This window comes from Streptomyces olindensis, from assembly GCF_040645895.1.
Taxonomy (GTDB): domain Bacteria; phylum Actinomycetota; class Actinomycetes; order Streptomycetales; family Streptomycetaceae; genus Streptomyces; species Streptomyces olindensis.
The window spans coordinates 111,664-169,334 of record NZ_JBEYZD010000002.1 but is presented as its reverse complement, the minus strand read 5'-3'; the positions used below and the strand labels follow the sequence as shown (position 1 = coordinate 169,334).

45 protein-coding genes and 1 riboswitch (2 of these 46 only partly in view) are annotated in these 57,671 nt (G+C 73.0%); of the genes, 25 read left to right on the top strand and 20 right to left on the bottom strand.

What is annotated here, in order from left to right; translation table 11 throughout:
* Window positions 1-1,055 carry the 3' portion of an ATP-binding protein gene (locus ABZ948_RS01880; protein ID WP_359756322.1) on the top strand. 238 nt of this gene lie to the left of the window's left edge, so the window shows 1,055 of its 1,293 coding nt (coding positions 239-1,293); the start codon falls outside the window, past its left edge; its stop codon occupies window positions 1,053-1,055.
* Window positions 1,052-1,792: a LuxR C-terminal-related transcriptional regulator gene (locus tag ABZ948_RS01875; protein ID WP_031119946.1), complete on the top strand. Its 741-nt coding sequence runs from the start codon at window positions 1,052-1,054 to the stop codon at window positions 1,790-1,792. The genes ABZ948_RS01880 and ABZ948_RS01875 overlap by 4 nt, the downstream gene beginning before the upstream one ends.
* A gap of 66 nt (window positions 1,793-1,858) precedes the next feature.
* On the opposite strand, the gene ABZ948_RS01870 is transcribed toward ABZ948_RS01875, so the two are convergent.
* Window positions 1,859-2,926 (bottom strand): C40 family peptidase, encoded by a 1,068-nt coding sequence (locus ABZ948_RS01870; RefSeq protein WP_359756320.1) that lies wholly within the window; start codon window positions 2,924-2,926, stop codon window positions 1,859-1,861.
* Window positions 2,927-3,349: 423 nt separating this feature from the next.
* Between ABZ948_RS01870 and ABZ948_RS01865 the strand changes: the two genes are divergently transcribed.
* Window positions 3,350-3,703: a hypothetical protein gene (locus tag ABZ948_RS01865; protein WP_031119944.1), complete on the top strand. Its 354-nt coding sequence runs from the start codon at window positions 3,350-3,352 to the stop codon at window positions 3,701-3,703.
* Here the strand turns inward: ABZ948_RS01865 and ABZ948_RS01860 are convergent.
* Both ABZ948_RS01860 and ABZ948_RS01855 read right to left on the bottom strand, forming a co-directional pair.
* Complete coding sequence (locus tag ABZ948_RS01860; RefSeq protein WP_359756318.1) at window positions 3,681-4,700, bottom strand: SLAC1 family transporter; 1,020 nt, start codon at window positions 4,698-4,700, stop codon at window positions 3,681-3,683. The genes ABZ948_RS01865 and ABZ948_RS01860 overlap by 23 nt on opposite strands.
* 77 nt (window positions 4,701-4,777) lie before the next feature.
* Window positions 4,778-5,947, bottom strand: a complete 1,170-nt coding sequence (locus ABZ948_RS01855; protein ID WP_359756317.1) for a C40 family peptidase — start codon at window positions 5,945-5,947, stop codon at window positions 4,778-4,780.
* An 8-nt stretch (window positions 5,948-5,955) separates the two neighbouring features.
* Window positions 5,956-6,109: riboswitch (cyclic di-AMP (ydaO/yuaA leader) on the bottom strand.
* 306 nt (window positions 6,110-6,415) lie between these two features.
* Here ABZ948_RS01855 and pcrA point away from each other — a divergent pair.
* Complete coding sequence (gene pcrA / locus ABZ948_RS01850; RefSeq protein ID WP_359756315.1) at window positions 6,416-8,917, top strand: DNA helicase PcrA; 2,502 nt, start codon at window positions 6,416-6,418, stop codon at window positions 8,915-8,917.
* 54 nt (window positions 8,918-8,971) lie between these two features.
* On the opposite strand, the gene ABZ948_RS01845 is transcribed toward pcrA, so the two are convergent.
* The gene (locus tag ABZ948_RS01845) at window positions 8,972-10,510 is read right to left on the bottom strand and encodes a M23 family metallopeptidase (RefSeq protein WP_359756314.1); all 1,539 of its coding nucleotides are present in this window, start codon (window positions 10,508-10,510) and stop codon (window positions 8,972-8,974) included.
* A 296-nt stretch (window positions 10,511-10,806) separates the two neighbouring features.
* Window positions 10,807-11,673, bottom strand: coding sequence for a lipase family alpha/beta hydrolase (locus ABZ948_RS01840; protein ID WP_359756312.1), 867 nt, complete (start codon window positions 11,671-11,673; stop codon window positions 10,807-10,809).
* A gap of 542 nt (window positions 11,674-12,215) precedes the next feature.
* On the opposite strand from ABZ948_RS01840, the gene icmB reads away from it, so the two are divergent.
* Window positions 12,216-12,635: a coenzyme B12-dependent isobutyryl CoA mutase small subunit gene (gene icmB, locus ABZ948_RS01835; RefSeq protein ID WP_031119938.1), complete on the top strand. Its 420-nt coding sequence runs from the start codon at window positions 12,216-12,218 to the stop codon at window positions 12,633-12,635.
* A gap of 248 nt (window positions 12,636-12,883) precedes the next feature.
* Here the strand turns inward: icmB and ABZ948_RS01830 are convergent, their stop codons facing one another.
* Together ABZ948_RS01830 and ABZ948_RS01825 are read right to left on the bottom strand one after the other, a co-directional pair.
* Window positions 12,884-14,563 carry a DUF5691 domain-containing protein gene (locus ABZ948_RS01830; RefSeq protein ID WP_359756310.1) on the bottom strand — a complete coding sequence of 560 codons (1,680 nt, stop codon included), beginning with the start codon at window positions 14,561-14,563 and terminating at the stop codon, window positions 12,884-12,886.
* A 130-nt stretch (window positions 14,564-14,693) separates the two neighbouring features.
* Window positions 14,694-16,049 (bottom strand): SWIM zinc finger family protein, encoded by a 1,356-nt coding sequence (locus ABZ948_RS01825; RefSeq protein ID WP_359756309.1) that lies wholly within the window; start codon window positions 16,047-16,049, stop codon window positions 14,694-14,696.
* Window positions 16,050-16,194: 145 nt separating this feature from the next.
* Between ABZ948_RS01825 and ABZ948_RS01820 the strand changes: the two genes are divergently transcribed.
* The 6 genes from ABZ948_RS01820 to sucD all read left to right on the top strand — a co-directional run bounded on the left by ABZ948_RS01820 (window position 16,195) and on the right by sucD (window position 25,331).
* Window positions 16,195-17,325: an ATP-binding protein gene (locus tag ABZ948_RS01820; RefSeq protein WP_359756308.1), complete on the top strand. Its 1,131-nt coding sequence runs from the start codon at window positions 16,195-16,197 to the stop codon at window positions 17,323-17,325.
* Between the two features lie 34 nt (window positions 17,326-17,359).
* Entirely contained in the window at window positions 17,360-19,780 is a 2,421-nt protein-coding gene (locus ABZ948_RS01815; protein ID WP_359756307.1) for a DUF5682 family protein, read from the top strand.
* A 139-nt stretch (window positions 19,781-19,919) separates the two neighbouring features.
* Complete coding sequence (locus ABZ948_RS01810) at window positions 19,920-21,101, top strand: VWA domain-containing protein (RefSeq protein ID WP_359756306.1); 1,182 nt, start codon at window positions 19,920-19,922, stop codon at window positions 21,099-21,101.
* Between the two features lie 276 nt (window positions 21,102-21,377).
* Window positions 21,378-22,655, top strand: a complete 1,278-nt coding sequence (locus ABZ948_RS01805; protein ID WP_359756304.1) for a hypothetical protein — start codon at window positions 21,378-21,380, stop codon at window positions 22,653-22,655.
* A gap of 588 nt (window positions 22,656-23,243) precedes the next feature.
* A complete protein-coding gene (gene sucC, locus ABZ948_RS01800) occupies window positions 23,244-24,425 on the top strand; it encodes an ADP-forming succinate--CoA ligase subunit beta (RefSeq protein WP_359756302.1) in 1,182 nt (393 codons plus the stop codon).
* Between the two features lie 21 nt (window positions 24,426-24,446).
* Window positions 24,447-25,331, top strand: a complete 885-nt coding sequence (sucD, locus tag ABZ948_RS01795; protein ID WP_094054536.1) for a succinate--CoA ligase subunit alpha — start codon at window positions 24,447-24,449, stop codon at window positions 25,329-25,331.
* Between the two features lie 172 nt (window positions 25,332-25,503).
* On the opposite strand, the gene ABZ948_RS01790 is transcribed toward sucD, so the two are convergent.
* Complete coding sequence (locus ABZ948_RS01790) at window positions 25,504-26,787, bottom strand: sigma factor-like helix-turn-helix DNA-binding protein (RefSeq protein ID WP_359756300.1); 1,284 nt, start codon at window positions 26,785-26,787, stop codon at window positions 25,504-25,506.
* Between the two features lie 96 nt (window positions 26,788-26,883).
* Between ABZ948_RS01790 and ABZ948_RS01785 the strand changes: the two genes are divergently transcribed.
* On the top strand, window positions 26,884-28,665 hold the full coding sequence (locus tag ABZ948_RS01785; protein WP_359756299.1) for a cell division protein PerM: 1,782 nt from the start codon (window positions 26,884-26,886) through the stop codon (window positions 28,663-28,665).
* A 98-nt stretch (window positions 28,666-28,763) separates the two neighbouring features.
* Here ABZ948_RS01785 and ABZ948_RS01780 read toward each other — a convergent pair whose 3' ends face one another.
* Window positions 28,764-29,543, bottom strand: a complete 780-nt coding sequence (locus ABZ948_RS01780; RefSeq protein ID WP_359756297.1) for a hypothetical protein — start codon at window positions 29,541-29,543, stop codon at window positions 28,764-28,766.
* Between the two features lie 338 nt (window positions 29,544-29,881).
* Here ABZ948_RS01780 and purN point away from each other — a divergent pair, with 338 nt between their 5' ends.
* The gene (gene purN, locus ABZ948_RS01775; RefSeq protein WP_359756296.1) at window positions 29,882-30,520 is read left to right on the top strand and encodes a phosphoribosylglycinamide formyltransferase; all 639 of its coding nucleotides are present in this window, start codon (window positions 29,882-29,884) and stop codon (window positions 30,518-30,520) included.
* Window positions 30,517-32,082 (top strand): bifunctional phosphoribosylaminoimidazolecarboxamide formyltransferase/IMP cyclohydrolase, encoded by a 1,566-nt coding sequence (gene purH / locus ABZ948_RS01770; protein WP_359756294.1) that lies wholly within the window; start codon window positions 30,517-30,519, stop codon window positions 32,080-32,082. The genes purN and purH overlap by 4 nt, the downstream gene beginning before the upstream one ends.
* A 52-nt stretch (window positions 32,083-32,134) precedes the next feature.
* On the opposite strand, the gene ABZ948_RS01765 is transcribed toward purH, so the two are convergent.
* The 5 genes from ABZ948_RS01765 to ABZ948_RS01745 form a co-directional block, all read right to left on the bottom strand.
* Entirely contained in the window at window positions 32,135-32,731 is a 597-nt protein-coding gene (locus ABZ948_RS01765; RefSeq protein ID WP_359756292.1) for an ALF repeat-containing protein, read from the bottom strand.
* 95 nt (window positions 32,732-32,826) lie between these two features.
* Window positions 32,827-34,584, bottom strand: coding sequence for a protein kinase domain-containing protein (locus ABZ948_RS01760; RefSeq protein WP_359756290.1), 1,758 nt, complete (start codon window positions 34,582-34,584; stop codon window positions 32,827-32,829).
* 159 nt (window positions 34,585-34,743) lie between these two features.
* Window positions 34,744-36,408, bottom strand: coding sequence for a protein kinase domain-containing protein (locus ABZ948_RS01755; protein WP_359756288.1), 1,665 nt, complete (start codon window positions 36,406-36,408; stop codon window positions 34,744-34,746).
* Window positions 36,405-37,151, bottom strand: coding sequence for an FHA domain-containing protein (locus ABZ948_RS01750; RefSeq protein WP_359756286.1), 747 nt, complete (start codon window positions 37,149-37,151; stop codon window positions 36,405-36,407). The genes ABZ948_RS01755 and ABZ948_RS01750 overlap by 4 nt, the downstream gene beginning before the upstream one ends.
* Before the next feature lie 132 nt (window positions 37,152-37,283).
* Window positions 37,284-37,862, bottom strand: coding sequence for a hypothetical protein (locus ABZ948_RS01745; RefSeq protein WP_359756285.1), 579 nt, complete (start codon window positions 37,860-37,862; stop codon window positions 37,284-37,286).
* A 274-nt stretch (window positions 37,863-38,136) separates the two neighbouring features.
* Here ABZ948_RS01745 and ABZ948_RS01740 point away from each other — a divergent pair, with 274 nt between their 5' ends.
* The 4 genes from ABZ948_RS01740 (at window position 38,137) to ABZ948_RS01725 (ending at window position 43,517) form a co-directional block, all read left to right on the top strand.
* The gene (locus ABZ948_RS01740) at window positions 38,137-38,991 is read left to right on the top strand and encodes a bifunctional methylenetetrahydrofolate dehydrogenase/methenyltetrahydrofolate cyclohydrolase (protein ID WP_359756283.1); all 855 of its coding nucleotides are present in this window, start codon (window positions 38,137-38,139) and stop codon (window positions 38,989-38,991) included.
* A complete protein-coding gene (locus ABZ948_RS01735; RefSeq protein WP_359756281.1) occupies window positions 38,981-39,472 on the top strand; it encodes a DUF3017 domain-containing protein in 492 nt (163 codons plus the stop codon). The genes ABZ948_RS01740 and ABZ948_RS01735 overlap by 11 nt, the downstream gene beginning before the upstream one ends.
* A gap of 385 nt (window positions 39,473-39,857) precedes the next feature.
* The gene (locus ABZ948_RS01730; protein ID WP_435857445.1) at window positions 39,858-41,102 is read left to right on the top strand and encodes a helix-turn-helix domain-containing protein; all 1,245 of its coding nucleotides are present in this window, start codon (window positions 39,858-39,860) and stop codon (window positions 41,100-41,102) included.
* Between the two features lie 1,425 nt (window positions 41,103-42,527).
* On the top strand, window positions 42,528-43,517 hold the full coding sequence (locus ABZ948_RS01725) for a malate dehydrogenase (RefSeq protein ID WP_359756278.1): 990 nt from the start codon (window positions 42,528-42,530) through the stop codon (window positions 43,515-43,517).
* Window positions 43,518-43,606: 89 nt separating this feature from the next.
* Here ABZ948_RS01725 and ABZ948_RS01720 read toward each other — a convergent pair whose 3' ends face one another.
* Window positions 43,607-44,503: a bifunctional helix-turn-helix transcriptional regulator/GNAT family N-acetyltransferase gene (locus ABZ948_RS01720; protein ID WP_359756277.1), complete on the bottom strand. Its 897-nt coding sequence runs from the start codon at window positions 44,501-44,503 to the stop codon at window positions 43,607-43,609.
* A gap of 228 nt (window positions 44,504-44,731) precedes the next feature.
* Here ABZ948_RS01720 and ABZ948_RS01715 point away from each other — a divergent pair, with 228 nt between their 5' ends.
* The 5 genes from ABZ948_RS01715 (at window position 44,732) to ABZ948_RS01695 (ending at window position 51,931) form a co-directional block, all read left to right on the top strand.
* Entirely contained in the window at window positions 44,732-46,252 is a 1,521-nt protein-coding gene (locus ABZ948_RS01715; RefSeq protein ID WP_359756275.1) for an aldehyde dehydrogenase family protein, read from the top strand.
* Between the two features lie 115 nt (window positions 46,253-46,367).
* Window positions 46,368-47,900, top strand: coding sequence for a GMC family oxidoreductase (locus tag ABZ948_RS01710; protein ID WP_359756273.1), 1,533 nt, complete (start codon window positions 46,368-46,370; stop codon window positions 47,898-47,900).
* A gap of 32 nt (window positions 47,901-47,932) precedes the next feature.
* Window positions 47,933-49,024 (top strand): quaternary amine ABC transporter ATP-binding protein, encoded by a 1,092-nt coding sequence (locus ABZ948_RS01705; RefSeq protein WP_359756272.1) that lies wholly within the window; start codon window positions 47,933-47,935, stop codon window positions 49,022-49,024.
* Window positions 49,024-50,973: an ABC transporter permease gene (locus ABZ948_RS01700; protein ID WP_359756271.1), complete on the top strand. Its 1,950-nt coding sequence runs from the start codon at window positions 49,024-49,026 to the stop codon at window positions 50,971-50,973. Before ABZ948_RS01705 ends, ABZ948_RS01700 begins: the two co-directional genes overlap by 1 nt.
* 1 nt (window position 50,974) lies before the next feature.
* On the top strand, window positions 50,975-51,931 hold the full coding sequence (locus ABZ948_RS01695; RefSeq protein ID WP_359756270.1) for an ABC transporter substrate-binding protein: 957 nt from the start codon (window positions 50,975-50,977) through the stop codon (window positions 51,929-51,931).
* A gap of 6 nt (window positions 51,932-51,937) precedes the next feature.
* Here the strand turns inward: ABZ948_RS01695 and ABZ948_RS01690 are convergent, their stop codons facing one another.
* Both ABZ948_RS01690 and ABZ948_RS01685 read right to left on the bottom strand, forming a co-directional pair.
* Window positions 51,938-52,657: an isocitrate lyase/PEP mutase family protein gene (locus ABZ948_RS01690; protein WP_359756268.1), complete on the bottom strand. Its 720-nt coding sequence runs from the start codon at window positions 52,655-52,657 to the stop codon at window positions 51,938-51,940.
* Complete coding sequence (locus tag ABZ948_RS01685; RefSeq protein ID WP_359756267.1) at window positions 52,654-53,172, bottom strand: carboxymuconolactone decarboxylase family protein; 519 nt, start codon at window positions 53,170-53,172, stop codon at window positions 52,654-52,656. The genes ABZ948_RS01690 and ABZ948_RS01685 overlap by 4 nt, the downstream gene beginning before the upstream one ends.
* 47 nt (window positions 53,173-53,219) lie before the next feature.
* Here ABZ948_RS01685 and pdxR point away from each other — a divergent pair, with 47 nt between their 5' ends.
* Both pdxR and ABZ948_RS01675 read left to right on the top strand, forming a co-directional pair.
* Window positions 53,220-54,608, top strand: a complete 1,389-nt coding sequence (gene pdxR, locus ABZ948_RS01680) for a MocR-like pyridoxine biosynthesis transcription factor PdxR (protein ID WP_359756265.1) — start codon at window positions 53,220-53,222, stop codon at window positions 54,606-54,608.
* 48 nt (window positions 54,609-54,656) lie between these two features.
* Window positions 54,657-55,124: a carboxymuconolactone decarboxylase family protein gene (locus ABZ948_RS01675; protein WP_359756264.1), complete on the top strand. Its 468-nt coding sequence runs from the start codon at window positions 54,657-54,659 to the stop codon at window positions 55,122-55,124.
* A 126-nt stretch (window positions 55,125-55,250) separates the two neighbouring features.
* On the opposite strand, the gene ABZ948_RS01670 is transcribed toward ABZ948_RS01675, so the two are convergent.
* The 3 genes in view from ABZ948_RS01670 to ABZ948_RS01660 are tightly spaced (at most 11 nt apart) and all read right to left on the bottom strand, a layout consistent with a single transcriptional unit that may run on beyond the window.
* Window positions 55,251-56,054 (bottom strand): aminotransferase class IV, encoded by an 804-nt coding sequence (locus tag ABZ948_RS01670; RefSeq protein WP_359756262.1) that lies wholly within the window; start codon window positions 56,052-56,054, stop codon window positions 55,251-55,253.
* A gap of 11 nt (window positions 56,055-56,065) precedes the next feature.
* Window positions 56,066-57,244, bottom strand: a complete 1,179-nt coding sequence (locus ABZ948_RS01665) for an FAD-dependent monooxygenase (protein WP_359756261.1) — start codon at window positions 57,242-57,244, stop codon at window positions 56,066-56,068.
* On the bottom strand, window positions 57,241-57,671 hold the end of the coding sequence (locus tag ABZ948_RS01660; protein ID WP_359756259.1) for a class I adenylate-forming enzyme family protein. Its footprint extends 1,141 nt past the window's final position; the window shows 431 of its 1,572 coding nt (coding positions 1,142-1,572); its start codon lies beyond the right edge, outside the window; it ends in the stop codon at window positions 57,241-57,243. The genes ABZ948_RS01665 and ABZ948_RS01660 overlap by 4 nt, the downstream gene beginning before the upstream one ends.

Sequence of the window (57,671 nt, the reverse complement as noted above, 5' to 3'; positions counted from 1 at the left end):
AGAAGCCGCCCTCGCTCGTCACGACGGAGACGTCGCCCGACGGCCGCCGCAGACGCGTCACGCGCAGGCCCGACAGGGGCCAGATAGTGGCCCTGCTCCTCATGGTCGTGGTGGCCATGGTCTTCGTGGGCAACGTGAACCTCAGCGGCGGCGCCAGGGCGTACCTCTGGCCGGCCGTGCTCGTCGGCGCGGGCGTCGCCCTGGTCTGGAGACAGGCGGACAACGCCCGCCGGGCCCGCTGGGTCGAGGTCGGCAGCCGCAGGCGCACGGTCACGCTGCTGCGCTCGGTCGGCGGTGTCCTGCTGGTCACGGCCGGCGTCTCCGGCATCTTCGTCCTGCAGGGCTCCGCCGCCCACCTCGGTTCGGTCCTGCAGGCGGCGCTCGCGGTCCTCGTCGGGATAACGCTGCTCGCCGGGCCGTACCTGGTGCGCATGACGCAGGACCTCTCCGAGGAGCGCCTGATGCGCATCCGGGCCCAGGAGCGCGCGGAGGTCGCCGCCCATGTGCACGACTCGGTGCTGCACACCCTCACCCTGATCCAGCGCAACGCGGAGAACGCGAACGAGGTGCGCCGCCTCGCCCGCGCCCAGGAGCGCGACCTGCGCACCTGGCTCTACAAGCCGGAGGGCACCGGCAAGGACGAGGCCGACGAACCCACGACCCTCGCCGACGCCGTGCGGCGCAACGCGGCCGAGGTGGAGGACAAGCACGGCGTGCCCATCGAGGTCGTGGTCGTCGGCGACTGCCCGCTCGACGAGAGAATCGGCGCGCAGATGCAGGCCGCGCGCGAAGCAATGGTGAACGCCGCCAAGTACGGTGGCGAGGGCGGCGCCGTACAGGTCTACGCCGAGGTCGAGGGGAAGACGGTCTTCGTGTCCGTCCGGGACCGCGGCCCCGGCTTCGACCTCGACTCGATACCCGCCGACCGGATGGGTGTCAGAGAATCGATCATCGGCCGCATGGAGCGCAACGGCGGCACGGCGCGACTGCGCGCGGTGCCCGACGGCGGCACGGAGGTCGAGCTGGAGATGGAGAGGGCGGAGAAGACGTCATGAGCGACCCCACCGAGGCGAACGGTACGGCGGGATCGGCGGAGGCGGCCGGCCCCGCGGAGTCGGGCGGCGGCACCGGGCGTCGCGTGCGCGTGGTCCTCGTCGACGACCACCGCATGTTCCGTACGGGTGTCCAGGCCGAGATCGGGCAGACCGAGCAGACCGGCGTCGAGGTCGTCGGCGAGGCCGCGGACGTCGACCAGGCCGTCACGGTCATCACCGCGACCCGGCCCGAGGTGGTCCTGCTCGACGTGCACCTGCCGGGCGGCGGCGGGGTGGAAGTGCTGCGCCGCTGTGCCCCGTTGATGGCCGACTCCGAGCAGCCCGTCCGCTTCCTCGCGCTGTCCGTGTCGGACGCGGCGGAGGACGTGATCGGCGTGATCCGCGGCGGGGCCCGTGGCTACGTCACCAAGACGATCACCGGCACGGACCTCGTGGACTCCATCTTCCGCGTCCAGGAGGGCGACGCGGTGTTCTCGCCGCGGCTGGCCGGGTTTGTCCTCGACGCCTTCGCCTCCACGGACGCGCCGCCGGTCGACGAGGACCTGGACCGCCTGACCCAGCGTGAGCGGGAGGTGCTGCGGCTCATCGCCCGGGGATACGCGTACAAGGAGATCGCCAAGCAACTGTTCATCTCCGTGAAGACGGTCGAGTCGCATGTCTCGGCGGTCCTGCGCAAGCTCCAGCTCTCCAACCGGCACGAGCTGACGCGCTGGGCGACGGCTCGCCGGCTGGTGTGACGAGGGCCGGGGCTGCCCGCCCGTGACGGGAGCGGCCGGGCCGGTGCGGCGGTGCTCGCCGCCCGGTCAGACCACCCGTGTGGCACCCGCGTACGGCATCTCGTCGAGCGGGGCGACCCGTACCGGCGCGGAGGGGTTCGGGGCGTGGATCATCCGGCCGTTGCCCACATAGATGCCGACGTGGCTGATGCCGGCGTAGAAGAACACCAGGTCACCGGGGAGGAGTTCGGAGCGGGAGACGCGGCGGCCGGCGTCGATCTGGGAGTACGTCGTGCGGGGCAGGGAGACGCCCGCGGCGCGGTACGCGGCCTGGACGAGGCCCGAGCAGTCGAAGGCGTTCGGTCCGGTCGCGCCCCAGACGTAGGGGCTGCCGAGCTTCTGGTAGGCGTAGGAGACGGCGGCGGCCGCGCGGGCGTTGGGCGCCTGGGCGGAGGCGGAACCGGGGGCGGCCAGGTGGTCGCGCGAGCCCGTCGAGGAGCGTGAGGCGCGGTCGGTGCCCGGCGCTTCTCCGAGCCTGGAACGTTCCTGCGCGTTGAGCCGGGACATCAACTGCCGCGCGGAGCCCAGCTTGCCGGTGATCGTCTTCTTGTGCCGCTTCAGCTCCGCCTGCCGCGACTTCAGGGACGTCAGCTCGATGTGGGCGGCCCCGCGCAGCTGCTCGATCTCCCGGAGCTGCTTGCGTACGCGCCCGACGGCCGCCTTCTGCCGGTTGCCGGCCCGCTCGACGAACTCGGCGTTCTCCAGGTAGCGGTCCGGGTCGTCGGACAGGGCGAGCTGCAGGGCGGGGTCGAGGCCGCCGGCGCGGTACTGCGCGGCGGCGACCGAACCGAGGTCCTCGCGGGCCGAGTTGAGCCGTTCGTTCGTGCGGGCGGCCTGGTCCTGGAGGTCCTTCAGGCGCTGTCCGGCCGCCTCGGCCTTCTCCTTCGCGCCGTTGTACTTCTCGGTGGCGACCTCCGCCTCCTGGTACAGCTTGTCCACCTTGGCCTTGACCTGGCCGGGGGTGAGCTGTGGTTCGGCGTGTCCGGTCCCGTCGAAGCCCGTCGCGGTCGCCGCGCCGGCGAGTGCGATCGTGGCGGCCGTACGGGCCGTGTTGCCGCTCGCCGAGCGCTGTCGGGGCTTGCGGTGCGCTGCCACCTGGAGGCCACGTCCTTTCCTCGACCGCCGCGGGGTGCGTACGGCCGCCGTGGGGAGCGGACGGGCGGCCTGCGCGTCCGGCGGCGGCCCGCACAGGGGGGAGCGGACCGCCGCCGGACCTTCTCGGCGGTGGTGCCCGACTGCCGCCCCTGGCCCGGGCGGCTGTGGGGAGCCGGTCACCTGGGGGAGGACGCTAAACCTCGCCGTCCCGGGCCGGAGGCGGGTGTGCGGAACTGTCCCGAGAGGACCGGCGGTGACCGTATGCGACCGTGATCCGGGCTCGGGGCCGTCGACTTAACTCAGCGTGATGACCGATGTGTTGATTCGTGGGCGAGTGACGGTGATGGGGTGGTATGGGGCCGCATATATGCATCGATGGGCCGGTGTCGGGAGGCGTCGGGGCCCTCATTAGGCTCCGGCCTCATGGACGTACTCATCCACCTCTTCGTCGGCCTCCACATCATCGGCATCGCCGCGCTCCTGGGCGGCTTCCTCACCCAGATGAAGGCGATGGGCGCGGGCACCGCCCGCTACACCCCCGCGATGCTGCACGGCGCGCTGACGATGCTGGTCACCGGTGTGATCCTGGTCGGCCTCAACCAGGCCGACGACCAGTCCGTGAACAACATCAAGATCGGCGTGAAGCTGGCCCTGCTGATCGTGATCCTCGGCCTGGTCTACGTCAAACGCGACGACGAGAAGGTGGACAAGGGCCTGTTCGGCCTGGTCGGGCTGCTGACCGCGGCGAACGTCTTCATCGCCGTGCTCTGGACCTGAACCGCCGTGCTCCGGACCTCACCCGGCCCGTCCGCCCGCCGGCCCGGGCCGAGGTGATCGTCCAGGCCGTGCATCCCAGCCAGCCGGCCACCGTGATCCACAGCAGCGCCTCCCCGAGGGCGTCGAGCCAAGGGGCGTCGAGGGCGGCGGCGACCGCCAGGGCCGCGGCCGCCGTCCCGACCGCGCTGAACACGGTCGCCCAGCGCCGCACGTCGTAACGGCGCCGGGGCCAGAAGAGCTCGGCCGTGAACAGGGCGACGCAAGCGACCGCGGTGAGCACGAGCAGCGTGACGGTGACCCTGCCGAGGACGGCGTGGTCGTCGTCGTTCCACAGGTACAGGCGGTCGCTGTCGGCGCTGAGGAGCCTCGCCCCGGCCAGCGCCGAGACGGCGAGCGCGCCGCCCGGGAGCCAGTGGTCCCCGGCCCCTTCGGCCACCTGCCGCGGCTGGAAACGGAACAGGGCGAGGCAGTAGAGCACGAGCCCCAGCCAGAACAGCGTCAGGGCCGCGTGTGCGAGCCAGGCCGCCGATTCGGCGGCGGCGAGCGTGGCGCCGAGGACGGCGAGGCCCTGGGTGGCCACGCAGCGCAGGAACACGGTCCCGCGCCGCTCCCTGCCCGCCGCGACGAGCAGCACGGCCCAGAGCGGCGTGGCGAGTGCCAGCAGCGCCGCGGCCGGGCGCTGCAGGCCGGCCGCGGAGAAGCCGGTGCCGACGAGGGCGGTCGCGGCCACCCAGGCGAGCGCGGCCGCCGTCTCCCTCCGCCAGGCCGAGACTGAAGCCGGAGCCGAAGCCGGAGCCGGAGCCGAAGCCGAGACTGGGACCGGCCGTGGCGGCAGCAGCAGGGCCTGCGCGACCGCCCCCAGCCAGCCCGCGCAGGCCAGGACGAGGATGATCCCGGACAGGACCTCGTACCCCGCCGAGTCGAGACCGACCGACAAGGTGCCGGTCGTCAGGGCGTACATCGCCCACAACATGACAGACGGGGATGGGTCGGGCATAGCGTCGATGCTAGAGAGCGCCGCACACAGGACGAGAGGGGCACGCGCGCGTGCCCCTCAAAAACGTCCGGGACTTCTCAGGCGGGCCGCACCACGCTGTGGATCGACGACTCGCCGTCGTAGTAGATCGACTCCTCGCGCACGTAGGTGCCGGGCTTCGGAGCGTGGATCATCATGCCGTTGCCGATGTAGATGCCCACGTGGGTGACGTCGTCGTAGAAGAAGACCAGGTCGCCGGGGAGCGCCTGGGAGAGGGGGACCGTGGTGCCGGCGTCGACCTGGTCGTAGGTCGTGCGCGGCAGGGTCACGCCCGCGGCCTTCCACGCGGCCTGGGTGAGGCCGGAGCAGTCGTAGGAGCCGGGACCGACGGCGCCCCAGACGTACGGCTTGCCGATCTGGGCGCGGGCGAAGGCGAGGGCCTTCTCGGCCTTGGTGGCGTACGAGGAGTCGGCCGGGGCCGTCGAGGTGGAGGTGCCGGAGCCCGACGTCGAGGAGCCGCTCTCCTGCCGCTGGGCGGCCTCCTCCTGGGCCTGCTGCTGCTCGGCCTGCTCCCGGGCCAGCTCGGCGGCCTTGCGGGCGGCCTCCTCCTGCTTCTCCTTCTCGATCGCCGCGAGCCGCGCCTTCTCCTCGGAGGTCAGCTTCGACAGCAGCTCGCGCGCGTCGGCGAGCTTGCGCTGGACGGTGGCCTTGGCGGTCTTCAGGTCGCCCTGGGACTCGGTGAGCGTCGCGAGGCTCGCCGTGGCCTCCTGGCGCTTCTCCATCGTCTCGGACTGCTGGGTGACGTAGTCGTCGACGGCGACCTTCTGACGGCCGGTCATCCGGTCCATCAGCTGCGTCTGGTCGAAGTAGTCCTGCGGGGTGTCCGCGAGCAGGAACGTCGCGGTGTCCGGGGCGGAGGCGCCGGTGCGGTACTGGGCGGCGGCGAAGGAACCCAGCTCCTCCCGCGCCTCGTTGAGCTTCTGGGTGCGCTGGGCGACGTCGTCGAGGAGGGTGTCGACGCGCTTGCGCTGCTTCGCGGTCTTCTCCTTGGCCGCGTTGTACTTGTCGGTCGCCGACTCGGCCTGGCGGTACAGGTCGTCGACCTTCTTCTCGACTTCCTCCAGGCTGGGCTTGTCGTCGGCCCCGGGGGCTGCGTTGGCCGACTGGGACAGCAGGGCCACGGAGGTGAGGGCCGCCGTTGCGAGGGCGGGGGTCCGTATGCCTGCCACGCGCGTACCCGTAGGACGCGACTTGCGGTGCGACGCCAAGGGAGGCGACTCCTTCCATGTTCCGCCTACCGGGTTAGCTGTCGGGTTCGGGCGGGTATGTCGGAAGGGTTGCCCTACGGCCTGCTCCGGAAAGGGAGTCGGGCCGATTCACCCCAAGGTCTCGGTGGGTCCCCGGCTCCGGCTGCTCGGCGGCGCACCGGACTCGGCGGAGGCCGCGCGGCCCGGCGACGTTCGCCGGTGGGGGTCGTACGGCCTGCCCGCACGGTAGCCAACTCGTGTGGCCCCTGTGAAGGTTGATGGGTGATATGCCCGATACATTTTCGTGACCTCCCTCCAGAGCATCGCCGAGCGTGACGAAGTGGCGGAGGTTGGTCACGAGTCGTCCATGTTTGCCGCTCCATCGCGGGCCGTGATCGCCCGATCCTGGAGGGTGACGGGGCGCTCGTTTCGGCGATGTTCTCAGGGCGGCGGCGGGCTGTCAGTGGGGCGCCCTAGACTCGGAGAGCGATGAGCAGCCTCTTTGACGACAGCTTCCTGGCGGACCTCCAGGCCCAGCGGGGCCCTGCGGACGAGCCCCCGCCGCCGCCCGAGGACGATCACGCTCCGGAGTCGATCCCGGACGATCTGTTCGGCGGGAAGTTCGACGCGCCGCCGGACCGGGACGCCTACTACCGAGACGGCGCCCCGCGCCCGCTCGTGGACACCGCCGCCCTCCTGGAGGGGCTGAACGACAACCAGCGCGCCGCTGTCGTCCACTCCGGCTCCCCGCTGCTCATCGTGGCCGGCGCCGGCTCCGGCAAGACCCGCGTGCTCACGCACCGCATCGCCCACCTGCTCGCCGAGCGGGACGTGCACCCGGGCCAGATCCTCGCGATCACCTTCACCAACAAGGCCGCCGGCGAGATGAAGGAACGCGTCGAGCAGCTCGTCGGCCCGCGCGCCAACGCCATGTGGGTGATGACCTTCCACAGCGCGTGCGTGCGGATCCTGCGGCGCGAGTCGAAGAAGCTCGGTTTCACGTCCTCGTTCTCGATCTACGACGCCGCCGACTCCAAGCGCCTGATGGCCCTGGTCTGCCGCGACCTGGACCTCGACCCCAAGCGCTTCCCGCCCAAGTCCTTCAGCGCCAAGATCAGCAACCTGAAGAACGAGCTGATCGACGAGGAGGACTTCGCCGCCCAGGCCACCGACGGCTTCGAGAAGACCCTCGCCCAGGCCTACGCGATGTACCAGTCGCGGCTGCGCGAGGCGAACGCCCTCGACTTCGACGACCTGATCATGACGACGGTCAATCTGCTGCGCGCCTTCCCGGACGTCGCCGAGCACTACCGCCGCCGCTTCCGGCACGTGCTCGTCGACGAGTACCAGGACACCAACCACGCGCAGTACGCCCTGGTCCGCGAGCTGGTCGGCACCTCGGAGCACCCCGTCGACGTGCCGCCCGAGGCCGAGATCCCGCCCGCCGAGCTGTGCGTGGTGGGTGACGCCGACCAGTCGATCTACGCCTTCCGCGGCGCGACGATCCGCAACATCCTCCAGTTCGAGGAGGACTACCCGGACGCGACGACGATCCTGCTGGAGCAGAACTACCGCTCCACACAGACGATCCTCAGCGCCGCCAACGCGGTCATCGAGCGCAACGAGTCCCGCCGCCCCAAGAACCTGTGGACCAACGCGGGCACGGGCGCGCGGATCACCGGCTACGTCGCCGACACCGAGCACGACGAGGCGCAGTTCGTCGCCGACGAGATAGACCGCCTCACGGACGCGGGCGAGGCGAAGGCCGGCGACGTCGCCGTCTTCTACCGCACGAACGCCCAGTCCCGTGTCTTCGAAGAGGTCTTCATCCGCGTCGGACTGCCCTACAAGGTCGTCGGCGGCGTCCGCTTCTACGAGCGCAAGGAGGTCCGGGACGTCCTGGCCTACCTGCGCGTCCTGGCCAACCCGGAGGACTCGGTGCCGCTGCGCCGGATCCTCAACGTCCCCAAGCGGGGCATCGGCGACCGCGCCGAGGCGATGATCGACGCCCTCGCCCAGCGGGAGAAGATCAGCTTCCCGCAGGCGCTCAAGCGCGTCGACGAGGCGTACGGCATGGCCGCGCGCTCCACCAACGCCGTCAAGCGGTTCAACACGCTGATGGAGGACCTCCGGACCATCGTCGAGTCCGGCGCCGGACCGGCCACCGTGCTGGAGGCCGTCCTGGAGCGCACCGGATACCTCGCCGAGCTGCAGGCCTCCACCGACCCGCAGGACGAGACCCGGATCGAGAATCTCCAGGAACTCGCCGCCGTCGCCATGGAGTTCGAGCAGGAGCGCGGCGAGGGCGCACAGACGCCGGGGGCCGCCGCCCCGGGGGGCACGCTGGCCGACTTCCTCGAGCAGGTCGCGCTGGTCGCCGACTCCGACCAGATCCCCGACGAGGAGGACGGCGACGGCGTCATCACGCTGATGACCCTGCACACGGCCAAGGGCCTGGAGTTCCCGGTCGTCTTCCTCACCGGCATGGAGGACGGCGTCTTCCCGCACATGCGCGCCCTCGGCCAGACCAAGGAGCTGGAGGAGGAGCGGCGCCTGGCCTACGTCGGCATCACGCGCGCCCGGGAGCGGCTGTATCTGACGCGGTCCACGCTGCGCAGCGCCTGGGGCCAGCCGTCGTACAACCCGCCCTCCCGGTTCCTGGAGGAGATCCCCGCGGCCCACGTGGAGTGGAAGCGGACGGGAGCGACCGCGCCCGCGTCCTCCGGACCGGTCTCGGCGGTGGCGTCCTCGCTGTCCTCGTCCCGCTCGCGGTCGTCGGCGTCGGGCGCGTCCGGTTTCGCCACGCGTCGCGCCGCCGAGAAGCCGGTGGTGTCGCTCGCCGTGGGGGACCGGGTCACCCACGACCAGTTCGGGCTCGGGACCGTCGTCGCGGTCAAGGGCACGGGCGCGAACGCCGAGGCCACGATCGACTTCGGCGACACGAAGCCGAAGCGGCTGCTGCTGCGGTACGCGCCGGTGGAGAAGCTGTAGCGCCGTGAGGTGACCTGATGGGCCCCCGTCCGCTCGGCGGGGGCTGCCGGGACGTTACGTCGGGTTGATGCCGTGGCTGCGCAGCCACGGGAGCGGGTCGATCGGCGAGCCGCCGGCCGGGCGCACCTCGAAGTGCAGGTGCGGGCCGGTCGAGTTGCCGGAGTTGCCGGAGCGCGCGATCGGATCGCCGGCCTTGACGGTCGTGCCGGAGGGCACGGTGTACGTGGAGAGGTGGCAGTACCACGTCTCCGTGCCGTCCTTCGCGGTCACGATCATCATGTTGCCGTAGGCGCTGTTCCACTGGGTGCGCACGGTGCCGTCGGTCGCGGCCATCACGGTCGTGCCGTACGAGACGGGGAAGTCGATGCCCGTGTGGAGGGACATCCAGTTGATGCCGGACTGGCCGTAAAGGGCGCTGAGTCCGTGCTGCGCGACCGGCAGGGCGAACTTGGGCCGCAGCCGCTCCTTGCGGGCCGCCTCCTCCGCCGCCCGCTTGCGCTCGGCGGCCTGCTGGGCCTTGAGGTCGATGCGCTCCTGCGTACGGCTGGCCCGGTCGGCGAAGTCGTCGGCGCCGGCGGCGAGGCTCTGCAGCTGCGTGTCCAGCTTGTTGTTGGCAGCGGCCGGCTTCACCGGCTGCGCGTCCGCCGCGGTCGTGTGCGCCTCGGCGGCGCTGTCGTCGGTGAGGCTGCCGACGGAGGCGGCGGCGATCCCGGCGACGCCCATCACACACGCCGAGGGCACCGCGATCGTCATCAGCGCCGAGCGCTTGGGGGGCGTACGGCGGCGGGAGCGGGACCCGGCGCGCGCGGCGGCGCGAGAGCCGGGGGCCGGGCTGACCTCTTCCTGGCCGTCCATGAGGGGGGCCACGGTGGGGAGTTCACCGGTGGCGGCCGGCTCACCGCCGTCCGTGGCGGGATCGTGGTAGGCGGCCCCGCCGGCCTCGTCGTAGGCGACCTGCTCGAACGTCGCGGTCTCGTGCTGGTCGAAGGCTTCGCCGTGGTGCTCGTACCCGTCGGGGGCCGGGGCGGTGGCCGCGCCGTCGGAGTTCCACTGCGTGGCGTCGTAGGCGCCGGTGTCGAAGGACTGCGTGCCCCATTCCCACTGCTGGGTCTGGTCGGCCGGGTTGCCGGACTGGTCGGGCTGGAGCCAGGCGCCGGCGTCCCACTGCCCGGTGCTGTCCGGGGACGTGGCCTGCGGCGGGATGACCGACAGCGGCTGCTGCTCGGCCGTCCAGGAGGTCGTGTCGTAGACGCCCGTGTCGTAGGCGGCGTGGTGCTGGGCCGCGTAGCCGTCGTAGTGCGGGTTCTCGTGCGCGCCCGTGGGCCAGTGGCCGGTGTCGTACGAGCCCGTGTCGTGGCCGCTGCCCGGCATGTCGCCGAAGAGGGGGTCCGTGGCGAAGGTCGCGGTGGCGTGCCCGGTGGCGTTGAAACCGGAGCCGTCCGTACCGGGGTCAAAACCAGTGGCGGCGTAGTCGCCGTACGTGGTGAAGTCGCCGTACTGGGCTTCCTGGGTGCCGTACGACGCGTAGTGCGCCGAGGCGGCGTCGGAAGCCGGAGCCGGGGTCATGGTCCCCGACGGGTGACGGTCGTTCACCAACTTCTCTTTCGCCTCGACAACAGGGGCTGCCAGAGCAGTGCGGCGACTGTACCCGGCGGTACGCGGGCACGACAATCTTCGGCAGGTTTCACGCGCGCAGGAAACGGGCATTCGGCCGTGTTTTGGCGGACTGCGGACGCGGGTTTGGCTCTGTGTTCGAGGTTTGTTCGATGTTGGTGCGTGCTTCGACGCGGTGCGTCGTCTGTATGACGAGTCTGCGAGCCGTGTGTGACGGTCCGACGCCGACTGTCGCCCGACCGGGTGGCGGACGAGGCCGGCGGACCGGGCCGGTGTCAGGCCACCGTGAGGCCGTCGGTGCGCCCGGCGGACGGTTCACCCGGGCGGGCCGTGTCGAGGACCTGCCGTATTCCGTTGGCGACGGCGGGGTGCACGGGCAGGGCGAGGTGGCCGATGCCGGTCACCCGCACGTTCTGCGCCGACAGGTCGGGATGGTCGATGCAGGCCGTCTCCAGCGGGTCCATCACATGGTCCAGGTCGCTCCAGTAGCTGACGAAGTGCGTACGGCAGCCAGGGGCGGGCCGAGTGAGCTCCTCGAGCACCGGTGAGCCGGGGCGCATCTGGCGCACGATGGGGTGCGCGTCGGCCAGGGGCGCGACTCGGGTGCCGGAGTGCGGCGTGCCGAGTGTCACGAGCGTCCGGACGCGCGTGTCGCCGCCGAGCCGCTGCACGTAGTAACGCGCTATCAGACCGCCGAGGCTGTGCCCGACGACGTCGATCTGCCGGGCTCCGGTGCGCTCGCAGATCTCCTCCACGCGTCGGCCCAGCAGCTCGGCCGCGGCGCGTATGTCGCAGGTCAGGGGCGAGTAGTTGAGGGACTCGATCTGCTGCCTGCCGTGCTGGGCGAGGCTGCGGCGCAGCAGGACGAAGACGGAGCGGTTGTCGATGAAGCCGTGCAGCAGGAGGACGGGGGGCTTGGCCTGCGTGGGCAGTTGGGCGGCGCCGTCACCGGTGGGCAGGGGTGAGGCGGGGGCTCGTCGCTCCTGGGTGATGCCGGAGGGATAGAGGAGGAGATGTCCGGCCAGGATCGCGATCTCCAGGGCGGTGGCCTTCAGGAGGGCCATGGAGAGTCCCGCCAGCCGGCTCGGCAGCAGGCGCTGGCAGAACGGAAGAAAGGGCAGAGCAGCCCCCGTGACCTTCATGGCCGACCTCCTGTCGGCACGCGGGAGGACGGCTCCGTCCCCCGAGTGCTCTCGTGGAAAGCTGCTGCGAAGACGGCCGGCGTTGACCGCGCGGGCGGCGTGAGCCGCGTGAGCTGCGGGGGTTGTGCGCGGCGTGTGGCGTCTGTGACGCCGGTGATGCGACGGGTTCCCTTCTCGGTGAGGTGACGGGACTCCCCGCCGTCGCGCCGTGCCTGCCCTGCGTGCTGTGCGTGCGGTGCTGGTTCTGCTTGCCCTGCGTGCCCTTTGTGCCTTCGCTGAAGTGCCGCACCGCCGCGGTGCGTGGTGGGTGGCGCGGCGGTGCGGCGACCTCCTTGCGGCTCCCCTTGCGCTTGTCCCATCGTGTGATTTCCCCCTCGGTCCGCACCGCGAAACTGCCGGTTACGGGATCCTGGAGATAACGTTCGTTCACTTGCCCGGGCGGTTCGTGGCGGCCCTGTGCGGTGTGTACGGCATGTACGGCGTGTCCGATGTGTGCGGTACTTGTCGGAACGGATGGATGTAGACGCTTCATGGAGGCAGTGATGGGTGTGGCAGCCGGTCCGATCCGCGTAGTGGTGGCCAAGCCGGGGCTCGACGGCCACGATCGCGGGGCCAAGGTGATCGCGCGGGCCCTGCGCGACGCCGGTATGGAGGTCATCTACACCGGGCTCCACCAGACTCCCGAGCAGATCGTCGACACCGCGATCCAGGAGGACGCCGACGCGATCGGGCTGTCCATCCTCTCCGGCGCGCACAACACGCTGTTCGCGGCGGTGATCGAGCTGCTCAAGGAGCGGGACGCGGAGGACATCCTGGTCTTCGGCGGCGGGATCATCCCCGAGGCGGACATCCCCCTGCTGAAGGAGAAGGGCGTCGCGGAGATCTTCACGCCCGGCGCGACGACGGCGTCGATCGTGGACTGGGTCCGGGCGAACGTACGCCGCCAGCCGGCCGAGGCGTAGGCCTCCGGCGGTTCGCCCGGGGCGCTTCGGGGAGTTGACCGTGTTCTTCGGGGTGTTGCCTGCTGTGGGCGGGTGCGGGTGCGGGTGCGGGTGCGGGTACAGGTGCGGGTGCCGAGCTGTGGCGTTGGGTGGCGGGATGTGGGTCTCGACGTCGGCGGAGTTCCTGCTCGCGCGGCCGTGAGGACGGGCGTGCGGAGTCGGCCCGGGGGCTGCGGCCGGTGCCGCGCCGCCGGTGAGGCCGACGGCCGTCATGGCGCGCTCAGTTCCTCCGCCATCGCCGCGCGCAGGCGCAGGGTCGTGACCAGGCGCTGGAAGGCCTCCGCCCAGTAGCCACCGGCCCCCGGGGACGCGTTCTCCGGTTCGTCCGGTACGGCCAGCAGGGCGTCGAGGCGGCCGGATTCGGACGGGTCGAGGCAGCGCTCGGCCAGGCCCATGACTCCGCTGAAACTCCATGGATAGCTCCCCGCGTCCCGGGCGATGTTGAGCGCGTCCACCACGGCCCGGCCGAGTGGCGGGGCCCACGGCACCGCGCACACGCCGAGCAGTTGGAAGGCCTCGGACAGGCCGTGCGTCGCGATGAAGCCGGCCACCCACTCGGCCCGTTCGTCGGCTCCCAGCGTGCCGAGCAGCTTGGCGCGTTCGGCGAGGGAGACCGCTCCCGGACCGCCCGCCTCCGGTGCCGAGGGCTCGCCGAGCAGCGCGCGTGACCACTCGGCGTCCCGTTGGCGCACGGCGGCCCGGCACCAGGCCGCGTGCAGTTCGCCCTGCCAGTCGTCGGCGACCGGCAGCGCCACGATCTCGCGCGGGGTTCGCCCGCCCAGCCGCCGCGACCAGGTCCCGAGCGGTGCCGCCTCGACCAACTGGCCGAACCACCAGGACCGTTCGCCCCGTCCCGCGGGAGCCTTCGCCACGACGCCGTCGCGCTCCATGCCCGGATCACACTCGTGCGGCGCTTCGACGACGATCGCGGGTGCGGGTGCGGGTGCGGGGACGGGCGCGGCATCCGCGGTGCGCGTCTCCTGCGAGGTCCCGGTGGAGTGCGCGTGGTCGATGGCCACGCAGGCCGCCGCCCGGACCGCCATCCGCGCGGCGAGTGCCGAACCGGGCAGTGCCGACAGCAGTTCCGCCGCCGTCGCCCGGACGTTGCGGCTGCGGTCGGCGAGGGCCTGCTCCAGGAACGGCTCGTCGTCCGGGGTCAGGCCCGTGCGCAGGGAGTCGAGGAACATCAGCCGGTCCTCGGCCCGCTCCGTCGCCCAGGTCGTCGCGAGCAGGGCGCGTGCGGCGGCCGGTTCCCGGGAGCGCAGTGCGGACAGCAGGGCGACCCGTTCGGCGAACAGACCCTCCTCCCACAACTGCTGAACCCTGTCGTCGTCCTCCAGGTGCGGCAGGGCCGCTCCGCCGCCCGGTGTCGAGCGCAGGGCGAACCGCCAGTCCGGATTCAGTCGCGCCAGCCACAGGGCCCGCGGTCCGGCGAACTCCAGCGCCGCCGGGCGCAGATCCGTACGGCCCCGGGCCGCGTCCAGCAGCGCGGGGAGCGCCTGCGGAGGCGGTGCGAAACCACGGGCGTTAGCCGCCGCGAGCCACTGGGGCAGCAGTTCCACCAGATCGGGCGCGGTGCCGCGACGGCCGCCGGACGTGCCGGGGCGGTCGGCCAGCAGCATGCCGAGTCTGTGGGCGGCCGCCGGCGGCAAGGGCGGACGCGGGTCCTCGGGGGCCGGCTGCGGACGCTCCGCCGCCCGGGCCGGACGCAGACCGGCCCGTCGCCGCACGGTCTCCACGGCCGCCGCGTCCAGCAGGGCCACCGGAGCGTCCGGGCCCGGGGCGCTGCCCGGCGGGGTGCGCCGGTCCGTGCCCAGCAGCGCCGTGGTGACGAGCCCCTCCCAGGCGCCCGTGACGGGCGCGTCCACAGGAGCGGAGGTCCTGGTCATGAGCTTCCTTTCCGCGGAGCGCCCGGGGGTGGTTGAAGGCTCACCCTTACCGGTTGTCCCGTGATGCCTGAAAGATGCGTGGATTCGTGAGAAGGGCGGGTCTGGCGAAGACGGCCGCGCGCCGGAGGAGTCAGCACAGCGTCACCGCGTCGCCCGGGCCTTCGGGCCAGGCGGTCAGCGGTGTGAAGCCCTGGTGGCCGCATTCGCCGAAGACCTTGACCGGTGCGCCGCCCGACAGGGCCACGAGCCGCCACAGCCCCGGACGGGATCGCGCGGCGGGGGTGAGGGGCAGCGCGGCGTCCTCGTCGGCGTCCGCCAGTTGCCAGGAGTCGCCGTCCGGGGTCGGGACGACCCGGTCCAGCGTCACCGGGACGGACTCCAGCCACGGGTCGTCGCGCAGGGCGTCGCCGTAACGGGCCGCCGCCTGCGACGTCGTCAGCCCCGGCGGACGTATCGCCGCCGGTGCGGGCGGAGCGAACTGCTCGCCCAGGGCCACCCGCGGCTGTCCCGCACCCGGGTACGCCGACACCTCGGCCTCCAGGGCCAGCCCCACCGGCAGCGCCAGTTCCGGGGCGCGGCCGGCGGCGCCGTAGGAGAGGAGCAGCACCGTACGGTGCGAGTCGGCGCCGTGGAGCCAGATCCGGCGGGTCGTCAGACGCGGGTCCGTCGTGTCGTACTGCGCGAGGACCAGCCAGCGGTCCCGGACCGGCGGGCCGTCCGCGGAGGCCGGCAGGCCGATGCGGGCGCGGACCGTCGCGGCGAGGCCGTCCGGCAGCCGCTCGCGGCGCAGCCAGCCCCGGCCGAGGAGGTGCAGCAGCGCGCACTCCTCCAGCAGCCGCACCGGCCAGCCCGGGCCGGTGGACGGGACGGCCCCCAACTCCCGCACGCGGGCGGCCAGGCCTTGGGCCTGGGCGTCGACCATGCGGGCCGCCGTCTCCTCCCAGAGGCCGTAGCCGGACTGCTCCGCCGACGCCAGGCCGCCGCGCAACAAGTCCGTCAGGCGCTGCTCCAGCTCCACCGCGCCCGCCGTGACCCGCTCGGCCCGGCGCTCCGCCCGGCGCCGCGCCGCCTCCGGATCAGCGGACGCCGGAGTCGAACCAGGGCCCTCCCCGGCCTTCTTCTCCTCCGCCCGCTTGCGCCGCCCCGCCGTCCACTGCCCGGCCCACTCCGGCACCTCCGCCGTCGGCACCGCCCCGTCGCCGCTCGCCCAGAGGAGCAGCAGCCCCAGCGCGTGCTTGCACGGGAACTTGCGGCTGGGGCAACTGCACTTGTACGCGGGCCCGGAGGCATCCGCGATGTCCACGACCGTCTGATACGGCTTGCTTCCGCTGCCCTTGCACAGCCCCCACACCGTCCCCTCGTCGGAACTCCCCGCCTCGGACCACGGCCCCGCCGCTCCGAGTTTGCTTCCCGCTTTGCGTGATGCGGCGTCAGGCGCCAGTGCCAGCACCTGGTCCGCCGTCCAGCGCACCCCCTGCTGAGTCATGTCGTCGAAGGTAGATCCCCCCACTGACAATCGACTCCGCGAACGGCGTCGGCGAGGTGTTTTCGCAGGTCAGAACGGATTGTCAGTGGTGTGGTGCAACGTTGGTGGCAGATCCGAACCGGCCGAGCTGGAGGGGGACTTTGCCATGACTGTGTCCGTTGAGCCGACGCCCGTCGAAGAGGGGGAGACGGGATCGGCCCAGGCATTGCGACCGCATGCCGAGGACGCCTTCGCCGGTGAACTCGCCGCGCTGGCCGCCCAGGACGACCGCCCGCGCCCGGCTCGCTGGAAGCTGTCGCCGTGGGCGGTCGCGACGTACCTGCTCGGCGGCACACTGCCGGACGGCACCGTGATCACACCGAAGTACGTGGGCCCGCGCCGCATCGTCGAGGTCGCCGTCACGACGCTCGCCACCGACCGCGCCCTGCTCCTGCTCGGCGTGCCGGGCACGGCGAAGACGTGGGTGTCCGAGCACCTGGCCGCGGCGGTCAGCGGCGACTCCACGCTGCTGGTGCAGGGCACCGCCGGCACCCCGGAGGAGGCCATCCGCTACGGCTGGAACTACGCGCAGCTGCTCGCCCACGGCCCGAGCCGCGACGCCCTCGTGCCCAGCCCGGTGATGCGGGCCATGGCGGAGGGCATGACCGCCCGCGTCGAGGAGCTGACCCGCATCCCGGCCGACGTGCAGGACACGCTCATCACGATCCTGTCGGAGAAGACGCTGCCGATACCGGAGCTCGGCCAGGAGGTGCAGGCGGTCCGCGGCTTCAACCTGATCGCCACCGCCAACGACCGGGACCGCGGGGTCAACGACCTGTCCAGCGCCCTGCGCCGCCGTTTCAACACGGTCGTGCTGCCGTTGCCGGAGAGCCCCGAGGCCGAGGTCGACATCGTCTCCCGCCGCGTCGACCAGATCGGCCGCTCCCTCGACCTGCCGGCCGCGCCCGAGGGCCTGGACGAGATCCGCCGGGTCGTCACGGTCTTCCGGGAGCTGCGCGACGGGGTCACGTCCGACGGCCGGACGAAGCTGAAGTCGCCCAGCGGCACGCTGTCCACGGCCGAGGCGATCTCCGTCGTCACCAACGGGCTCGCGCTGGCAGCCCACTTCGGCGACGGCGCGCTGCGGCCGGGCGATGTCGCCGCGGGCATCCTCGGCGCGGTGGTCCGCGACCCGGCGGCCGACCGCGTGATCTGGCAGGAGTACCTGGAGACCGTCGTCCGCGAGCGCGACGGCTGGAAGGACTTCTACCGGGCCTGCCGCGAGGTGAGCGTGTGAGCGACGCGGGATGGTCGCGGGCGCGGGACAGGGGATGGGAGGGAAGCAAGTGACAGCTGTGGAGAGTCCGGCGGGCCGGGGGGCAGGGCCGGTGCTGCTCGGGGTGCGCCACCACGGGCCGGGTTCGGCACGGGCGGTGCGGGCGGCGCTGGAGGAGGCCCGGCCGGGCGTCGTGCTCATCGAAGGGCCGCCCGAGGCCGACGCGCTGATCCCGCTCGCCGCCGACGAGGAGATGCGGCCGCCGGTCGCCCTGCTCGCCCATGCCGTGGACGAGCCCGGCCGCTCGGCGTTCTGGCCGCTGGCCGAGTTCTCCCCGGAGTGGGTCGCCATCCGCTGGGCCCTGGACCAGGGTGTCCCCGCCCGCTTCATCGACCTGCCGGCCACACACACCCTGGCCTGGGGGAGGCAGGAGGACGAGGCCGGAGCGGAGGGCGCGTCCCCTCCGGACGCGGATACGGCGGATGACGAGGCCGGTGACGGCCCCGGAACCGGCCCTGGCACCGCCCCCGCCGACGCCCGGATCGATCCGCTCGGTGTCCTCGCCGAGGCCGCCGGTTACGACGACCCGGAGCGCTGGTGGGAGGACGTGGTCGAGCACCGGGGCGTGGGGGAGGGGGACGCGCTCGCGCCGTTCACCGCCCTGGAGGAGGCCATGGGCGCCCTGCGGGAGGCCTACGGCAGCGGGGGACACGACCGGGACCTGGTGCGGGAGGCGTACATGCGGCTCCAGGTGCGGACCGCGCAACGGGAGTTCGAGGACGGCGTGGCCGTCGTCTGCGGTGCCTGGCACGTGCCCGCCCTGCGGCGGAGGACGACCGTCGCCGCCGACAAGGCGCTCCTGAAGGGGCTGCCCAAGGTCAAGACCGACATGACGTGGGTGCCGTGGACCCACCGCAGGCTCTCCCGGACCAGCGGCTACGGAGCCGGCATCGACTCGCCGGGCTGGTACGGGCACTTGTTCAGCGCCCCGGACCGCCCCGTGGAGCGGTGGATGACGAAGGTGGCGGGGCTGCTCCGCGACGAGGACCGGATCGTCTCCTCCGCGCACGTCATCGAGGCGGTGCGGCTCGCCGAGACACTCGCGGCGATGCGCGGGCGCCCCCTGCCGGGACTGAGCGAGACGACGGACGCGGTGCGTGCGGTGATGTGCGAGGGCTCGGACGTGCCGCTGGCCCTGGTCCGGGACCGGCTGGTCGTGGGGGACGTGCTGGGGGAGGTGCCGCCGACGGCGCCGGCGGTTCCGTTGCAGCGGGACCTCACCCGGCTCCAGCGCAGACTGCGGCTGAAACCGGAAGCGCTGGAGCGGGAGCTGGAGCTCGACCTCCGCAAGGAGACCGACGCGGCCCGCAGCAGACTGCTGCACCGGCTGCGGCTGCTCGGCATCGCCTGGGGCGAACCGGCCGCCTCGCGGGGCGGTACGGGCACGTTCCGGGAGACGTGGCGGCTGCGCTGGGAGCCCGAGCTGTCCGTACGCGTGGCCGAGGCGGGCGTGTGGGGGACGACCGTGCTGTCCGCCGCGACCGCCAGGGCCGAGGCGGACGCCGTCGCCACCGAGGGCCTGGCCGACGTCACCGCACTCGCCGAGCGCTGCCTGCTGGCCGAACTGCCCGACGCGCTGCCGACCGTGATGCGGATCCTCGCCGACCGGGCCGCCCTCGACACCGACGTCGGTCACCTCGCCCAGGCGCTTCCGGCCCTGGTCCGCTCCCTGCGCTACGGCGATGTGCGCGGCACGGACACCGCGGCCCTGGGCGAGGTCGCCGCCGGCCTGGCCGAGCGGGTCTTCGTCGGCCTGCCCCCGGCCTGCGCCGCGCTCGACGCGGACGCCGCCGAGGAGATGCGGCGTCACGTGGACGCGGTGCACGGAGCCGTCGCGCTCCTGGGCGACACCCCGGCAGCGGGACACGGCCGCCTGAGAGCCCGCTGGCAGTCGGTGCTGCGGGTGCTGACCGGGCGGGACACCGTGCCCGGAGTGATCCGGGGGCGGGCCGTGCGGCTGCTCCTCGACGACGGGGAGCTGGCCCAGGACGAGGCGGCGCGGCTCATGGGACTCGTCCTGTCACCGGGCACCCCGCCCGCGGACGCGGCCGCCTGGATCGAGGGCTTCGTCGGAGGAGGCTCCGGCGGCGGGCTGCTCCTGGTGCACGACGAACGACTGCTCGGGCTGGTCGACGCGTGGCTGACCGGCGTGCCGGCGGAGGGCTTCACGGACGTGCTGCCCCTGCTCCGGCGGACGTTCTCGGCCTACGAGCCCGGGGTCCGCCGGACCCTCGGTGAACTGGTCCGGCGCGGACCCCGAGCCGGGGGAGGCACGGCAGCCGCCGGCACCGGCATACCGGGCTTCGCGGCGGAACCGGACCAGGTGCGCGCGGACGCCGTGCTGCCGGTGGTGCGGCTGCTGCTCGGATGGGACGAAGAGGACATCGACAAGGACCTGATGGGGGTGGCGGGATGACGACCGACGGACTGGGAGAACCGACGACGAGGGCCGACGAGGGGGACGCCGTCAGGAACGGCTCCCGGGCGGAGGCCCGGCCGGCGACGACCGTGCCGGTGATCCCCCTGTGGGAGCGGCTTCACGGGGGAGGCGACGGATGACGGCCGAGGCGACGGACCCGGCGCAGGAGCGGCTGCGGCGCTGGCGACTGGTGCTCGGCGGCGACGCGGCGGACGGCACCGGATGCGCGCTGTCCGGACCGGACGCGGCGATGGACGGGGCCCTCACCGCGCTCTACGGACAGAAGGACCGCAAGTCACAGGACGGCAAGTCACAGGGCGGCAGGGACCGTTCGGCGGGGCTCGGGGCGTCGGCGCCGTCCGTCGCACGCTGGCTCGGCGACATCCGGACGTACTTCCCGTCCTCGGTCGTGCAGGTCATGCAGCGCGACGCCATCGACCGGCTCGGACTCGCCACGCTCCTGCTGGAGCCGGAGATGCTGGAGGCGGTGGAGGCCGACGTGCACCTGGTCGGCACGCTGCTGTCGCTCAACAAGGCGATGCCCGAGACGACGAAGGAGACGGCACGGGCCGTCGTGCGCAAGGTCGTCGACGACCTGGAGAAGCGGCTCGCCACCCGCACCCGGGCCACTCTCACCGGCGCGCTCGACCGCAGCGCCCGCATCAGCCGGCCCCGCCACCACGACATCGACTGGAACCGCACGATCGCGGCCAACCTCAAGCACTACCTGCCCGACCACCGCACGATCGTGCCCGAGCGGCTCATCGGGTACGGGCGGGCGACCCAGTCCACGAAGAAGGAGGTCCTCCTCTGTATCGATCAGTCGGGATCCATGGCGGCGTCGGTTGTGTACGCATCGGTGTTCGGAGCGGTGCTCGCCTCGATGCGGACGATCTCCACGCGACTCGTCGTCTTCGACACGGCGGTCGTCGACCTCACGGACCGACTCGACGACCCGGTCGACGTCCTGTTCGGGACGCAGCTCGGCGGCGGTACGGACATCAACCGTGCGCTCGCGTACTGCCAGTCGCAGATCACCCGGCCCGCGGAGACGGTGGTCGTGCTGATCAGCGACCTCTATGAGGGAGGCATCCGCAACGAGATGCTCAAGCGGGTCTCGGCGATGAAGGCGTCGGGGGTGCAGTTCGTGACGCTGTTGGCGCTCTCCGACGAAGGGGCACCGGCGTACGACCGGGAACACGGGGCGGCACTCGCCGCGTTGGGGGCACCGGCGTTCGCCTGCACGCCCGATCTGTTCCCGGAGGTGATGGCGGCGGCGATCGAGAAGCGGCCGTTGCCGATACCGGACGCGGCGTGACGGAGCGGGGAGCGTTTTCCGTGCGAGCAGCGTTATGACGGGCAGTCAGGTGACGACTTGTCGACGCGTCACCGTCCGATGCCGCGCAGCAAAAGGGACATGACGGCCCATCGGCAGGTAGGGGCTTGCGCAACCTCCGCACTCCCGTGCGAGGATCGGCGCCTGCTCGGCTGTGCGTCGCGCCGCGCCGGGCAGTACCGCGTCGTGCCGACTCGTTGCCCGTGACGCGTGATGCGTTCCGCACTGGTTCCGTCGCACGGGAGGAAGCTCCCCCTCTTGACCTGGTCAGCAGCCCTGCCCGGTGCCGCGCTGCGCATGCTGCGCACGGCGGCCGGGTGGCGTGCGCTCCAGGCGGGGCTGCTGGTGGGCGGGGTGTTCCTCATCGCGCTGCTGTGCGGGGAGCGGGCGCATGCGGCGGACGGCGTGCACACCCCGGCGAACAGCGCGGCCGGGCGGACCGGACCGGCGGTTCTCCGGATCGTCTCAGGAGCGGGCACGGTTCATCACGCCCGGGCTGTGGTCGAGCGGGGCGTGGTCGAGCGGGGCGGGGCCGAGCGGGTTGTGGCCGAGCGGGGCGTGGGAAGGCGGGGTGAGCCGGGGGCCGGTGCGTCGTCGGAGGCGGTGGCGTCCCACGTGGCGCCCCTGCCTGCACAGCCGGTTCAGCCGGAGCCGTCCGGGCCGGCCAAGCTGTCCGGCTCTCCGGTGGCTGCGGCGCGGCCTGGTTCCCCCGTGGCGGCGACACTGCCCAAGCTCCCCGCCCTGCCCGCACCGCCGACTCGGCCGGTGCCGCCCGAGTCCCCCGAGTCACCCGAGTCCCCCACGTCACCGGCACTGCCCGGGCTCCCGGCGCTCCCGGCCGTCCCGGACATACCGCTGCCGCCCACACTGCCTGTGGTGTCGCTGCCGCCCACGCTCCCGGATGCGCCGCCGCTCCCCCCACTCCCCGACCTGCCGACGCTGCCGGACCTGCTGAACCCGCCGGAGCTGCCGGACCTGCCGCACCCGCTGGATCCCCTGGACCCGCTGAACCCCTTGGAACCGCCGGAACTCCCAGATCCCCCCGCGCCGCCCGATGACGGCGTCGCCGTTCCGGATGAGCCCGGCTCTCCCTGGCTCCCCAGTCGCCCGGCGCTGCCGACCCACCTCCTTCCTGCGCCGGTCGAGGTCCACCCGGAAGCCGGGGAGTCTGACGCGTCGCTGTCCGGCGTACCCACCGCCGCCGAGGGGTCCCAGGCGGCAGAGTCCCTGGGCTCGGGTACCGCGGCACACGGCGTCGAGCACTGTGCTCGACGCACCGGGCAGGCGCACCACGACCACGTGGGGCGGATCGGCCGCGCCGGGCACGCCCCGGTCGAGCACGGGCCCGGTGGTCGTCCCGACGGCGCGCTCGGCAACCGGGCCTTGGCGGACAACAGCACCCCGCGTCACGGGGACGTGCACGCCGTCACCCCGGACGACCGCGCCCCGCTGAGGCTCGTCCCCGGGGCCGCGGCCCGTTCCTACGCCGCCGGGCCCCGGGACAGACACCGGGACGTAAGCGCCTTCCCCGGCTAGCACACGGGCTGGCGCACGCGTCCGGACCGCCGCACGGAGAGTCCTGCCCCGTCCGCGGAGCCCCGCCGGCCTTCGCTGCCCTGGATCGAGCCCACGACGGCGCGGGTGAAGAACAAGGCACCGCAAAAGCTGCCCCCCCCCCGGCATCCCAAGAACTCCACGAGGCACCAGGCCCGGACGGCCGAAAGCCGTCGGTCGGGCGAGGCCGAGACCTCGTGGAAGGGGTGGCTGTCCCCATTGGGGTGGGGACAGCCACCCCGCACCCCGCAGGAGCCGGGCCTGAACAGGACCTTTGTGCTCCTTCGGGGGTGTTCGGCGGGCCTCACCGGGTCAACCCCAGCCCGGTGAGGCCCCTCACCCCCGGCACGCCGTGCCAGAGAGCGCGGCATCATGTGACAGGTATCACCGCTCAGGTGTGACCCTCGATTTAGAGGCCTCCTGGAAGCAGCGATAACCTGCGAGACGGACATGCCGCGCGCTCGGACACCGTGTGCGCCTCCCTTGTGACAGACGGCGGACGTCACGTTGCCCTCGCGGCACGCCCACGCAGACAACGAACCGCGAGATCACTGATAGGGACGGAAGCGCGTGGACCTGTTCGAGTACCAGGCGAGGGACCTCTTCGCCAAGCACGATGTACCGGTGCTGGCCGGTGAAGTCATCGACACGCCTGAGGCGGCCCGCGCAGCCACCGAGCGCCTCGGTGGCAAGTCCGTCGTCAAGGCCCAGGTGAAGGTCGGCGGCCGTGGCAAGGCCGGTGGCGTCAAGCTCGCCGCCACCCCCGACGAGGCGGTCGAGCACGCGACCAACATCCTCGGCATGGACATCAAGGGCCACACGGTCCACAAGGTGATGATCGCCGAGACGGCCCCGGAGATCGTGGAGGAGTACTACGTCTCCTTCCTCCTGGACCGTGCCAACCGCACCTTCCTCTCCATCGCGTCCGTCGAGGGCGGCATGGAGATCGAGGAGGTGGCGGCCACCCGCCCCGAGGCCGTCGCCAAGACGCCGATCGACGCCAACGAGGGTGTCACCGAGGCCAAGGCCCGCGAGATCGTCGAGGCCGCCAAGTTCCCGGCCGAGGTCGCCGACAAGGTCGTCAACGTCCTGGTCAAGCTGTGGGACACCTTCATCAAGGAGGACGCCCTCCTGGTCGAGGTCAACCCGCTGGCCAAGGTCGCCTCCGGTGACGTCATCGCCCTGGACGGCAAGGTCTCCCTGGACGAGAACGCCGAGTTCCGTCAGCCGGAGCACGAGGCCCTCCAGGACAAGGACGCGGCCAACCCGCTCGAGGCCGCGGCCAAGGAGAAGAACCTCAACTACGTCAAGCTCGACGGCGAGGTCGGCATCATCGGCAACGGCGCGGGTCTCGTCATGAGCACCCTGGACGTCGTCGCCTACGCCGGTGAGGCGCACGGCGGCGTCAAGCCCGCCAACTTCCTCGACATCGGTGGTGGCGCCTCCGCCGCCGTCATGGCGAACGGCCTGGAGATCATCCTCGGCGACCCGGACGTCAAGTCCGTGTTCGTCAACGTCTTCGGTGGCATCACCGCCTGCGACGAGGTCGCCAACGGCATCGTCCAGGCGCTGCAGCTGCTCAAGGACAAGGGCGAGGACGTCACCAAGCCGCTCGTCGTCCGTCTGGACGGCAACAACGCCGAGCTGGGTCGCAAGATCCTCTCCGACGCCAACCACCCGCTGGTCCAGCGCGTGGACACCATGGACGGCGCGGCCGACAAGGCCGCCGAGCTCGCGGCTGCTGCGAAGTAAGGGACGAGGGACTACACAGCCATGGCTATCTTCCTCAACAAGGACAGCAAGGTCATCGTCCAGGGCATGACCGGTGCCACGGGCATGAAGCACACCAAGCTCATGCTGGCCGACGGCACGAACATCGTGGGTGGCGTGAACCCGCGCAAGGCGGGCACGACCGTCGACGTCGACGGCACCGAGATCCCGGTCTTCGGCACGGTCGCCGAGGCGATCGAGAAGACGGGCGCGAACGTATCCGTCCTCTTCGTCCCGCCGGCCTTCGCCAAGGCCGCCGTCGTCGAGGCCATCGACGCCGAGATCCCGCTCGCGGTCGTCATCACCGAGGGCATCGCCGTCCACGACTCGGCCGCGTTCTACGCCTACGCCGTGTCCAAGGGCAACAAGACCCGGATCATCGGCCCGAACTGCCCCGGTCTCATCACCCCGGGTCAGTCCAACGCCGGCATCATCCCGGGCGACATCACCAAGCCGGGCCGCATCGGCCTGGTCTCGAAGTCCGGCACGCTGACGTACCAGATGATGTACGAGCTGCGTGACATCGGCTTCTCCTCCGCCGTCGGCATCGGTGGCGACCCGGTCATCGGCACCACGCACATCGACGCGCTCGCCGCGTTCGAGGCCGACCCCGACACCGACCTGATCGTCATGATCGGTGAGATCGGCGGCGACGCCGAGGAGCGGGCCGCGGCCTTCATCAAGGAGAACGTGAAGAAGCCGGTCGTCGGCTATGTCGCGGGCTTCACCGCGCCCGAGGGCAAGACCATGGGCCACGCCGGCGCCATCGTCTCCGGCTCCTCCGGCACGGCCGCCGCCAAGAAGGAGGCCCTCGAGGCCGCCGGCGTCAAGGTCGGCAAGACGCCGACCGAGACGGCCAAGCTGGCCCGCGAGATCCTCGCCGGCTGACGCCACTCAGGCTGACCGTGGGCCCGCTCCCTGCCGGGGGCGGGCCCACCGCCGTTCCAGACTCGCACCGCGTCCACCGCGTCCACCGCGTCCACCGCGTCCACCGCGTCCACCGCGTCCACCGCGTCCACCGCGTCCACCGGGTCCACCGCGTCCACCGCGGGCACTGCCGTCACCGCGGCTGCGGCATCAGCCGCTCCGGCCCCTTCTGCTCCGCCTCGCGCAGCTTCGCCCGCAGTTCCCGCTCCGACTCCGACAGCGGCCCGGGCGCGACCGGTGGCGGCACGCCCTGGACCGTCTCGCCCCGCGGCACGGGCGGCTCGTAGCGCGTCGGCGCGGTGCGGACGGTGAGGGCCGTGGTGCCGATCAGGGCGACCGTGAAGGCGATGGCGGCCCGCGTCCAGAAGCGGGCCCGGCGTTCCCCGCCCCGCCGCACCACCAGTGGCTTGGACGCCCGCAGCCGCTCGATGGAGGCCAGCTCGACCAGCCGCCAGTGGAGCACCTCCGGGTCCGCCAGTTCCGGCAGCCGCTCGGCGAGGGCCTCGCGCGCGTGCGCCAGCCGGTTCGCCGCTGCCCGGGTGCTCGCCTCGGTCTCCGCCGCGGTCTCCGGCAGGCCGAGCCCGACTCCGTCGTACAGCAGCAGCGTGCGGCGGTACGAGGGCGGGAGCTTCAGCAGGGTGTCCAGCAGCGCCCGGTCGAACGGGTCGGAAGGGGGCGGCTCGGAGAACCGGTAGCGGGGCCGGAACCGGTGCCACGGGGAGAGCGCGCACTCGTACGCCACCGCGCGCACCCAGCCCGCCGGGTCCCGGTCACGGGCCACCTCGGGCCAGCGCTGCCAGGCGATCTGGAACGCCCGCTCCACCGCCTCCCGGGCCAGCTCCCTGCGCCCGGTCAGCAGGTAGGTCTGCCGGACGAGCGCGGGGGCGCAGAACGCGTACAGCGCGTCGAAGGCCTGGTCGGGCGTGAGGGCGCCGGTCGCGTCATCCGGCCGCAGCGGCCCCGCGGCCCGGGCGGGGACGCGTCGCCGGTCGAGCGTCGGAAAGCGGTCCCGGTCTCGGGACCGGTCTCGGGACCGGTCGCGATCGCGGTCGAGGACGGGGACCGGGCCGCTACGGCCGGACACGTGATCGGCGACACCGAAATCGACGACACCAGGACCGACGTCACCAGGATCGACGGCACCGGGATCGGCGACACCGGGATCGGCGACACCGGGATCGGCGGCACCCCCATGAGGCGGCGTCACCTCCCCTTCCGTCTCCAGCGAGTTCAGCAACTTCGCGTACTTCTCCCCTTTCCGGCCGCGCGGCGTGACGCGGCCGGTCTCCCACCCGCGCACCGTCTCGCTGGTGACGCCCACCCGGGAGGCCAGCTGAGCCCGCGTCAGCGAGGCTGCCTCACGCAGGCGTCGGCGTTCCTTCGGCGGGGGGAGCGGCATGGCAGGGCTCTGCGTCACAGGGCGCCCCTCCGAACAGAAAAGTACATAAACGTATATTGAGCGACACAGCGGTGGTTCGCCTGTTACGACGGGAAAGCGCGTGTCGTTGGCAGCATGGCGGGCGTGATCGAGATGACCGCTCGCCGACGTCCGTCGTCACCCCTGCTCAGCCGGGTGCGGGACCGAACGCCCGGACTGGTCGGGGGCCTGCTGGGTGGTGCGGTCGCGGCGGGCCTGGGGCTCGCGTCGTTCGCCGTGCTCGTGATGATGCTGTGGATCAGCTCCCCGTATCCCGACAGCGGCCCCGGCGGCGCGCTGCACGTGGCGGCGGCGCTGTGGCTGCTGGCCCACGGAGCCGAACTGGTCCGCACCGACACGCTCTCCGGCGTCCCCGCCCCCGTCGGCGTCACCCCGCTGCTGCTCCTCGCGCTGCCGGTGTGGTTGCTGCACCGGGCGGCGCGGGACGCGACGGACGGCGGCCCCGGCGGCGAGGACGACGACTTCGCCGGGAACGCCGTCTACGAGAACGACGGCTTCGGTGACGCCGCCGAGCCGGACGACGGGCCGCCGCTGGTGCCCGCCCGCACCGCCTGGACGGGTGTCGTCCTCGGGTACCTCACCGTCGCCGCGCCCGCGGCCCTGTACGCCGCGGGCGGTGCGCTGCGGCCGTCGTGGGTGTGGACGGGCGTGTGCGTGCCGCTGGTCGCGGTCGTGGCCGCGGGGGCGGGGGTGTGGTCGGCGTACGGCCGTCCGGACGGGCCGCTGCGGCGGCTGCTGGGCGTGCTCCCGGCGGGCGTGCGGACGCTGCTCCTCGGCCCGCACGGCCGCCCCGGTGTCGTGGCCCGGGCGCCGGCGGCCGGGCTGGCGGTGCTCGTCGCGGGCGGCGCGCTGCTCGTGGCGGTGTCGCTGGTGGGGCACGGTACGGCGGCCCAGGCGTCGTTGCTCCGGCTGACCGAGGCGTGGTCGGGGCGGTTCGCGGTGCTGCTGCTGTGCGCGGCCCTGCTGCCGAACGCGGCGGTGTGGGGTGCCGCCTACGCCCTCGGCCCCGGTTTCGCCCTCGGCGTCGGCCATGTCGTCAGCCCGCTGTCCTCCGCACCGGCTCCGTTCCTGCCGCCGTTCCCGCTGCTCGCGGCGGTGCCGGAGGCGGGGGAGGGCGCGCCGGTGCACTGGGCGGCCGGGGCCGTGCCGATGGTCGCCGGAGTCGTCATCGGCTGGATGGTGGCGCAGGGCGCGGCCGAGGGGGAGGACGGGGGGACGAGGCCGGGCGGCGGGCGGGCCGCGGTCTGGCCGGCGGGGCGCACCGCCCGTGCCGCCGGGGTCGCGGCCCTGTTCTGCGCGGCCGTGCTCGCGGGGCTCGCGGCGCTGGCGGGCGGGCCGCTCGGGGTCGCCGTCCTGGCCGGGTTCGGGCCGGTGTGGTGGCAGGTGGGCGCCGCGACACTGGCATGGCTCGCGCTGGTGGCGGTCCCGACGGCGGTGGGGGTGCGGGCCTGGCGCTGCCGTTCGCCCCGGTCGGAGGAGCCGGCGATCGGCAGGCAGCGCGAGGAGAAGGCCGAGGGCACGCGGCGCGGAGGGCGACTCCGGACCGGGCCGCGTCGGGGCCGGGGTTGGTTCAGGCGCCCCGGAGTCGCCGGGATCGCCGGAGTCGCCGGGGGCGTCGGCGTTCCTGGGCGGACCGGAGCCTCTGGGTATCCCCGGGGTGAGGCCTCATCGGCGGACGAGAAGACGCCGCCCCGCCCTCCGGAGCCCAAGCCGGACACAGCGGGCTCGCCTGACACACCGGCTTCGCCTGACAGGCCCTACGTCCCCTACGCGCCCTTCGACCACGACGCCCTGTACGGCCTCGGGGACGAGGACGACACCGGCTTCGAGCCCTACGACTTCCAGGGCCGTCCATAGCTGAACGCGAGACGTCACCAGGCCGATACGAGACGTCAGCGCATCGGCGTGAGACGTCAGCAGGCCGATACGAGCCGTGGGCAGGCCGATGCGCGGCGTCAGCCGTTCGTGCCCAGCACCCCGCGCAGCTCCTCCGGCAGCAGCTTCGAGCAGGACTGCTTCGCCTCGTTCGTGAGGGCGTCGTTCGTGCACGTGTAGTAGTCGCGGTAGACCAGCTGCGCCGTGAAGGTCGCGGCGACCAGGGCGATGGCCAGCGAGGCCGTGACCAGGCCGCTGACCGCCGCCGTCGTCTGGGGGCGGCCCTGCTGCTCGAGTGCCGGGGCGTCCGGGTCGGGCCTGCGGGGCTTGGCGCGCAGGGAGCTGATGGCCCAGTAGAGGGCCAGCGCGCCGAGCAGCAGCGCCACGTACGGCCAGCTGAAGAGGGCGAAGAAGAAGGCCCACATGCCCGACAGCAGGGCGTAGCGGGCACGGCGCTGGGCCGGGTCCGTGGGGTCCCAGCGCATGTTCGGGCCGCCGCTCTGGGGGCCGCCCGGGCCCTCGGGGCCGCCGCGGGGGCGTTCGCCGAAGCCGCCCTGGGAGCGGCCGGGCTGGCGGTCGCTCCACTGGCTGCCCCACGGCGAGTGGTCACGCTCCCCGCCGTCCTGCGCGTCGTCGCCGGACGGCCGCCGCGGCTGCCAGGGCCGGTCCGGCGTGCCCTCGGGCGGCGGGGCGAAGGGGTTGTCCTCCTGGGAGCCGCGCCCCCGCCCGTCCCGGTCGCCGCCGTCCGACGGCGCGTCGGGCGGTGAGCTGGGGCGCTCCCGCAGCAGCACGGCGCCGCGCTCCCCTCCCTGTGGCGACAGCTGGGGGAACGTGAGGAGTCGCAGGCTGCGGTCCGGCATCAAGTGAGCGTCTTCCCGTAGTGAGGAGGAATGAGTGGACGAGTGGACAGAACTGAACGAGGTCGGGCCCGGGGCCGACACCTTCTGAACGCACCGCGTCCGGACGGCGTTCCCGAACCGGCTCCGCCCAGACGCTACCCGCCGGCCCGGCCCCCGTCCCGTGGGGGCCGTCCGGTGTGCCGGTATCGTTGCTGACGGTCGGCCGGTTCGTAGGCTTCCCCGTATCCGGGGGCGCGAAGCATTCGTATGAATGTACAAACGCCAAGCGTGATACGCCACGGCGCATACGCCAGGGCCGGCCGCCTGGACAGACGCTCCCCCGAGAAAGGCCCACCACCGTGGCCGCCAAGCCCGTGGCCCCGCGCGCCAAGCGCCTCGTCGTGCTGGTCTCCGGATCCGGCACCAACCTGCAGGCGCTGCTCGACGAGATCGCCGCCACCGGCGCGCAGGAGTACGGGGCCGAGGTCGTGGCCGTCGGCGCCGACCGCGAGGGCATCGAGGGGCTGGCCCGCGCCGAGCGCGCCGGACTGCCGACCTTCGTCTGCAAGGTCAAGGACCACGGCAGCCGTGAGGAGTGGGACGCCGCGCTGGCCGAGGCCGTCGCCGCCTTCGAGCCCGACCTCGTCGTCTCCGCCGGGTTCATGAAGATCGTCGGCAAGGAGTTCCTGGCCCGGTTCGGCGGGCGGTTCGTCAACACGCACCCCGCCCTGCTGCCCAGTTTCCCGGGAGCCCACGGCGTGCGCGACGCGCTCGCGTACGGCGCCAAGGTCACCGGCTGCACCGTCCACTTCGTCGACGACGGCGTCGACACCGGGCCGATCATCGCGCAGGGCGTGGTGGAGGTCCGGGACGAGGACGACGAAGGCGCTCTCCACGAGCGCATCAAGGAAGTCGAGCGAAGGCTGCTCGTCGAGGTCGTGGGGCGGCTCGCCCGCAACGGCTATCGCATTGAGGGACGAAAGGTAGTTATCCAGTGACCGCCGAGAGCAACAAGCGGCCCCTTCGCCGGGCGCTCGTCAGCGTCTACGACAAGACCGGTCTGGAGGACCTCGCGCGCGGGCTCCACGAGGCCGGCGTCGAGCTCGTCTCCACCGGTTCCACCGCCGCGAAGATCGCCGCTGCCGGCGTCCCCGTCACCAAGGTCGAGGAGCTCACCGGCTTCCCCGAGTGCCTGGACGGCCGGGTGAAGACGCTGCACCCGCGCGTGCACGCGGGCATCCTCGCCGACCTGCGCCTGGAGGACCACCAGCGGCAGCTCGCCGAGCTGGGCGTCGAGCCGTTCGACCTCGTCGTCGTCAACCTCTACCCGTTCCGCGAGACCGTCGCCTCCGGCGCCTCGCCCGACGAGTGCGTGGAGCAGATCGACATCGGCGGTCCCTCGATGGTCCGCGCCGCCGCCAAGAACCACCCCTCGGTCGCGGTCGTCACCAGCCCGGCCCGGTACGCCGACGTGCTGAAGGCCGTCCAGGACGGCGGCTTCGACCTCGCCACCCGCAAGCGGCTCGCCGCCGAGGCCTTCCAGCACACGGCCGCCTACGACGTCGCCGTCGCCTCCTGGTTCGCCTCCTCCTACGCGCCGGTCGACGAGTCGCGGTTCCCCGACTTCCTGGGCGCCACCTGGGAGCGCGAGCACACCCTGCGCTACGGCGAGAACCCGCACCAGCCCGCCGCGCTCTACGTCTCCCCGGAGGGCGGCGGCCTCGCCCAGGCCGAGCAGCTGCACGGCAAGGAGATGTCGTACAACAACTACACGGACACGGACGCCGCCCGCCGTGCCGCGTACGACCACGCCGAGCCGTGCGTCGCGATCATCAAGCACGCCAACCCCTGCGGCATCGCGATCGGCGCGGACGTCGCCGAGGCGCACCGCAAGGCGCACGCCTGCGACCCGCTGTCGGCGTTCGGCGGCGTGATCGCGGTCAACCGCCCGGTCAGCAAGGAGATGGCCGAGCAGGTCGCGGAGATCTTCACCGAGGTCATCGTCGCGCCGGACTACGAGGACGGCGCGCTGGAGGCCCTCACCAAGAAGAAGAACATCCGCGTCCTGCGCTGCCCCGACGGCCCCTCCGCCCCGGTCGAGGTCAAGCCGATCGACGGCGGTGCGCTGCTCCAGGTCACCGACCGGCTCCAGGCCGACGGCGACGACCCGGCGAACTGGACGCTCGCGACCGGCGACGCGCTGGACGCCGACGAGCTGCGGCAGCTCGCCTTCGCCTGGAAGGCGTGCCGGGCCGTGAAGTCCAACGCGATCCTCCTCGCCAAGGACGGCGCCTCGGTCGGCGTCGGCATGGGCCAGGTCAACCGCGTCGACTCCTGCAAGCTGGCGGTGGAGCGGGCCGGGGAGGAGCGGGCCCGGGGCTCCTACGTCGCCTCGGACGCCTTCTTCCCGTTCCCCGACAACATCGACGTCCTGGGCGCCGCCGGCGTCAAGGCCATCGTCCAGCCCGGCGGTTCCGTCCGCGACGAGCTGGTCGTCGAGGCCGCGCGGAACGCCGGCATCACGATGTACTTCACGGGGACGCGGCACTTCTTCCACTGACACCGGCGTTCGGAGCGGGACGGCGATGCACCGCCGTCCCGCTCCGGCCGTTTCAGCCGTCGACCTCGTACCGCCCGACCTCCAGGAAGTACCGCAGCTCCTCCGGAGTGCCGTCGATGACCTGCTCGGCGGCCGCGCGCAGGGCCGGGCTGATGGTCGGGTCGGCCAGGATGCGGGCGACGGCGACCCGGTCGTCCTCGGCCTGGGCGAGGCGGTAGCCGGTCTCCAGGAAGGCGCGCAGGGCCTCCGGGGTGTTCACGTCGAGGGCCTTGGTGGCCTCCCTCTTGACGCCGCGCCCGGAGTCCGGATCGCTCAGGATGCGGACGATGGCGACCCGGTCGTCCTCGGCCTGGGCCAGGCGGTAGCCCGTCTTCAGGAACTCCCGCATGTCCTCCACTGTGCCGTCGAGTGCCTCGTTGGCCTCGCGTACGACGCCGCGGCCGCTGTCCTCGTCCGCCAGGATGCGCAGGATCGCGATACGGAGGTCGTCCTCCGACATCTCGTCCACCGGCGTGCCGTCCGTCTGCGCGGCCGCGGCCACCGGGGTGGGCGCGGGAGCCGGGTCGGCGGCGAAGGCCGGGGCGGTGAGCAGCAGGGCCGGGGCCAGGGCGCCGGCGGCGACGAGCAGGGCACCGCGGGTGAGTCTCATGCGTCAACTTTCCTCTCGGTCAAGGGAATCGAGAGCATGTTCGCATAGCATGGTCCGGGCGGCGGCTCATTTACGTCAGTGGTGGGAGCGGCCCCTCACCGTGAACCCCGCAGTGCCGCCCAGGTCTTGGGACCGACCTGGCCGTCGACCTCCAGCCCCTTGTCACGCTGGAAGGCCCGTACCGCCGCCGCGGTGTCCTTGCCGAACGAGCCGTCCACGCCCGAGCCGCCCACGTCGTAGCCGCGCTCGGTCAGCATGCACTGCACCTGCACGACGCGTTGGCCGTGGTCGCCCCGCTGGGTGAGTTCGGTGCCGGAGTAGTAGGTGCAGTCGGTGAGCCATGGGGGCTCTGCCGGGGTGGTCGGTGTCTGCGCGGGTGGTGTGGAGGGGGAGGGGCGGGGTTCCGTCGTCCGCGGCGCGGGAGGCGGCGTGGGGCGGGCCTCGCCGCGGGGTTTCTCGTCCGGGCCGGGTGTGGTGTCCGGACGGTCGGGCGTCTTCGGCTTCACGGAGGGGGAGGAAGAGTCCGGGACGGTGAATCCCGGCAGGCTGGTGTGGTCGTCAGCCGGGCCGGACGCACTGGCCGTCGCGGCGGCCGAGCCGGTGTCGTCGGCCGGGGGCGCCGGGCGGGTGACCACGTAGGCGGTGACGGCGACGGCGCACACCGTGAGCACGGCGGCGAGGGCCGCGTACGGTCTCCCGCGCCGCCGGCCCGGAGCGCCGCCCGCCGGCGCACCCGACGGCGGCCCGAAGCCCGGCCCGCCGACCGGCTGTCCTGGCGTCGGCTCGAAGCCCGGCCCGCCGACGGGTTGCCCCGGCGTCGGCTCGAAGCCCGGCCCGGCCACCGGCTGACCCGCCACCGGCTGACCCGTCACCGGCCGACCCACCGTCGGCCGTTCCTCCCGCTGCGGCAGCGGGCTCTCCCACAGCGCCTCGCAAGCCCGCCGCCGGGTGAGGAGGCGGCTGTCCAGCGGCTCCTGCCAGGCGGTGGCGCGGGGGCGGGACAGGGACGCCTCGACCAGGTCCTCGGGCCTCGGGCGGAGGGACGGGTCCTTGGAGAGGCAGGCCGTCAGGAGGTCGGCCAGGGCCGGGTCGGCCGCCCGGAGATCCGCCATGACCTCCGCGTTCGGCTCCTCCGACGCGATGCGGTGCAGGACGTCGACGCCGGTGCCGTCGCCGAAGGGGGCGTGTCCGGTGACCGCGTGGATGACGGTACCGGCGCAGCAGAACACGTCCGAGGCCGTGTCGCAGCGGCCGTCCCTGAGGTACTCGGGGGACATGAACGCGGGCGTGCCGACGCGGTTTCCGGTCGTGGTGATCGCGCTGGCGTCGACGGCCTGCGCGATGCCGAAGTCGACGACGTGCGCGCCCTGCCCGGTCAGCAGGACGTTCGACGGTTTGAGGTCCCGGTGGACGATGCCGGTCGCGGCCAGCGCGCCGAGGGCCCGCCCGAGATCACCGACCAGCCGCCACGCCCCGTCCGGCCGCAGGACACCGCACTCGCGCACCGCCTCCGCGAGGTTGAGGCCGGGTAAGTAGACCGTCGCCATCCACAGCAGCTCCGTGGCCGGCTCGAAACCCGTGCCCAGCAGCTCCGGGGTGTAGGGCGCGCCCACGCGCGCGTGCACGGTGGCCTCCCGCTCGAACCGCCGCCGGAAGTCCGCGTTCTCGGCGTACTCGGGGCGGATGACCTTCACGGCGGCGAGCCCGGGTGTCCCGTCGGCGTGCCGCGCCAGGTAGACCCGGCCCATGCCGCCGCTGCCGAGCAGGCCCAGCGGCACGTACGGCCCGACCCGCGCGGGATCGGCGGGCCGCAGCGGCACGGTACCGGTCTGCGCCAAGGCGGTGTCTGACATGGATCCCCCGGCATGCTCCTGGCAGCGATGCCGGAAACGGTACCAACGACAACGGCGTCCGGCCGGTGAGAGGTGCCTCCGGCTCTCCCCCGAGTGAACCGGAGGCGACTTCGAGTCTGGTCCGCCCGGGGAGCGAGGTGAACCTCGGACGTCTCAGGGTCACTTCTTCCCGGGCGGGGCGTACTCCTTGAGGTAGTGGGCGACGCGGCCGGCGTAGGCGCGTACGTCCGGGGGGACTCCGCCCGCCGCGTTCACCGTCCGGTACGACCTGCGGTAGGCCGCGGCGATCAGGACCCGGCGGTCGCCCGGCAGTTCCTCGTGCAGGCGCGGGGCGATCCAGCACAGGTAGCGGCCCATCGCAGGGATCGACTCGGCGGGCGGGAAGGGGGGTTGGGGGACGGTCTCCCCGGGGGTGCCGTCCTCGTTCATCCACCAGCGCAGCACGCGCGGGGTCCAGCGGGCGATGCCGTACTCGTCGTTGGCGGGGTCGGCGAGGTCCGGGTCGAAGTCGCTCTCCACCTTCAGCATGGCGGCGATCAGCACCGGGGTGACGTCCTTCTGGTCGCAGTCGTGCGCCGTCTCGACGATCAGCAGCCGGTAGGCGGGCGGGACGCCCCGGTCGGTGCGGAGTTCGGCGGCGCCGTACGCGGCGGCGGAGACGTTCGCCGTCGCGCCGGAGCCGCCGCTTCCGCCGCCCTGGGTGCCGCCGCCGCGGACGCCGATGCCGTAGGCCAGGGCGGCGACGGCGGTGGCGGCAGCGGCCGCGGCGAGGGTCAGCCGGCGGAGGCGGTGGCGGGGCGGGCGCAACCGGGGCAGGCGGAAGGGGAGATGGCCCGTGCCGGTGGCCGCCTCGACGCGGCGCAGCAGGGCATCGGTGGTGACGCGGTCCCGGTGGGTGCGGGTCAGGCACTCGCGGACGATCTCCCGCCAGGTGTCGGGCAGGTCGGGCGACAGGCGCAGTTCGTCGGTGCCGCGGGCGTAGGCCACCGCCGCGTCCCGGCGGGCCGTCGGGGTGGCGCCGGGCAGCGGGAAGGAGTCGGTGAGCACCAGGTGGGCGAGGACGCCGAAGGCCCACACGTCGGCGGACGGGCGGATGCGGCGGCCGCGTTCGCCGATCTCGGTCCACAGCAGTTCCGGCGGGGTGTAGTCGGGCGTGGAGAAGGCCGGGGTGTAGGCGTGGGTGCCCTCCAGTTCGGCGGCCATGTTGAAGTCGGCGAGGCGGACCGAACCGTCCTCCATCAGCAGCACGTTGGCCGGTTTGAGGTCGCCGTGCACCCAGCCGGCGCCGTGCAGCTGGGCCAGCCCCTCGCAGATCTGCGCGAGCAGCGCGGGCCCGGCGGCGGGGCGGGGCGTGGCGGTGAGCAGCGCGGACAGGGAGCCCTGGGCCCGCTCCAGGACGAGGACGGTGGCGCCGTCCAGCTCCGGGCGGTCCGGGTCGTCGACCGTCAGCGTCTCGTACATCCGCACCAGCCGCGGATGCCTCAGCCGCCGGTACAGCTCGACCTCGCGCTCGATCAGCTCGCGCAGGTGGCTCAGCCGGCGGGGCGTCGCCGTGCCGGTGGGCAGGAACTTCAGGGCCGCCGTCCGGGGCAGCTCCGGCTCGCCCGCCCGGGGACGGGAGCGGTCCTCCCTGGAGAGGCCCTTCCTGGAGAGGCCCTTCCTGGAGCGGTCGTCCTTGGAGCGGCCTTCCCCCCGCCCGGCCGCGTCACCGGCGCGCCGGGCGGCGTACACGCTGCCGAAGGCGCCGGTCGCGATGGGCTCGCGCACCTCCCAGACGCCGACCCGGTAGCCCTTCGGGACGGGCACGGCGTACGGCTCGGTCACCGGGGCACCCGGCCCGGCGGGGCCGCCAGGACGGCCAGGTCGTCCTCCCGGACCAGGTCGAAGCGGAGCGCCAGGGAGACCAGGGACTCCTTCTTGCCGTTGAGCCGCGGGCCGGGGTCCGCGCTCTCCGGGCCCGGCTTCAGGCGCAGCTTCACGGCGAGGTAGTCGATGTTCCACTGCACGGACGTGCGGGACGCGGCCGGCCAGGTGGGGCGCAGGCGCTCGGCGACCTGGTCGACGGTGGGCAGCGGAGCGTGCGGGGTGCCGCGCAGGCGCGGTTCGCACAGGGCGGCCAGGACCGCGAAGTACCGCTTGGTGCGGTCGACGGAGAAGGCCGGCGCGGTCGTGGCGCCGTCGAGGCCGCCCGTGCCGCTCAGGTAGTCGTGGCGCGGCGCCCACACCTCCAGCGGCAGCAGGTCGCCGGCGGCGGGCAGCACGATCCGCGAGAACTCGAAGGGGATCGGGGCGTCCAGCCGCCCGGGCGCGACCTTGACGTGTTCGCCCGCGCCCTCCGGGTTCTCCACGACGTAGGTCTGCTCGCGGCTGAGGTTGCTCAGGATCCAGAAGGCGCCCTGCGCGGTGATCTCACCGGCCCGGCGGGAGACTCCGTCGTGGGCGATGCGGAGGTCGTTGTCGTGCGCGGACCGGCCGAAGGTGAGGCGTTCGCCGGGCGCGAGTCTGATCTGGGGTCGGTTTCGCTCGTCCTCCGTGGTCGGCGGAGGTACCACGATGATGCTGTACAAGGTGCTCTCCCCGTGCCTGACAGCTACCACCGTCAGACTAGGGCGACGCACCAGGGCCGTGCCCCCCTCGTACGGGTGAGACACGGCCCTTGGGTGTGATTGGCGTGAACCGGTCCGGTCGACCGGGTCCGCTCAGTACTTGGGACGGTTGAACCAGGCCTTGCCGTTCGCGTTGCCGACGAACACCGCGACCAGGATGGCCAGGATGGTGTGCACCAGGCCCACGATGACGAACGGGTAGATGCCGAGGACGGCCGTGATGATGGCGAAGACCAGGATGGTGATCCGGGCGCCGTTGCCGCCGTTCTTGAACTTCGTCGCCAGGACGGCCGCGAACACGAGCCAGGCCACGCCGAACACCACGTAGCCCCAGATCACGCCGGTCGAGTCACCGACCAGGTCCTGGAAGGCGGTGTTGTCCCGGAGGGACTCGTCGTCCTTCGCGGCGTTCAGGGCCGCGGCGGCGAAGGCGAACAGCACCACGCCGAGGACCTGGAGGCCGACGATCACCCACATCATCACGCGGGCCGCGCTCACCGAGCCGGGCATCGTGGTCGGCGCCGGGGGGCCGCCGTAGGGGGAGACCGGAGGGGCCTGCGGGTAGCCGTAACCGGGCGCCTGCCCCTGCTGCTGCGGGTAGCCGTAGCCCGGCTGCTGCGGCTGCTGCCCCTGGGGAGCGCCGTAGGGATTGTTCGGGTCGCCGTAGCTCATGGCGGACTTTCCTCCGTTGTTCCGAGTGCGGGGACGACGCGGGGCATCGCGCGGAGGAGAGTTCTTCAGATTGCGACCGTCCCCCCGTTGAGCTGCCCGCGGCACTTGTCAGGTCATCGTTCTTCACCACTGAGTGGCTTGTCCAGCCGCATTCCCGATGTGTTGTGCAAGTGCAACATCGCTGATCATGAGCGGATACGGGCGGAGGGGCCCCGCGGTGCCCGGATTGCGGCCGGATTGGAACGACGGGCGGGTCATCCGCGAGGATGGGGCCATGACCGCCCAGATTCTCGATGGCAAGGCCACCGCAGCCGCGATCAAGTCCGATCTGACCGCCCGCGTGGCGGCGCTGAAGGAGAAGGGCGTCACGCCCGGCCTCGGCACGATCCTCGTCGGGGACGACCCCGGCAGTCAGAAGTACGTCGCCGGCAAGCACCGCGACTGCGCCCAGGTCGGCATCGCCTCCATCCAGCGGGAGCTGCCCGCCACGGCGACGCAGGAGGAGATCGAGGCGGTCGTGCGCGAGCTGAACGAGGACCCGGCCTGCACCGGGTACATCGTGCAACTGCCGCTCCCCAAGGGCATCGACGAGAACCGCATCCTGGAACTGATGGACCCGGACAAGGACGCGGACGGCCTGCACCCGATGAACCTCGGGCGCCTCGTCCTCAACGAGCCGGCGCCGCTGCCCTGCACCCCCAACGGTGTCCTCACCCTCCTGCGGCAGTACGGCGTGGAGATCAAGGGCGCCGAGGTCGTCGTCGTCGGCCGCGGCGTCACCATCGGCCGCCCGATGCCGCTGCTGCTCACGCGCCGCAGCGAGAACGCGACCGTGACCCAGTGCCACACCGGCACCCGTGACCTGTCGGCGCACCTGAAGCGCGCGGACATCATCGTCGCCGCGGCCGGTTCCGCCCACCTGATCCGCGCCGAGGACGTCAAGCCGGGCGCGGCCGTCCTCGACGTGGGCGTCTCCCGCAGCGCCGAGGGCAAGATCGTGGGCGACGTCCACCCCGACGTCGCCGAGGTCGCCGGCTTCATCTCGCCGAACCCCGGCGGGGTCGGCCCGATGACCCGTGCCCAGCTGCTCGTCAACGTGGTCGAGGCGGCGGAGCGCAGTGTCGGCTGAGCACCGGACCCCCAGCGAGCAGGACGCGTCCGAGGAGATCACCGTCCGGGACCCCGTCAGCGCGCCCGACGCCGAGGGGCGGCCGCGGCGGGTCACCCGGCGGTTCCCGTTGTTCACCAAGGACACCGCGCGGCCCGAGGGCGGTGGCCGGGCCGCCTCCGGGGACGCGCCCGCGCCCGCGCGGCAGTGGCCGGTCCTCGCCGTGCTCGGGCTGGCCGGAGCGGGCCTGCTGGTGACCGCGTTCGACCAGTTCCGGCTCGGGACGCTGCTGATCGGCATCGCCCTGCTCGGCGGCGGCGTGCTGCGCTGGCTGCTGCCGGACGTCGGCATGCTCGCCGTCCGCTCCCGCTTCACGGACATCGTCACGTACGGGGTGCTGGGCCTGGTGATCGTCATGCTGGCGCTGATGGCACAGCCGAGGCCGCTGCTGCAGATCCCGTTCCTGAAGGACACCCTGCACTTCACGGTCACCAGCGAGTGACGAGGGCGGCGGCCCGTCCTCTCCCCCGAGGAAGGACGGGCCGCCGCCACGCCCCACCCTCGGGCACGGCGAACTGCCTGTTCAACGGCTGTCAGTGCGCTGTGGCACGGAAGTGACAGTTCCGGTACGTCCTCCTTCCGATTTCGCACGAACTGGTGCGACACGGCGTTGGCGTGGACAATCGGGACGGTCCAGGGTGTAGCGCGCGCGGTCCCCGTGCTCCTGTGCGCCCCCAGTCAGGGAACTGAGATCCTGAGTGGGCGCATCCCTGTGGGTAGCCACAACGGGGATTCGGCCAAGGCCGCCACGCGCGGGGCGTACAGCGCGGGACATAACAGCACGAACCGGGGGGAAGAGGGGGGAAGCAATGCCTCGTTGGAGGGCCTTGCCGGATGAGCTCGATCCACAGATCAGGGAGTTCACCAGCCAGTTGCGCAGACTCGTGGACCGCAGCGGTCTGAGCATCGCGTCGGTGGCGGACCGCACGGGCTACAGCAAGACGTCGTGGGAGCGTTACCTGAACGGCCGGCTGCTCGCGCCCAAGGGCGCGATCGTCGCCCTGGCCGAGGTCACCGGGACCAACCCGGTGCATCTGACGACCATGTGGGAGCTCGCCGAGCGCGCCTGGAGCCGCTCGGAGATGCGGCACGACATGACGATGGAGGCCATCCGGATCTCCCAGGCGCGTGCCGCGCTCGGGGAGTTCGGCGGGCAGGACTTCGGCGGCTCCTCCGCCGACGGCAAGACGGCTTCCCCCGGCGGCAGGGCGGCCCGCCGGAGCGGCAGCGCCACGGTCACGCCGGGCATCGCGGGCCCGGCCGGAGTGGCCCCGACCGTGCCGCCGCAGCCGACGGCACCGGAGGTCCAGGACTCCACCTCCGCCGGCGCGAGCGAGGTCAACTCCTGGGGTATCGCCGGGTACAAGGGCCCCTCGCCGACGGGCGGACGCCCCGCCGGCGCCGGGTCCGCGCCCGCCTCGGGCCCCGGAAGCCACGCCGGCGGCGGATTCCGGTCCGGCCCGGGCTCCGCGGCCCCCGCCGGATCGCCGGGCGGTCCCGGCCGGACGCCGGGCGCCGGGGCCGGCTCCTACGGCGAACCCCCGCGGGAGGCCGTGCCCGCCCGCGCCGGAGGGCGCGCCGCCGGCAAGCGGCGGACCGGGACGTTCCTCGCGGGTGTCGTGGGCGTGCTCGTGGTGATCGCCGGCGCGTTCTACCTCACCGGCGGCGGGGACGACGAGAACAAGGGCAGCGCCAAGCCGCCCGCGCCGACCGCCAGCACGGATCCCGACCTGCCGCCCGGCGTGAAGTGCAGCGGCGACAGTTGCACCGGCAAGGACGCGGAGAGCATGGGGTGCAGTGGTGACCTGGTGACCACGGCCCAGACCGCCACCGTCGGCACGACCGTCGTCGAGGTCCGCTACAGCGAGACCTGCAAGGCGGCCTGGGGCCGTATCACCCAGGCGGCGCAGGGCGACGAGGTCGAGATCAGCGCGGGCAAGGCGAAGCAGGGCGGAAGCATCACGGCGGCCGGGGACACGATCGCGTACACCCCGATGGTCGCGGTGAAGAGCGCCGCCGAAGCCAAGGCCTGCGCCACCCTCGCGTCCGGCCAGCAGGACTGCACCGACTAGCCCGGGGCAACGCGCCCGCCCGGGCCGGGAACGAGCTTCCACGGGCGGGCCGGGGGTGGATCCCGCGAGCGGGTCGGGGGCGGGTCCCGCGAGTGGGTTGGAGTGGCATCCACGAGCGGGGCTGGGAACGAAACCCGCGAGCGGGGCCGGGGGTGGGTCTCGCGGGTGGGCCGGAGTGGAGTCCACGAGCCGGACCGGGAGCGGGCCCCATGAGCCGGATAGGGGCGGAAGCCACGAGCGGGCCGGGGTGGATCCCGTGAGCGGGCCGGAGCGGAATGCATGAGCGGGTCGGGGGCGGGTCTCGCGAGCGGGTCGGAGTGGCATCCATGAGCGGGGCCCGGGGGTGGGCCCCGTGAGCCGGGTCGGAGCCGAATCCACGAGCGGGGCCGGGAAAGAAACCCGCGAGCGGGCCGGGGCGGGTTTCGCGAGTCGGATCGGGGCGGAATCCACGAGCAGGGCCGGGGAGCGGGTCCCGCGAGCGGGTCGGGGGCGGGTCTCGCGAGTGGATCGGAGTGGCATCCATGAGCGGGGCCCGGGGGTGGGCCCCGTGAGCCGGGTCGGAGCCGAATCCACGAGCGGGGCCGGGAAAGAAACCCGCGAGTGGGCCGGGGCGGGTTTCGCGAGTCGGATCGGAGCGGAATCCACGAGCCGGGCCGGGGAGCGGGTCCCGCGAGCGGGTCGGGGGCGGGTCCCGCGAGCGGGTCGGAGTGAAATCCACGAGCCGGACCCGGGGTGGATCCCATGAGCCGGGTCGGAGCCGAATCCACGAGCGGGGCCGGGGACGAAATCCGCGAGTGGGCCGGGGTGGATCCCGCGAGCGGGCCGGGGTGGATCCCGCGAGTGGGCCGGGGCGGAATCCACGAGCAGGGCCGGGGAGCGGGTCCCGCGAGCGGGTCGGGGGCGGGTCTCGCGAGTGGGTCGGAGCCGAATCCATGAGCGGGGCCCGGGGGTGGGCCCCGTGAGCCGGGTCGGAGCCGAATCCATGAGCGGGGCCGGGGACGAAACCCGCGAGTGGGCCGGGGGTGGGTTCCGCGAGCGGGTCGAGGGCGGGTCTCGCGAGCGGGTCGGAGTGGAAGGCACGAGCCGGGCCGGGTGGGGCGAACCCCCAAGTGCACGGGTGGGCGCGAAAATTTCGAAGAGGGAGGCATGCCCGCGCCAATCGCGGGCACGCGAACGGTACCCCCACGGGATCCCGGCATGGTCGGTTCCCCCCAGGCGGCCGTCTCGTCCCTCTCTCCCGGACAGGCGGCCGCCTTTTGCGCGGGCAACGCAGGGCGCTGTGGGGTGGGCCACACCGACCCGGCCGTCCGGGATCCCGGATGCGCGATAGCCTGACCGCTGGATGGATCTCTTGACGCCGAGAGATCGATCAAACGTCCGGGGCAGGAACCCGGCCCCACCGCCAGCTGTCATACGGAGAACGCCATGACCCGCACTCCCGTGAACGTCACCGTCACCGGCGCGGCCGGCCAGATCGGTTACGCCCTGCTCTTCCGCATCGCCTCCGGTCAGCTGCTCGGCGCGGACGTGCCGGTGAAGCTGCGCCTCCTGGAGATCACGCCGGCGCTGAAGGCGGCCGAGGGCACGGCCATGGAGCTGGACGACTGCGCGTTCCCGCTCCTGCAGGGCATCGACATCACGGACGACCCGAACGTCGCCTTCGACGGCGCCAACGTCGGTCTGCTCGTCGGCGCCCGCCCCCGCACCAAGGGCATGGAGCGCGGCGACCTGCTGGAGGCCAACGGCGGCATCTTCAAGCCGCAGGGCCAGGCCATCAACGCGCACGCCGCGGACGACATCAAGGTCCTGGTCGTCGGCAACCCGGCCAACACCAACGCCCTCATCGCCCAGGCCGCCGCGCCGGACGTACCGGCCGAGCGGTTCACGGCGATGACCCGCCTGGACCACAACCGCGCCCTGACGCAGCTGTCGAAGAAGACCGGCACCCCGGTCTCCGAGATCCGCAAGCTGACGATCTGGGGCAACCACTCCGCCACTCAGTACCCGGACATCTTCCACGCCACGGTCGCCGGCAAGAACGCCGCCGAGGTCGTGAACGACGAGAAGTGGCTGGCCGAGGACTTCATCCCGACCGTCGCCAAGCGCGGCGCCGCCATCATCGAGGCCCGTGGCGCCTCGTCGGCCGCCTCCGCCGCCAACGCCGCCATCGACCACGTCTACTCCTGGGTCAACGGCACCGCCGACGGCGACTGGGTCTCCATGGGCATCCCGTCGGACGGCTCCTACGGCGTCCCCGAGGGCCTGATCTCCTCCTTCCCGGTCACCTGCAAGGACGGCAAGTACGAGATCGTCCAGGGCCTGGAGATCAACGAGTTCTCCCGCGCCCGGATCGACGCCTCCGTCAAGGAGCTCGAGGAGGAGCGCGAGGCGGTCCGCGGCCTCGGCCTCATCTGACCGGAGCCTTCCCGCGTTTCCCGCAGGCCCCGTACCGGTTCCCTCCGGTACGGGGCCCGCGGGCTTTCCCGCCCGGGAGCCGGTGCCGGTCAGCCGGCCAGCCGTTTCTCGAACCAGTGCTGGCCGTAGACGTGGTCGGTGTACGCCGGGATCTCCCGGTAGCCGCACGCCCGGTACATCGCCCGCGCCTCCGTGAGCACGGCGTGCGTGTCGAGCCGTACGACGTACCAGCCGCGGCGCAGGGACTCCTGCTCGATCGCGGCGAGCAGCCGGCGGGCGAGGCCGAGGCGGCGGGCGTCCGGGTGCACCCACACATGGCGGATCTCGCCCATCCCGGGCTCCAGCCGCCTGAGCGCCCCGCAGCCCACCGGCCGGCCTTCCTCGTATGCCACGAAGAACGCGCCCGCCTCGCCCGAGACCTGCTCGGGGCGGACCAGGTCCGCCTTGTCGAAGCCCTCGGGGAAGCGGGCGTCGAGGTCGGCGGCGTAGGCGTCGAGGCAGGCGCGGGCGTCCGGGGCGTGGCCGTCGACCGGCTCGACGGCGATGGCCGCGAGGCGCAGCAGCCGCCGGGCGGTGGCCATCGCGTCGGTGAGCTGCTGCCGCTGGGGCGCGGTCAGGCCCCTCAGCACGTCCGAGGCGAGGGTGTCGGCGCGGCGGTTCTGCTCCTTGACCTCGACGCGGCCGTCCGGGGTCAGTTCGATCATGCGCAGCCGGTTGTCGTCCGGGTGTGTGCTCAGCCGGACCATGCCCTGGGCCTGGAGGGCCTTGGTCATCCGGCTGAGGTACCCGGCGTCCAGGCCGAGCCGGCTCCTGAGCTCGCGCAGCGACACGCCGGCCGGGCTCTCGGCGATCTCGAACAGCAGCCGGGCCTCGCCGAGCGGGCGGTCCTGGCCCAGGTAGTGGTCGTTCAGCACGCCGATCCGGCGTGTGAAGTAGCGGTTGAACCGGCGGAAGGCCGCCACCTGCTCCGTCGACACTGACTCCATATTCTTTGACTTTAGTCAAAGGAACCTGGTGAGTCGACCGTCCGCAGCACGCCACCCCTGGGATCGGGTGGGTGTTTTGCCCCTGCTTGTCCACATCTCCCGTGACACAGCGCACTTTCGGCCATGGATCGCGCATGCATCCAGGGGCGCAGGGCAGGCGCACTCGGTCTCTTGATGACACGTGTGTGACACAGGGGCGCTGATCAGGAACGGAAGGCGAAAGCGATCATGGCGGAAAGTACCGAACTTCAGGCGCGCGAAACCATCCATGCGGGAGGGGAGTGGCGTGCCGCCGTCTCCGGCGCCACGCGCGAGATCCTCGACCCCGCGGACGCCCTGCCGTTCGCCGTCGTCGCGGAGGGTGACGAGAAGGACACCGATCTGGCGATCGCCGCCGCCCGGCAGGCGTTCGACGCGGGGGAGTGGCCGCACACCCCCGTCACCGAGCGGGCCGCGCTGCTGCGCCGCGTCGCCGACCTGCTCGTGCGGGACCGGGAGAAGCTCGGCCTGCTGGAGGCCCGGGACGCGGGCAAGACCGTCGAGGAGGGCCGCGTCGACATCGACTGCGTCGCCGACGCCTTCCGCTACTTCGCCGATCTGGTCGCGGGCGAGGCCCCCGGCCGGGTCGTGGACGCGGGCTCGCCCGACATCCACAGCGTCGTCGTGCACGAGCCCATCGGCGTCTGCGCGATGATCACGCCCTGGAACTACCCGCTGCTTCAGGCCAGTTGGAAGATCGCCCCGGCCCTCGCCGCCGGCAACACCTTCGTCGTCAAGCCCAGCGAGATCACGCCGATGACGACCATCGCGCTGATCGACCTGCTCATCGAGGCCGGCCTGCCCGCCGGGGTCGCCAACATCGTCACCGGGCCCGGCCACACGGTCGGCGCGCGCCTGTCCGAGCACCCCGACGTCGACCTGGTCTCCTTCACCGGCGGCCTGGTCAGCGGCACCAAGGTCGCCCAGGCCGCCGCGCCCACCGTCAAGAAGGTCGCCCTCGAACTCGGCGGCAAGAACCCCAACGTCGTCTTCGCCGACGCCTGTGCCACCGAGGAGGGCTTCGACACCGCCGTCGACCAGGCCCTCAACGCCGCCTTCATCCACAGCGGCCAGGTCTGCTCGGCCGGCGCCCGCCTCATCGTCGAGGAGTCGGTGCGGGACCGGTTCGTGGCCGAACTCGCCCGCCGGGCCGAGAAGATCCGCCTGGGCCGCGGCACCGAGGAGGGCGTCGAGTGCGGCCCGCTCGTCTCGGAGCAGCAGCGCGCCAAGGTCGAGATGTACGTCGAGTCCGCCCTGAAGGAGGGCGCGGTGCTGCGCTCCGGCGGCAAGCGCCCCGAACCCTCCCCGCAGCGCCCGGAGAACGGCTACTTCTACGAGCCGACCGTCCTCGACCACTGCCACCGCGAGATGCGCGTCGTACGGGAGGAGGTCTTCGGGCCGGTCCTCACCGTCGAGACCTTCCGTACCGAGGACGAGGCCGTCGCCCTCGCCAACGACACCGAGTACGGCCTCGCCGGCGGCGTCTGGACCGCCGACGCGGGCCGCGCCCGCCGCGTCGCCGGCCGGCTGCGCCACGGCACGATCTGGATCAACGACTTCCACCCCTACCTGCCGCAGGCGGAATGGGGCGGTTTCGGCAAGAGCGGAGTGGGCCGCGAACTCGGCCCGGCCGGACTCGCCGAGTACCGGGAGACCAAGCACGTCTACCAGAACCTCGCTCCGAAGCCGGTGCGCTGGTTCGCGGGCTGAGCCCGCCTCCCCTTCCGGACCGCCGAACCCCGGCCCGGGGCGACCCCCGCGCCCCGGGCCGACACCCCCCGTCCCCCGAGCCCGTCCACTTCATCCCCACTGGAGCAAGCACGCCATGTCCCACGCCAGTCATGAGTACGACTATGTCGTGATAGGCGGCGGAACCGCAGGTTCCGTCATCGCCTCCCGCCTCACCGAGAACCCCGATGTCACCGTCGCCGTCATCGAGGGCGGCCCCAGCGACGTGGGCCGCGACGACGTGCTGACCCTGCGCCGCTGGATGGGCCTGCTCGGCGGAGAGCTCGACTACGACTACCCCACCACCGAGCAGCCACGCGGGAACTCGCACATCCGGCACAGCCGGGCCCGCGTGCTGGGCGGCTGCTCCTCGCACAACACCCTGATCGCCTTCAAGCCGCTGCCCGCCGACTGGGACGAGTGGGAGGCCGCCGGCGCCAAGGGCTGGGGCGCGGTGCAGATGGAGGCGTACTTCGCGCGCCTGCTCAACAACATCGTCCCGGTCGACGAGAAGGACCGGAACGCCATCGCCCGCGACTTCGTCGACGCGGCCCAGGCGGCGCTGAACGTGCCCCGGGTCGAGGGCTTCAACAAGAAGCCCTTCACCGAGGGCGTCGGCTTCTTCGACCTCGCCTACCACCCCGAGAACAACAAGCGGTCCTCGGCGTCGGTGGCGTATCTCCACCCGGTGATGGACGAGCGCCCCAACCTGACGATCCTGCTGGAGACCTGGGCGTACAAGCTGGAGCTGAACGGCGACCGCGCCGAGGGCGTCCACGTGCGCACCAAGGACGGCGAGGAGATCCTCGTCAAGGCGCGGGGCGAGGTGCTGCTGTGCGCCGGCGCCGTCGACTCGCCCCGGCTGCTCATGCACTCCGGCATCGGCCCCAAGGCCGACCTGGAGAAGCTCGGCATCCCCGTCACGCACGACCTGCCGGGCGTCGGCGAGAACCTGCTCGACCACCCCGAGTCGGTCATCGTGTGGGAGACGAACGGTCCCATCCCGGAGAACTCCGCGATGGACTCGGACGCGGGCCTGTTCGTGCGCCGCGACCCCGAACTGCCGCACCCCGACCTGATGTTCCACTTCTACCAGATCCCCTTCACGGACAACCCGGAGCGACTGGGCTACCGGCGGCCGGAGTTCGGCGTCTCCATGACCCCGAACATCCCCAAGCCCAAGAGCCGCGGCCGGCTGTACCTGACCAGCGCCGACCCCGAGGTCAAGCCCGCCCTGGACTTCCGCTACTTCACCGACGAGGACGACTACGACGGCCGGACCCTCGTCGACGGCATCCGCATCGCCCGCGAGATCGCGAAGACCGAGCCGCTGGCCGGCTGGCTCAAGCGCGAGGTCGCCCCCGGCCCGGACGTCACGGGTGACGAGGAGCTCAGCGAGTACGCCCGCAAGGTCGCGCACACCGTCTACCACCCGGCCGGCACCTGCAAGATGGGCGCCGAGGACGACCGGCTCGCCGTCGTCGACCCCGAGCTGCGCATCCGCGGCCTGCAGGGCATCCGCATCGCCGACGCCTCCGTTTTCCCCACCATGACCACCGTGAACCCGATGATCGGCGTGCTCATGGTCGGTGAGCGTGCCGCCGAGCTGATCGGTGGTGGTTCCCAGTGACCGCGACCCTCGAACCCCCGACGGAGCAGACCATGGACACCACCCCCGTCTTCTCGGTGGAGGGCCTGTGGAAGGTGTTCGGCCCCAAGGCCGACCGCGTCCCGGCCGACCCCGAGCTCACCGCCCTCGACCCCGCCGAGCTGCGCGCCCGCACCGGCTGCACCGCCGCCGTCCGGGACGTCAGCTTCGACGTCCGCAAGGGCGAGGTCTTCGTCGTCATGGGCCTGTCCGGCTCCGGCAAGTCCACGCTGGTGCGCTGTCTGACCCGGCTGATCGAGCCGACCGCCGGCACCATCGCCATCGACGGCGAGGACGTCCGCGCCATGGACCGCTCCCGGCTGCGCGAACTGCGCCGCCACCGCGCCGCGATGGTCTTCCAGCACTTCGGCCTGCTGCCGCACCGCACGGTCCTCGACAACGTCGCCTACGGCCTGGAGATCCAGGGCATGGGCAAGGCCGAGCGGCGTGAGCGCGCCGCCGAGGTCGTCGCCAAGGTCGGCCTCGAAGGCATGGAGCACCGCCGCCCCGGCCAGCTCTCCGGCGGCCAGCGCCAGCGCGTCGGCCTCGCCCGCGCCCTCGCCGTCGACCCCGAAGTCCTGCTCTTCGACGAGCCGTTCAGCGCCCTCGACCCGCTCATCCGGCGCGACATGCAGGAGGAGGTCGTCCGGCTGCACCGCGAGGAGGGCCGCACGATGGTCTTCATCACCCATGACCTCCAGGAGGCCCTGAAGCTGGGCGACCGCATCGCCCTGATGCGCGACGGCAAGGTCGTGCAGCTCGGCACGCCCGAGGAGATCGTCGGCTCGCCCGCCGACGACTACGTCCGCGAGTTCGTCCGGGACGTCCCGCGCGAGCAGGTCATGACGGTCCGCACGGCCATGCGCCGCCCGTCGGCCGAGCTGGACGGCAGCGGACCGGCGGTCCGGCCCGAGGCGACCGTCTCCGAGGCCATCGAGGCGGTCGCCCGCGCCGGCGCTCCGGCCCGGGTCATGGACCAGGGCCGGTGCGTGGGCATGGTCGACTCCGACACGCTCCTCGGCGTCGTCGCCGGCACGGAGCAGCCCGCGCCCGAGGCCGAGGAGCTCGCTCCGCCGAGCGCCGGGCAGCCCAAGGAGGCGGTGTGATGGCGACCATCACCGCGTCCCCGCCCCGCCTGGGCCTGCCCGGGCTGCTGCGCAGCCGTGCCGTCCAGAAGCTGCTGCTGCTCGCTCTCGTCGCCGCGATCCTCGTCCCGCTGGCCAACGCCCGCTGGGCCAGCGGCACCTGGCCCGGCGCGCTGACCGTCGACGTCTCCGAGCCGCTCGGCAAGGCCAGCGACTGGATCATCGACAACCGCGACAGCCACCCGCTGTTCCTGTACTTCTTCGGCCACGTCAGCAACGTCGTCGTCATCGCCGTACGGGCCGTCTACCTCACCCTCCTCGCCATCGGCTGGGCGGGCGTCAGCGCACTGGGCGCACTGGTCGCCTGGCGCGTGGCGGGCGTCAGGCTGGCGCTCGGCACGGCCGTCGCGTTCCTCGCCTGTGGCGTGCTCGGCATGTGGGTGCCGACCATGCAGACCCTCGCCCTGATGGTCGTCGCGGTCCTCGCGTCGGTCGTGGTCGGCCTGCTGCTCGGACTCGCCGCCGGGCTGTCCGACCGGATGGACCGCGTCCTGCGCCCGGTCCTGGACACCATGCAGGTGCTGCCCGCCTTCGCCTACCTCCTGCCGGTCGTGCTGGTCTTCGGCATCGGCGTCCCGGCGGCCGTCCTGGCCACCGTCATCTACGCCGCCCCGCCCATGGCCCGGCTCACCTCGCTGGGGCTGCGCGGCGCCGACAAGGAGGTGCTGGAGGCGGTCGAGTCGCTCGGCTCCACCGCGCGCCAGCGCCTGCTGACCGCCCGCCTCCCGCTGGCCCGCAAGGAACTCCTCCTCGGCGTCAACCAGACGATCATGATGGCCCTGTCCATGGCCGTCATCGCGGCCGTCATCGGCGCCGGCGGCCTCGGTGACCGCGTCTACCAGGCCCTCGCGTCGGTCGACGTCGGCGCCGCGCTCGCCGCCGGCATCCCGATCGTCCTGCTGGCCGTCGTCCTGGACCGCGTCACCGGCGCCGCGGGGGAGAAGCTCGGCGCCGAACCGGCGTCCGGCGGCCGGCTCGGCTGGCTCCTCGCCCTGGCCGGTGTCGTCGTCGTGGCGGTCGGCGGACGGTTCGCGGGCCGCCTCGACTGGCCCGACGCCTGGGTCGTCAACATCGCCGAGCCCGTCAACCGCGCCGTCGACTGGATGACCGCCCACCTGTACTCCGGCGTCCCCGTCATCGGCGGCACCGCCGACTGGGCGGGCCACTTCACCACCTGGGTCCTCGACCCGGTCCGCGACGGCCTCCAGGGGCTGCCCTGGTGGTCCCTGCTGCTGATCGTCGCCGCCCTGGCCTGGGTGATCGGCACCTGGCGCACCGCGCTCACCGCCGTCCTCGCCATGGCCGCGATCGGTGTCCTCGGCGTCTGGAAGCCGTCGCTGGACACCCTCTCCCAGGTCCTGGCGGCCGTCGCCGTCACCCTGGTCGTCGGCTTCGCCGTCGGCGTCGCCGCGGCCCGCAGCGACCGCCTGGAACGGCTGCTCCGCCCGGTCCTCGACGTCTTCCAGACGATGCCGCAGTTCGTGTACCTGATCCCGGTCGTCGCCCTGTTCGGCGTCGGCCGCGCCCCGGCCGTCGCGGCCGCGATCGTCTACGCGCTGCCGGCCGTCGTCCGCATCACCACCCAGGGCCTGCGCCAGGTCGACCCGGCCGCGCTGGAGGCCTCCGGCTCGCTCGGCGCGACCAGCTGGCAGCAACTGCGGCAGGTGCAGCTCCCGCTGGCCCGCCCCGCCCTGCTGCTCGCCGTCAACCAGGGCCTCGTCCTGGTCCTCGCCGTCGTCGTCATCGGCGGCCTGGTCGGCGGTGGCGCACTCGGCTACGACGTCGTCTTCGGCCTCGCCCAGGGCGATCTGGCGACCGGTCTGGTGGCCGGCGTGGCGATCGTCTGCCTCGGCCTGATGCTCGACCGGGTGACCCAGCCCACCGAACGCCGCGCGAAGAAGGGAGCGTGACATGCGAGTCCGTACGACCGCCGCGATCGCCGCGGTGAGCTCCCTGGCGCTGCTCACCGGCTGCGGCGCCGCCGACATGACCAAGCAGGCCTCGCCCTTCGCCAACGCCCAGGGCGCCAAGACCGTGACCATGTCCGTGCAGTCCTGGGTGGGCGCCCAGGCCAACGTGGCCGTCGCCCAGTACCTGCTGGAGCACGAGCTGGGCTACCGCGTCGACACCGTCCAGGTCGACGAGGTGCCCGCCTGGGACGCCCTCAGCCAGGGCCGCGTCGACGCGATCATGGAGGACTGGGGCCACCCCGAGCAGGAGAAGCGGTACGTCGAGGACAAGAAGACGATCGCCCGCGGCGGCGGACTCGGCGTCACCGGCCACATCGGCTGGTTCGTGCCGACGTACCTCGCCAAGCAGCACCCGGACATCACGAACTGGAAGAACCTCAACAAGTACTCCCACCTGTTCCGCACCCCCGAGAGCGGCGACAAGGGCCAGCTGATGGACGGTTCGCCGTCCTACGTCACCAACGACAAGGCGCTGGTGAAGAACCTGAAGCTGGACTACCAGGTGGTGTTCGCGGGCTCCGAGGCGGCGCAGATCACGCAGATCAAGCAGTTCGCCAAGGAGAAGAAGCCCTTCCTCACCTACTGGTACGCGCCGCAGTGGCTCTTCAAGAAGGTCCCGATGACCGAGGTGAAGCTGCCGCCGTACAAGGAGGGCTGCGACGCCGACCCGGAGAAGGTCGCCTGCGCCTATCCGCACACGCCGCTGCAGAAGTACCTCAACGCGGACTTCGCCAAGAACGGCGGCAAGGCGGCGGCCTTCCTGAAGAGGTTCCAGTGGACGACCGAGGACCAGAACGAGGTCTCCCTGATGATCGCCGAACAGAAGATGACACCGGAGGAGGCGGCGAAGAAGTGGGTGGACAGCCACGAGTCCACCTGGAGGAAGTGGCTGTCCTGAGCGTCCCTACCCTCGCAGGCCGGCGGCGATCTCCCGCAGTGCGCGGGTGGCCCGCCGCTGGAGCCCCGGCCCGAAGGTGATCCGGGTGGCCCCTCGCGCGCCGAGTTCGGCGGGCGAGGGGCCCTCGTCGGTCGGGGCCCCCACGTTGATCGGCCCCTGGATCCCGGCCCGCAGCAGCGGCAGCACGTCCGGCGGGGCACCGATCGGGTAGACGCAGTCGGCACCCGCCGCCACGTACAGCGCCGCCCGCTCGATGGCCCGCTCCGGGTCGGCGACCCCGCGGGCGAAGGTGTCCACGCGCGCGTTGAGGAACAGCCGGTCACCCGCCGCCTCCCGCACCCGGGCCAGCCAGGCGGCGTGCGCGTGCGGGTCCTTGAGCACCCCGTCCGCCGAGTCCTCCAGGTTGCAGCCCACCGCCCCCACCTCCAGCAGCCGCTCCACCAGCTCCTTCGGCTCGAGCCCGTATCCGCCCTCGACGTCCGCCGACACGGGCACGTCGACGGCCCGGACGATCCTGGCGACCGCCGCGAACATCTCGTCGGCCGGGACCTGCCCGTCCTCGTACCCGAGGGAGGCCGCGACCCCCGCACTGGGCGTGGCGAGCGCCGGGAACCCCGCCTCGGCGAACACCCGGGCACTGGCCGCGTCCCAGGGCCCGGGCAGGACCAGGGGGGCGCCGGGCGCCCGGTGCCGGTGCAGGGCCCGGAACGTGTCGGTCTTGTTCATGGCGTGTACCCTCCCGGCGGGATCCGGCGGCTGACCATCACCCGGTTCCAGTTGTTGATGGCGACGACCAGCCCGATCAGATGGGCGAGCCGGACGTCGTCGAAGTGCTGGGCGGCCCGCTCGTACACCTCGTCCGGCACGAAGCCCTCGGTCGGCACGGTCACCGCCTCCGTCAGCGCCAGCGCGGCCCGCTCCCGCTCGTCGAAGACGTCCCCCGCCTCCTCCCACGCGGCCAGCAGATCGAGCTGCCGCTCGGGCACGCCGTGCCGCCGGGCGATCGCGAGGTGCATGTCGAGGCAGAACGCGCAGTGGTTGAGCTGCGAGGCACGGATCTTCACCAGCTCGTACAGCGTGTGGTCGAGATTCTTACGGACGGCGGTCTCCAGCCGGATCATCGCCTTGTACACCTCGGGCGCGTGCCTGGCCCACTCCAGCCGGGCGGGCCGCTCGGGGGCGAACTCCCCGCTCGTCGCGGTCGTCGTGGTGGTCACTGGTTCCTCGGTATGCGTCGTCATGACCTCGACCCTAGGAAGGAAGCAGCCCAGGAGTATGGTCCATTTCCATGGCGGAACCGTGGGCCACTCTGGGCATCGACCTGCACGTGGAGCCGACCGGGCCGGGCCTGCGCCGGGGGCTGACGGACGCCCTGCGCGAGGCGGTGCGCTCCGGCCGGCTCGCCCCCGGCACCCGGCTGCCCTCCTCCCGCGCGCTCGCCGCCGACCTGGGCATCGCCCGCAACACGGTCGCCGACGCCTACGCCGACCTGGTCGCCGAGGGCTGGCTCACGGCCCGCCAGGGCTCCGGGACTCGGGTCGCCGAGCGCGAGGTCGTCCCGCCCACCGGTACGGCACCCCACCCCCGGGCCCGCAGCCGCCCCGCCTACGACCTGCGCCCCGGCAGCCCCGACCTCGCGTCCTTCCCGCGCGCGGAGTGGCTCAAGGCGGCCCGCCGCGCCCTCAACGCCGCCCCCCACCACGCCCTGGACTACGGCGACGACCCCCGCGGCCGCCCCGAGCTGCGGACCGCGCTCGCCGGTTACCTCTCCCGGGCCCGGGGCGTCCGCGCCGACCCCGAACGGATCCTGGTGTGCGCCGGGTTCGCCCACGGCCTCAAGCTGCTCGGCACGGCCCTGCGGGCGCGCGGGGCACGGACGGTCGCGGTCGAGTCGTACGGCCTCGACGTGCACGGCAGGCTCCTGACCACATCGGGCCTCGACATCGTCCCGCTGCCCTTCGACCGGCTGGGCACGGACCCGATCGGGCCGGCCGCCGACGCCGTCCTGCTCACCCCCGCCCACCAGTTCCCCATGGGCATGCCCCTGCACCGCGACCGCCGTACGGCCGTCGTCGACTGGGCGCGGCGCACCGGCGGGCTGGTGCTGGAGGACGACTACGACGGCGAGTTCCGCTACGACCGGCAGCCCGTCGGCGCGCTCCAGGGCCTGGACCCCGACCGGGTGGTCTACCTGGGCACCGCGAGCAAGTCCCTCGCGCCCGGGCTGCGGCTGGGCTGGATGGTGCTGCCCCCGGACCTGGCCGAGCGGATCGCCGAGGCCAAGGGCGGTGTCGACACCTGCGGGGTGCTCGATCAGCTGACCCTGGCCGAGTTCCTCACGTCCGGCGCCTACGACCGGCACGTCCGCGCGACCCGCCTGCGCTACCGGCGCCGGCGGGACGCCCTGGTCGCCGCCGTCGCGGCCCGGGCCCCGCAAGCCCGCGTCACCGGCATCGCGGCGGGCCTGCACGTCCTGCTGCGGCTGCCGCCCGGCACCGAACAGTCGGTGGTCCAGGCCGCCCGCTGGCAGGGCCTCGCGGTCCACGGACTCACCCAATACCGGCGCCCCGGGGCGCTCGCCGAGCCGGTCGACGCCCTGGTCGTCGGATACGGCACACCGCCGGAGCACGCCTGGTCGGGGGCGCTGGAGGCGCTGTGCAGGGTACTCCCCGGATAATCCCGCGAATTCACCTCCGGAATACCGCCGGAAGGATAGGGTCGCCCCATGAGCGAAATCCCCTCCATACCGCGTGTCGCCCTGAAGGAAAAAACCCCCGACGTCTCCGCCGCAATGGGCTCCCTGCACGCCGCCGCCGTGTCCGCGGCGCAGGACGCCAAAGTCGAACCGGAACTGCTGGAACTCGTCAGGATCCGCGCCTCGCAGATCAACGGCTGCGCCTTCTGCCTCGATCTGCACACCAAGGACGCCCGCCGCGCCGGCGAGACCGAGCAGCGCCTGCACACCCTCACCGCCTGGCGGGAGACGCCCTTCTTCACGGCACGCGAGCGGGCCGCACTGGCCCTGACCGAGGCGGTGACGCTGGTCCATGACGGCCGCGTCCCCGACGCGGTCTACGCCGAGGCGGCCGAGGTCTTCGACGAGACGCAGCTCGCGGCCCTCATCTGGGCGGCCACCGTCATCAACGCGTACAACCGGATCGCGATAGCGACGCGAATGGTGCCGAAAAACTGAATCAGGCAGCAGAAAACAGCCGGGTGGGAATTCCCGACCCGGCTTTTCTGTTTCCCGGATTCAGCTCATCGTTCCCCGTGATTCAGCTCATCGTTCCCCGTGATTCAGGTCATCATTCCCCGTGATTCAGCACATCGGCAGCGGTTCCATCATTCCGTCCAGCCACGCCCGCCATTCCCCGGCCCGTTCCGCCGGAGGCACCCGCATCGGCCGCCCGGTCCATTCCGTCACGGGCCGGATCCCGTGCAGCGCGTTCACCAGCCACACCTCACGGCCGTCCAGCTCGGCCACGGTCCGCTCGCGGTGCGCGATGCGGATCCCGGAGCGCAGCGCCCGCTCCTGGACCAGCCCGGCGGTCACGCTCGGCAGGACGGGCAGCCCGGGCGGGGGCAGACACAGGGTGTCGTCCTCCCACCACAGGACACCGGCCGTGGCCGACTCCAGGACCGTGCCCGAGGGCGCGATCAGCACCGCCTCGTCGGCGCCCTCGCCGCGGGCCCGGCGGCGCACCCGGTCCAGGGCGTCCAGGTCCGGGCCCTTCCGGCGGGGCACGGTGCGCGGATCGGGCTGCCCCGCCGCCCACAGCCGGACCCCCGCTCCGAGCGGTGGCGCGGGCCGCAGCCGCAGCCGCAACTCGAGCGACCCGGCGGCGAGTTCCACCCGCGGGAACCACTCACCCGTGCGCGGCAGCACGGCGGTCACGTCCTGCCAGAACGCGGCGAGCCGGCGCGGCTCCGGCCCGCCGCAGTCCCCGCAGGACCGCGAGAACCGCTCCCGGTGCCGGGCGTAGGCCCGCACCCGGCCCTCGCGCAGCAGCCAGGAGTCCGCCACCAGCAGCCGTCCCCCCACCGCCTGGTCCGGGGCAGGGGCCAGGCCACGGCCCGCCGTCCACGTCCACAGGCCCTCCGCCACCACCGGTCCGGTCTCCACGCGTTCCTCCTTCAGTACGTGCGGCCCGCGACGGCCGGTGCCCCGTGCCGGGGCCCGTACGGCGCGTGCTCCAACCAGGATCCGCACCAGGGCAGCACCGGCGCCAGCGCCGCCGCGGCCCGCTGCCGGACCCGCACGATCCGGCGGCGCGGCCGCAGATGGTCCAGGGCCGTGCCGGCGGCGGCGCTGTTGAACAGGGCCGCCGCGCGGCGCACCTCGGCGAAGCGCGCGACCGCCTCGCCGGTCCCCGCGGCGATGGCCTCGGCGGCCGCCGCCGCGTCCGCGATCCCGCTGTTCATCCCGCGCGCCCCGAACGGCGGGAACAGGTGCGCCGCCTCGCCGGCCAGCAGCACCCGCTCCCGCGGATCGGTGAACGAGGCGGCCACCTTGCGCAGGAAGCGGTACGTCGACACCCACAGGATCCGGTCGCCGTAGCCGTCCCCGACGACCGCGGGCAGCCACCGCCGTACGGCCTCCTCGGTGCCGTACGCCTCCGGCCGGTCGTCGTCCCGGCACTGCAGGTCCACCTGGAAGCCCCCGGTGAACGGCACCCGCATCACACTGCGCCCGCCGACCCCGGGGTGCTCGTAGTGGAAGACCCGCTCCAGCGGCAGCTCGGCGCCCGGGACGTCGGCGACGTCCACGACGACGTGGAAGCCCTCGCCGTGGGTGCCCTCCAGCGCGATGCCCAGCTCGCGCCGGACCGTGGAGCGGGCCCCGTCGGCGGCGACGGCGTGGGAGCCGCTCCACACCCGCCCGTCCTCACCCGTCAGCCGGACCCCGCTCGACGTGGCGTGCCCGCCCGCCACGCGCGCCCCCCACACGAACTCCACCCCGGTCCGCTCGCAGGCCGCCCGCAGGAACCGTTCGGTGTCCGTCTGCCGCAGGCTGGTGAAGGGCGGCGGGCCGGAGGGCGGCGGGTAGGCGCGGGCGTAGACCTCGCGGCCCCGGTAGAGGGTGCGCCTGGTGTGCCACGTCCGCCCGTACGCGGTGATCTCCGCCGCGAGGCCGGGCAGCATCGCGTCCAGCAGGGCGAGGGTCTCCCGGTGCACGAACAGGGCCCGGCTGCCCGGCCGTTCCCGGTCCTCGGGATCGGCCTCCAGCAGGACGACCGGGAGGCCGTGCCCCCGCAGCGCCAGCGCCGCCGACAGGCCCACGGGTCCGGCGCCCACGACCAGGACCGGGGTCATGCCCGGGCGCCTTCGGCCCGGGCACCGGCCAGCATGCGGGCGATCTCCACCCGCTTCACCTTCCACGTGGCGGTCATCGGCAGGTCCTCGAACCGCCACTGCCGCGGCTCGGCCATCACCGGCAGGTCCGCCGTGGCCCGCCGCCAGCGCTCCGGGTCCAGGGGCCGCTCGCCGCGCACGCACACCACCGGCACCGGCTCCCGGTCCGCGCCCGGCACGATGACGACCTCGCGCAGCTCCTCCAGCCGGGACATCAGCGCGTCCTCGACCTCCAGGTTGCTGTGCACGGCGTCGATCTGGTCCACCTCCCGGTCGATCAGGTACAGCGCGCCCAGACGGCTCCGGTAGCCCATGTCGCCCATCTCCCACCAGCCGTCGGTGAGCTGACGGTCGTAACGCTCCGGCATGCCGAGGTAGGTGAGGATCC

Coding starts and splice junctions, on each gene's coding strand:
- ABZ948_RS01875 (WP_031119946.1), top strand. CDS start 1,052: ATGAGCGACCCCACCGAGGCGAACGGTACGGCGGGATCGGCGGAGGCG.
- ABZ948_RS01865 (WP_031119944.1), top strand. CDS start 3,350: ATGGACGTACTCATCCACCTCTTCGTCGGCCTCCACATCATCGGCATC.
- ABZ948_RS01860 (WP_359756318.1), bottom strand. CDS start 4,700: ATGCCCGACCCATCCCCGTCTGTCATGTTGTGGGCGATGTACGCCCTG.
- pcrA (WP_359756315.1), top strand. CDS start 6,416: ATGAGCAGCCTCTTTGACGACAGCTTCCTGGCGGACCTCCAGGCCCAG.
- ABZ948_RS01840 (WP_359756312.1), bottom strand. CDS start 11,673: ATGAAGGTCACGGGGGCTGCTCTGCCCTTTCTTCCGTTCTGCCAGCGC.
- icmB (WP_031119938.1), top strand. CDS start 12,216: ATGGGTGTGGCAGCCGGTCCGATCCGCGTAGTGGTGGCCAAGCCGGGG.
- ABZ948_RS01830 (WP_359756310.1), bottom strand. CDS start 14,563: ATGACCAGGACCTCCGCTCCTGTGGACGCGCCCGTCACGGGCGCCTGG.
- ABZ948_RS01825 (WP_359756309.1), bottom strand. CDS start 16,049: ATGACTCAGCAGGGGGTGCGCTGGACGGCGGACCAGGTGCTGGCACTG.
- ABZ948_RS01820 (WP_359756308.1), top strand. CDS start 16,195: ATGACTGTGTCCGTTGAGCCGACGCCCGTCGAAGAGGGGGAGACGGGA.
- ABZ948_RS01815 (WP_359756307.1), top strand. CDS start 17,360: ATGGGAGGGAAGCAAGTGACAGCTGTGGAGAGTCCGGCGGGCCGGGGG.
- ABZ948_RS01810 (WP_359756306.1), top strand. CDS start 19,920: ATGACGGCCGAGGCGACGGACCCGGCGCAGGAGCGGCTGCGGCGCTGG.
- sucD (WP_094054536.1), top strand. CDS start 24,447: ATGGCTATCTTCCTCAACAAGGACAGCAAGGTCATCGTCCAGGGCATG.
- ABZ948_RS01785 (WP_359756299.1), top strand. CDS start 26,884: ATGGCGGGCGTGATCGAGATGACCGCTCGCCGACGTCCGTCGTCACCC.
- ABZ948_RS01780 (WP_359756297.1), bottom strand. CDS start 29,543: ATGCCGGACCGCAGCCTGCGACTCCTCACGTTCCCCCAGCTGTCGCCA.
- ABZ948_RS01765 (WP_359756292.1), bottom strand. CDS start 32,731: ATGAGACTCACCCGCGGTGCCCTGCTCGTCGCCGCCGGCGCCCTGGCC.
- ABZ948_RS01760 (WP_359756290.1), bottom strand. CDS start 34,584: ATGTCAGACACCGCCTTGGCGCAGACCGGTACCGTGCCGCTGCGGCCC.
- ABZ948_RS01745 (WP_359756285.1), bottom strand. CDS start 37,862: ATGAGCTACGGCGACCCGAACAATCCCTACGGCGCTCCCCAGGGGCAG.
- ABZ948_RS01740 (WP_359756283.1), top strand. CDS start 38,137: ATGACCGCCCAGATTCTCGATGGCAAGGCCACCGCAGCCGCGATCAAG.
- ABZ948_RS01725 (WP_359756278.1), top strand. CDS start 42,528: ATGACCCGCACTCCCGTGAACGTCACCGTCACCGGCGCGGCCGGCCAG.
- ABZ948_RS01720 (WP_359756277.1), bottom strand. CDS start 44,503: ATGGAGTCAGTGTCGACGGAGCAGGTGGCGGCCTTCCGCCGGTTCAAC.
- ABZ948_RS01715 (WP_359756275.1), top strand. CDS start 44,732: ATGGCGGAAAGTACCGAACTTCAGGCGCGCGAAACCATCCATGCGGGA.
- ABZ948_RS01710 (WP_359756273.1), top strand. CDS start 46,368: ATGTCCCACGCCAGTCATGAGTACGACTATGTCGTGATAGGCGGCGGA.
- ABZ948_RS01705 (WP_359756272.1), top strand. CDS start 47,933: ATGGACACCACCCCCGTCTTCTCGGTGGAGGGCCTGTGGAAGGTGTTC.
- ABZ948_RS01700 (WP_359756271.1), top strand. CDS start 49,024: ATGGCGACCATCACCGCGTCCCCGCCCCGCCTGGGCCTGCCCGGGCTG.
- ABZ948_RS01695 (WP_359756270.1), top strand. CDS start 50,975: ATGCGAGTCCGTACGACCGCCGCGATCGCCGCGGTGAGCTCCCTGGCG.
- ABZ948_RS01690 (WP_359756268.1), bottom strand. CDS start 52,657: ATGAACAAGACCGACACGTTCCGGGCCCTGCACCGGCACCGGGCGCCC.
- ABZ948_RS01685 (WP_359756267.1), bottom strand. CDS start 53,172: ATGACGACGCATACCGAGGAACCAGTGACCACCACGACGACCGCGACG.
- pdxR (WP_359756265.1), top strand. CDS start 53,220: ATGGCGGAACCGTGGGCCACTCTGGGCATCGACCTGCACGTGGAGCCG.
- ABZ948_RS01675 (WP_359756264.1), top strand. CDS start 54,657: ATGAGCGAAATCCCCTCCATACCGCGTGTCGCCCTGAAGGAAAAAACC.
- ABZ948_RS01665 (WP_359756261.1), bottom strand. CDS start 57,244: ATGACCCCGGTCCTGGTCGTGGGCGCCGGACCCGTGGGCCTGTCGGCG.